This window comes from Mycobacterium angelicum (genome assembly GCF_002086155.1).
Classification (GTDB): domain Bacteria; phylum Actinomycetota; class Actinomycetes; order Mycobacteriales; family Mycobacteriaceae; genus Mycobacterium; species Mycobacterium angelicum.
This window is the reverse complement of record NZ_MVHE01000015.1, coordinates 57,672-106,942: the sequence shown is the minus strand read 5'-3', so window position 1 is coordinate 106,942 and position 49,271 is coordinate 57,672. Positions and strand designations below refer to the sequence as shown.

Annotated in this window: 45 protein-coding genes, 1 tRNA gene and 5 pseudogenes (1 of these 51 only partly in view); 19 read left to right on the top strand and 32 right to left on the bottom strand. The window is 64.4% G+C overall.

From position 1 onward, the window contains the following. The 6 genes and pseudogenes from BST12_RS30830 to BST12_RS12735 form a co-directional block, all read left to right on the top strand. Nucleotides 1–125, top strand: a pseudogene (locus BST12_RS30830) (ABC transporter permease); the annotation flags it as partial. A gap of 936 nt (nt 126–1,061) precedes the next feature. After that, nucleotides 1,062–1,211: pseudogene (locus BST12_RS12755) on the top strand (Rieske (2Fe-2S) protein); the annotation flags it as partial. A gap of 129 nt (nt 1,212–1,340) precedes the next feature. After that, a complete protein-coding gene (locus BST12_RS12750) occupies nt 1,341–1,958 on the top strand; it encodes a cysteine hydrolase family protein (RefSeq protein WP_083113482.1) in 618 nt (205 codons plus the stop codon). Next, entirely contained in the window at nt 1,955–2,572 is a 618-nt protein-coding gene (locus BST12_RS12745; protein ID WP_083113481.1) for a PaaI family thioesterase, read from the top strand. The genes BST12_RS12750 and BST12_RS12745 overlap by 4 nt, the downstream gene beginning before the upstream one ends. 8 nt (nt 2,573–2,580) lie before the next feature. Continuing rightward, nucleotides 2,581–4,224 carry an acyl-CoA synthetase gene (locus BST12_RS12740; RefSeq protein ID WP_083113480.1) on the top strand — a complete coding sequence of 548 codons (1,644 nt, stop codon included), beginning with the start codon at nt 2,581–2,583 and terminating at the stop codon, nt 4,222–4,224. After that, nucleotides 4,221–4,604: a lipocalin-like domain-containing protein gene (locus tag BST12_RS12735; RefSeq protein WP_083113479.1), complete on the top strand. Its 384-nt coding sequence runs from the start codon at nt 4,221–4,223 to the stop codon at nt 4,602–4,604. The genes BST12_RS12740 and BST12_RS12735 overlap by 4 nt, the downstream gene beginning before the upstream one ends. Here BST12_RS12735 and BST12_RS12730 read toward each other — a convergent pair. Next, nucleotides 4,601–5,806, bottom strand: a complete 1,206-nt coding sequence (locus tag BST12_RS12730; protein ID WP_083113478.1) for a cytochrome P450 — start codon at nt 5,804–5,806, stop codon at nt 4,601–4,603. The genes BST12_RS12735 and BST12_RS12730 overlap by 4 nt on opposite strands. A gap of 364 nt (nt 5,807–6,170) precedes the next feature. Here BST12_RS12730 and BST12_RS12725 point away from each other — a divergent pair, with 364 nt between their 5' ends. Further along, nucleotides 6,171–6,518, top strand: a complete 348-nt coding sequence (locus BST12_RS12725) for a WhiB family transcriptional regulator (RefSeq protein ID WP_083113477.1) — start codon at nt 6,171–6,173, stop codon at nt 6,516–6,518. Nucleotides 6,519–6,600: 82 nt separating this feature from the next. Here BST12_RS12725 and BST12_RS34850 read toward each other — a convergent pair. Both BST12_RS34850 and BST12_RS34845 read right to left on the bottom strand, forming a co-directional pair. Then, nucleotides 6,601–7,893 (bottom strand): annotated as a pseudogene (locus tag BST12_RS34850) (putative bifunctional diguanylate cyclase/phosphodiesterase). Then, nucleotides 7,873–8,265 (bottom strand): annotated as a pseudogene (locus tag BST12_RS34845) (PAS domain-containing protein); the annotation flags it as partial. The pseudogenes BST12_RS34845 and BST12_RS34850, both read right to left, overlap by 21 nt. Before the next feature lie 400 nt (nt 8,266–8,665). On the opposite strand from BST12_RS34845, the gene BST12_RS12710 reads away from it, so the two are divergent. Further along, nucleotides 8,666–10,204: a hypothetical protein gene (locus BST12_RS12710; protein ID WP_083113474.1), complete on the top strand. Its 1,539-nt coding sequence runs from the start codon at nt 8,666–8,668 to the stop codon at nt 10,202–10,204. Here BST12_RS12710 and BST12_RS12705 read toward each other — a convergent pair. From BST12_RS12705 to BST12_RS12660, 10 genes are all read right to left on the bottom strand, one after another. Next, complete coding sequence (locus BST12_RS12705) at nt 10,201–11,406, bottom strand: acyl-CoA dehydrogenase family protein (protein ID WP_083113473.1); 1,206 nt, start codon at nt 11,404–11,406, stop codon at nt 10,201–10,203. The genes BST12_RS12710 and BST12_RS12705 overlap by 4 nt on opposite strands. Nucleotides 11,407–11,420: 14 nt before the next feature. Continuing rightward, entirely contained in the window at nt 11,421–12,470 is a 1,050-nt protein-coding gene (locus BST12_RS12700) for an acyl-CoA dehydrogenase family protein (protein ID WP_083113472.1), read from the bottom strand. Further along, nucleotides 12,463–13,326, bottom strand: coding sequence for an amidohydrolase family protein (locus BST12_RS12695; protein WP_083113471.1), 864 nt, complete (start codon nt 13,324–13,326; stop codon nt 12,463–12,465). The genes BST12_RS12700 and BST12_RS12695 overlap by 8 nt, the downstream gene beginning before the upstream one ends. Next, on the bottom strand, nt 13,323–14,945 hold the full coding sequence (locus BST12_RS12690; protein WP_083113470.1) for an acyl-CoA synthetase: 1,623 nt from the start codon (nt 14,943–14,945) through the stop codon (nt 13,323–13,325). The genes BST12_RS12695 and BST12_RS12690 overlap by 4 nt, the downstream gene beginning before the upstream one ends. An 8-nt stretch (nt 14,946–14,953) precedes the next feature. Continuing rightward, complete coding sequence (locus tag BST12_RS12685) at nt 14,954–16,165, bottom strand: amidohydrolase family protein (protein WP_083113469.1); 1,212 nt, start codon at nt 16,163–16,165, stop codon at nt 14,954–14,956. 123 nt (nt 16,166–16,288) lie between these two features. Next, the gene (locus BST12_RS12680; RefSeq protein ID WP_083113495.1) at nt 16,289–17,503 is read right to left on the bottom strand and encodes a CaiB/BaiF CoA transferase family protein; all 1,215 of its coding nucleotides are present in this window, start codon (nt 17,501–17,503) and stop codon (nt 16,289–16,291) included. Nucleotides 17,504–17,628: 125 nt separating this feature from the next. Continuing rightward, nucleotides 17,629–18,471: an enoyl-CoA hydratase gene (locus BST12_RS12675; protein ID WP_083113468.1), complete on the bottom strand. Its 843-nt coding sequence runs from the start codon at nt 18,469–18,471 to the stop codon at nt 17,629–17,631. 161 nt (nt 18,472–18,632) lie between these two features. Beyond that, on the bottom strand, nt 18,633–18,908 hold the full coding sequence (locus BST12_RS12670; RefSeq protein ID WP_083113467.1) for a GlsB/YeaQ/YmgE family stress response membrane protein: 276 nt from the start codon (nt 18,906–18,908) through the stop codon (nt 18,633–18,635). Between the two features lie 62 nt (nt 18,909–18,970). Then, nucleotides 18,971–19,975, bottom strand: coding sequence for a dihydrodipicolinate synthase family protein (locus tag BST12_RS12665; RefSeq protein ID WP_083113466.1), 1,005 nt, complete (start codon nt 19,973–19,975; stop codon nt 18,971–18,973). Between the two features lie 21 nt (nt 19,976–19,996). Continuing rightward, nucleotides 19,997–20,794, bottom strand: a complete 798-nt coding sequence (locus BST12_RS12660) for an SDR family NAD(P)-dependent oxidoreductase (protein ID WP_083113465.1) — start codon at nt 20,792–20,794, stop codon at nt 19,997–19,999. A 114-nt stretch (nt 20,795–20,908) separates the two neighbouring features. Here BST12_RS12660 and BST12_RS12655 point away from each other — a divergent pair, with 114 nt between their 5' ends. Next, nucleotides 20,909–21,688, top strand: coding sequence for a TetR/AcrR family transcriptional regulator (locus BST12_RS12655; RefSeq protein ID WP_083113464.1), 780 nt, complete (start codon nt 20,909–20,911; stop codon nt 21,686–21,688). A gap of 4 nt (nt 21,689–21,692) precedes the next feature. Here the strand turns inward: BST12_RS12655 and BST12_RS12650 are convergent, their stop codons facing one another. Together BST12_RS12650 and BST12_RS12645 are read right to left on the bottom strand one after the other, a co-directional pair. Further along, nucleotides 21,693–22,571 (bottom strand): enoyl-CoA hydratase/isomerase family protein, encoded by an 879-nt coding sequence (locus BST12_RS12650; RefSeq protein ID WP_083113463.1) that lies wholly within the window; start codon nt 22,569–22,571, stop codon nt 21,693–21,695. Further along, nucleotides 22,568–23,230 (bottom strand): hotdog family protein, encoded by a 663-nt coding sequence (locus tag BST12_RS12645; RefSeq protein ID WP_083113462.1) that lies wholly within the window; start codon nt 23,228–23,230, stop codon nt 22,568–22,570. Before BST12_RS12645 ends, BST12_RS12650 begins: the two co-directional genes overlap by 4 nt. A 91-nt stretch (nt 23,231–23,321) precedes the next feature. Here BST12_RS12645 and BST12_RS12640 point away from each other — a divergent pair, with 91 nt between their 5' ends. Genes BST12_RS12640 through BST12_RS12615 form a run of 6 tightly spaced genes read left to right on the top strand, consistent with a single transcriptional unit; the run spans nt 23,322 to nt 30,271 of the window. Beyond that, nucleotides 23,322–24,182, top strand: a complete 861-nt coding sequence (locus BST12_RS12640) for an enoyl-CoA hydratase/isomerase family protein (protein ID WP_083113461.1) — start codon at nt 23,322–23,324, stop codon at nt 24,180–24,182. 2 nt (nt 24,183–24,184) lie between these two features. Continuing rightward, on the top strand, nt 24,185–24,991 hold the full coding sequence (locus BST12_RS12635; RefSeq protein ID WP_083113460.1) for an enoyl-CoA hydratase/isomerase family protein: 807 nt from the start codon (nt 24,185–24,187) through the stop codon (nt 24,989–24,991). Beyond that, a complete protein-coding gene (locus BST12_RS12630) occupies nt 24,982–25,764 on the top strand; it encodes an enoyl-CoA hydratase/isomerase family protein (protein WP_083113459.1) in 783 nt (260 codons plus the stop codon). Before BST12_RS12635 ends, BST12_RS12630 begins: the two co-directional genes overlap by 10 nt. Next, nucleotides 25,764–27,227, top strand: a complete 1,464-nt coding sequence (locus BST12_RS12625) for a class I adenylate-forming enzyme family protein (protein ID WP_083113458.1) — start codon at nt 25,764–25,766, stop codon at nt 27,225–27,227. The genes BST12_RS12630 and BST12_RS12625 overlap by 1 nt, the downstream gene beginning before the upstream one ends. Beyond that, entirely contained in the window at nt 27,217–28,740 is a 1,524-nt protein-coding gene (locus tag BST12_RS12620) for a class I adenylate-forming enzyme family protein (RefSeq protein WP_083113457.1), read from the top strand. Before BST12_RS12625 ends, BST12_RS12620 begins: the two co-directional genes overlap by 11 nt. Beyond that, on the top strand, nt 28,733–30,271 hold the full coding sequence (locus tag BST12_RS12615) for a class I adenylate-forming enzyme family protein (protein ID WP_083113456.1): 1,539 nt from the start codon (nt 28,733–28,735) through the stop codon (nt 30,269–30,271). Before BST12_RS12620 ends, BST12_RS12615 begins: the two co-directional genes overlap by 8 nt. On the opposite strand, the pseudogene BST12_RS33375 reads toward BST12_RS12615, so the two are convergent. The 6 genes and pseudogenes from BST12_RS33375 to fabG all read right to left on the bottom strand — a co-directional run bounded on the left by BST12_RS33375 (nt 30,247) and on the right by fabG (nt 35,606). Next, a pseudogene (locus BST12_RS33375) lies at nt 30,247–30,536 on the bottom strand (Rv1352/Rv1906c domain-containing protein). The gene BST12_RS12615 and the pseudogene BST12_RS33375 overlap by 25 nt on opposite strands. Nucleotides 30,537–30,559: 23 nt before the next feature. Beyond that, nucleotides 30,560–31,261 carry a GntR family transcriptional regulator gene (locus BST12_RS12605; protein WP_083113494.1) on the bottom strand — a complete coding sequence of 234 codons (702 nt, stop codon included), beginning with the start codon at nt 31,259–31,261 and terminating at the stop codon, nt 30,560–30,562. A gap of 4 nt (nt 31,262–31,265) precedes the next feature. Further along, nucleotides 31,266–32,459 (bottom strand): acyl-CoA dehydrogenase family protein, encoded by a 1,194-nt coding sequence (locus tag BST12_RS12600; RefSeq protein ID WP_083113455.1) that lies wholly within the window; start codon nt 32,457–32,459, stop codon nt 31,266–31,268. After that, nucleotides 32,456–33,661 carry a CoA transferase gene (locus tag BST12_RS12595; protein WP_083113454.1) on the bottom strand — a complete coding sequence of 402 codons (1,206 nt, stop codon included), beginning with the start codon at nt 33,659–33,661 and terminating at the stop codon, nt 32,456–32,458. The genes BST12_RS12600 and BST12_RS12595 overlap by 4 nt, the downstream gene beginning before the upstream one ends. After that, nucleotides 33,658–34,869, bottom strand: a complete 1,212-nt coding sequence (locus tag BST12_RS12590) for an acetyl-CoA C-acetyltransferase (protein ID WP_083113453.1) — start codon at nt 34,867–34,869, stop codon at nt 33,658–33,660. Before BST12_RS12590 ends, BST12_RS12595 begins: the two co-directional genes overlap by 4 nt. Then, nucleotides 34,866–35,606, bottom strand: a complete 741-nt coding sequence (gene fabG, locus BST12_RS12585) for a 3-oxoacyl-ACP reductase FabG (protein ID WP_211281265.1) — start codon at nt 35,604–35,606, stop codon at nt 34,866–34,868. Before fabG ends, BST12_RS12590 begins: the two co-directional genes overlap by 4 nt. Nucleotides 35,607–35,700: 94 nt before the next feature. Here fabG and BST12_RS12580 point away from each other — a divergent pair, with 94 nt between their 5' ends. After that, entirely contained in the window at nt 35,701–36,873 is a 1,173-nt protein-coding gene (locus BST12_RS12580; RefSeq protein ID WP_083113451.1) for an acyl-CoA dehydrogenase family protein, read from the top strand. Here BST12_RS12580 and BST12_RS12575 read toward each other — a convergent pair. Genes BST12_RS12575 through BST12_RS12565 form a run of 3 tightly spaced genes read right to left on the bottom strand, consistent with a single transcriptional unit; the run spans nt 36,854 to nt 42,294 of the window. After that, nucleotides 36,854–37,939, bottom strand: a complete 1,086-nt coding sequence (locus tag BST12_RS12575; RefSeq protein WP_083113450.1) for a phosphotransferase family protein — start codon at nt 37,937–37,939, stop codon at nt 36,854–36,856. The genes BST12_RS12580 and BST12_RS12575 overlap by 20 nt on opposite strands. Nucleotides 37,940–37,984: 45 nt before the next feature. Further along, complete coding sequence (locus BST12_RS12570; RefSeq protein WP_083113449.1) at nt 37,985–39,721, bottom strand: ABC transporter ATP-binding protein; 1,737 nt, start codon at nt 39,719–39,721, stop codon at nt 37,985–37,987. Beyond that, a complete protein-coding gene (locus BST12_RS12565; RefSeq protein ID WP_083113448.1) occupies nt 39,718–42,294 on the bottom strand; it encodes an ABC transporter ATP-binding protein/permease in 2,577 nt (858 codons plus the stop codon). Before BST12_RS12565 ends, BST12_RS12570 begins: the two co-directional genes overlap by 4 nt. Nucleotides 42,295–42,646: 352 nt before the next feature. Between BST12_RS12565 and BST12_RS12560 the strand changes: the two genes are divergently transcribed. Continuing rightward, nucleotides 42,647–43,846, top strand: a complete 1,200-nt coding sequence (locus BST12_RS12560) for a PPE family protein (RefSeq protein WP_083113447.1) — start codon at nt 42,647–42,649, stop codon at nt 43,844–43,846. Nucleotides 43,847–43,911: 65 nt separating this feature from the next. Here BST12_RS12560 and BST12_RS12555 read toward each other — a convergent pair. Beyond that, nucleotides 43,912–43,995, bottom strand: a tRNA-Leu gene (locus BST12_RS12555). Nucleotides 43,996–44,116: 121 nt separating this feature from the next. Here BST12_RS12555 and BST12_RS12550 point away from each other — a divergent pair. Together BST12_RS12550 and BST12_RS12545 are read left to right on the top strand one after the other, a co-directional pair. Beyond that, nucleotides 44,117–44,497, top strand: a complete 381-nt coding sequence (locus BST12_RS12550) for a hypothetical protein (protein ID WP_083113446.1) — start codon at nt 44,117–44,119, stop codon at nt 44,495–44,497. Continuing rightward, on the top strand, nt 44,494–44,850 hold the full coding sequence (locus BST12_RS12545) for a DUF3817 domain-containing protein (protein ID WP_083113445.1): 357 nt from the start codon (nt 44,494–44,496) through the stop codon (nt 44,848–44,850). The genes BST12_RS12550 and BST12_RS12545 overlap by 4 nt, the downstream gene beginning before the upstream one ends. A gap of 56 nt (nt 44,851–44,906) precedes the next feature. Here BST12_RS12545 and rdgB read toward each other — a convergent pair whose 3' ends face one another. The 7 genes from rdgB to murI form a co-directional block, all read right to left on the bottom strand. Beyond that, entirely contained in the window at nt 44,907–45,518 is a 612-nt protein-coding gene (gene rdgB, locus BST12_RS12540; protein ID WP_083113493.1) for an RdgB/HAM1 family non-canonical purine NTP pyrophosphatase, read from the bottom strand. Then, entirely contained in the window at nt 45,515–46,294 is a 780-nt protein-coding gene (gene rph / locus BST12_RS12535) for a ribonuclease PH (protein ID WP_083113490.1), read from the bottom strand. The genes rdgB and rph overlap by 4 nt, the downstream gene beginning before the upstream one ends. Nucleotides 46,295–46,407: 113 nt before the next feature. Continuing rightward, nucleotides 46,408–46,779, bottom strand: coding sequence for a DUF1801 domain-containing protein (locus BST12_RS12530; protein ID WP_245850269.1), 372 nt, complete (start codon nt 46,777–46,779; stop codon nt 46,408–46,410). Then, nucleotides 46,776–47,186: a VOC family protein gene (locus BST12_RS12525; protein WP_083113492.1), complete on the bottom strand. Its 411-nt coding sequence runs from the start codon at nt 47,184–47,186 to the stop codon at nt 46,776–46,778. Before BST12_RS12525 ends, BST12_RS12530 begins: the two co-directional genes overlap by 4 nt. Continuing rightward, nucleotides 47,183–47,572: a helix-turn-helix transcriptional regulator gene (locus BST12_RS12520; RefSeq protein ID WP_083113489.1), complete on the bottom strand. Its 390-nt coding sequence runs from the start codon at nt 47,570–47,572 to the stop codon at nt 47,183–47,185. Before BST12_RS12520 ends, BST12_RS12525 begins: the two co-directional genes overlap by 4 nt. An 82-nt stretch (nt 47,573–47,654) precedes the next feature. Continuing rightward, nucleotides 47,655–48,428 carry a cyclic nucleotide-degrading phosphodiesterase gene (locus BST12_RS12515; protein ID WP_083113444.1) on the bottom strand — a complete coding sequence of 258 codons (774 nt, stop codon included), beginning with the start codon at nt 48,426–48,428 and terminating at the stop codon, nt 47,655–47,657. Between the two features lie 70 nt (nt 48,429–48,498). Beyond that, nucleotides 48,499–49,271, bottom strand: partial view of a glutamate racemase gene (gene murI / locus BST12_RS12510; RefSeq protein ID WP_083113443.1) — the 3' portion only. The gene runs 43 nt beyond the window's last position; the window shows 773 of its 816 coding nt (coding positions 44–816); the start codon falls outside the window, past its right edge; the stop codon is at nt 48,499–48,501.

Sequence of the window (49,271 nt, the reverse complement as noted above, 5' to 3'; positions counted from 1 at the left end):
CCGTCGGCGTGGGCATCGCCGTCGGACAGGCGGTGCGGACCTCACTGATCGTCGTCGTGGTCATCACGCTGTTCATCTCGCTGGCGGTATACGGCGCGCACGGCAACTTCAACCTCTCAGGGTAGCTCTCAGGATAGCTCTCAGGATAGCTCTCAGGGTAGGAAGCCATATCCGTCCAAGCTTGCGCGAAGGTAGCTCGGGCTAAATCGCCTATGCGGCAAGGAATCAGCGAGTATCGCTTCGATGTATTTGAGAAGGTCTATTGTCGTCGCCAGTTCATTCTCGATGCACTTCAGGAGTTCCCACGCTTGTACTGGAGTCAACCGGCAAGTGGCCAAACCGGCTTCGGCGGCGGCGTCGACCAACCCCGCAGTGGGTAGCGGCGGGTGCCCATCCCCAATAAGTTCATCCAGGTAATGGCGGCCATTAGTTTGGTCCATGAAAGCTTTCATCACGTCGATTCAATCGATTGTGGGGCGGCCGGCGAACCGCGCATTAGCTGCCAGCCCTTCAACTAATGGCGCATTACCATTAGACAACATGGGGCAACAAAGTCCAGATGCCGGCGTTAGAAGTTGCCGAGATCACATCCGATTTATATTCGTGTAAAGATGATTGACATTCAGGCACGCAGCGATGCCGGACGGTCAAATGTACAGTGCCACTTGGGATTAGCTTGCGGCCCCATAGCCTTATGCCGGTGCACTATTATCCACGATCAGTTGCGACTGCGGCATTTTATATACGCGACACGCCAAATTGGCGACAGTTGAGGCATTTTTGTCCGTTACCCGGGCCGATTTGTCCATGACGATGAAACCAATTTGAAACCGCAGTAGCAGTCGGCCGCGACTTGACGTAGCGACGCCGGTACTCGCGAATGCCACCGGCATAACAGTTGGGGTGTATCAGCACTGTCGGGGCAACGAGCGCGGTGGGTGTCAGAGCGTCGTGAGCCGCTTCATTCTCATTCATGCTCCTTGCCCACCTGCTCGCATCGCGGCATCCTGCTGAAATCTATACTGTAATAGATTAAGTATTGCCAATACCGAGGAGCCGGCGTGAAAGTCCCGTTCACCTGGAAGGTCACCGGGTGGTTCACGGTCGGATGGTCACCCGAGTTTGCGGCCGGAGAGCTCCGGCCGCTGCACCATTTCGGCAACGATATGGGCGCCCATCGCGACGAATCCGGAGAACTGCATGTTGTCGACGACGAAACAGAACTCCGTGAAGCATCCGGCACTGTCTAAAGTCGATGCGAAACCCTATATGGCGTTGCGGAATTGGGCCACCCAGTGCTACGACGTCCCGCCGCGCGACGACATCACAGCGACCGCACGATGACCGCCCGCCTCGCCGACCTCGCGGCGCCCGAGCACACCGCGGTCGTCACCCAGGAATGTCAGGGCGCGGTCATCGGCCCGCACGCCGGACTTGCGGTACTCGCCGAGGAGGCGCGGCGGATCGCGCTGCCGAACATCGTGCGGCTGCTGCCGGCGGCCCGCGTGGCCGGGGTGCAGGTGGTGCATTGCCTGGTGCAACGACGACCCGATGGGCGCGGCTCCAATCACAATGCCAAGGTTTTCGCCGTCGGACACGGCGTGGACATCGCACCCGGGTCGCCCGGTGCCGCGTTGCTCCCCGAATTAGGCCCCGAACCAACGGATTTGGTGTTGAGTCGCTGGCACGGCGTCGGACCGATGGGCGGCACCGACCTCGATGCGATCCTGCGCAACCTCGGGCTTTCCACCATTGTGGTAGTGGGTGTTTCGCTGAACATCGCGATACCCAACGTGGTCATGGACGCGGTCAATGCCGGGTATCGCGTTGTCATACCCAGCGATGCTGTGGCCGGCGTGCCCAGCGAGTACGGCGCAGCCGTCATCGCCAACACCCTGTCCCTGCTGGCCACCATCACCGCCACCGACGAGTTGATCAACACATGGAAGGGACCATGACCGAAACCGCACCCGGAATCCGCGGCGGATTCCCCGAAGTCAAACCGCTGGGCGCACCGCCCGATCTGGGCCGGTTCGCTGCCGCGATGCGGCGCCTGCAGGACCTCACCGTCTCCACCAACCCCGATGCCTCGGTTTGGGCCGCCGCTGCCGATCAGGTCGAAAGCGCTTGCGCCATGCTGGAATCCCATCGGGTGCCCGACGTCGAGGCGCCGGCGGGCAAGGTCATCGAACTACCCGGCCTGGGCCATCCGCTGCTGCCGCCGTGGACGCTGCGCGACGGCGGGGCCGACGGGGTAACCATGACCGGACATTTCACCCGATCCCACGTCGGCGGGAACAACGCGGTACACGGGGGCATGATCCCGCTCTTCTACGACTGGCTATTCGGCATGGTGGTCTCTACGGCCGACATTCGCCCCACCCGCACGGCTTACCTGCACGTCGACTACCGCAACGTCACCCCGATCGATGAGCCACTGACCGCGTATGGCCGGATCACGAGATGCGAGGGCCGGAAGGTCTTCATCACCGCGACCATGACCGCCGCCGACGACACGCTGCTCACCGAGGCCAACGGCCTGATGGTCCGCCTGCTACCCCACCAACCGTGAGAGGTCTGATGTCTGAATTTACCGTGCCCGCCGTCGCGCGCGCTGTCGCCGCCGCGATCGGTGAGCGCGAGCTGATCGTCCACGGCGACAAGCGCTACAGCTACGCTCAGGTCGTCGAGCGAGCGAACCGCCTTGCCGCATACCTGCATTCGCAGGGACTGGGCTGCCACACCGAGCGATCCGATCTGGCCGGCCATGAGGTGGGCCAGGACCTGCTGGGCCTCTATGCATACAACGGCAACGAATTTGTCGAGGCGCTGCTCGGCAGCTTTGCGGCGCGCGTCGCCCCGTTCAACGTCAACTTCCGGTACGTCAAGAACGAGCTGCAGTACCTTCTCGAGGATGCGGGCGCGAGCGCACTGATCTACCACGCCGCGTTCGCCCCAAGAGTGGCCGAAGTCCTGCCGGACCTTCCTGCCCTGCGGGTGTTGATCCAGATCGCCGACGATTCGGGCAACGAATTGCTCTACGGTGCAGTCGATTACGAGGACGCGCTGGCATCCGTTTCTCCCGGGCCGCCGCCGGTGCAGCACTCCCCTGATGACCTGTACGTGCTCTACACCGGCGGGACGACAGGCATGCCCAAGGGCGTGCTGTGGCGCCAGCACGACATCTTCATGACTTCCTTCGGCGGCCGTGATCTCTACACCGGCCAGCCCGTCGGCTCCATCGACGAGATCGCCGCGCGGGTAACCGCGGGGCCCGGAACCAAACTCATGGTGTTGCCGCCGCTGATCCACGGCGCCGCCCAGTGGACCGTGATGACGGCCATGACCACCGGACAGTCCATCGTTTTCCCCTCGGTGGTAGACCATTTGGACGCTGAGGATGTCGTGCGCACCATTGAACGCGAGCGGGTGGCGGTGGTGACGGTCGTGGGCGACGCGATAGCCCGCCCGCTGGTGGCAGCCATCAAAAAGGGCGTCGCGGATGTGTCGTCGCTTGCCGTCGTCGCCAACGGCGGCGCGCTGTTGACCCCGTACGTCAAACAGCGTTTGATAGATGCCTTGCCCAATGCCGTCGTCGTCGACGGCGTCGGATCCTCAGAGACCGGTGCCCAAATGCACCACCTGTCAACATCGGGTGCGGTGTCGACGGGCACCTTCAACGCCGGGCCGGACACCCTCGTGGCCGCCGAAGACCTGACGGCGATGCTGCCGCCGGGCCATGACGGCAACGGGTGGCTGGCGCAGCGCGGTCATGTTCCGCTCGGCTACAAGGGCGACGCCGTCAAAACCGCGGCGACCTTCCCCGTCATCGACGGCGTACGGTACGCGGTTCCCGGCGACCGGGCGCGACACCGTACCGACGGCTGCATCGAATTGCTCGGCCGCGATTCGGTGACGATCAACTCCGGCGGCGAGAAGATCTTCGCCGAGGAAGTCGAGACCGCGATCGCCTCGCATCCCGCGGTGGCAGACGTGGTGGTTTCCGGTCGGCCGAGCGAACGATGGGGCTCCGAAGTGGTGGCGATCGTCGCGCTCGCCGAGGGGGCTGACGCCGACTCCGATGAGCTGGTCGCCCACGCCGCACAATCGCTGGCCCGCTACAAACTCCCCAAGGCCATCGTGTTTCGCCCGGTCATCCAGCGCAGCCCGTCCGGGAAGGCAGACTACCGGTGGGCGCGGGCACAGGCCGAAGCCGAATCATGAGCGAATTGCATCACGCGATCTTGGGCGGTTGGATGTTGGAGTCCTTCGTCTCCCGAAGCGCCGGTGGGTCCCGCCACCCTCTGGGACAGAACCCTTTTGGCTTGATTCTCTACACCGTCGACGGTTACATGTCCGCGCAGCTGACATCCGATTCGGGTGACGAATACATCGCGTACAGTGGCAGGTTCCATGTCGACGAGGCGTCGTCCACGGTGCGCCACGACGTGCTGGTATCGAATACGCCGGAGCTATTGGGGCAGAGCCTGTTTCGCCGCGCTCATCTTGACGGTGATCGGTTGACGTTATCGGCGAGCGTGACGTCGTCAAAAGGTAGGACCATCAACAGCACCTTGGTGTGGCGCCGGGAGCAGACGGGCTAGCGCAGCACCCGGACCGGCACATTGCTCCAGCCCGCCACGTTCTGCATGTTCACCCGCCTGCAGCTACTCCAGTCGACCTCGTAACGCGGCATGAAATCCAGCATCCGACCCAATGCGATCGCGCTTTCCAGGCGCGCCAGTGCCGCGCCCAGGCAGCTGTGGATGCCATAGCCGAGCCCCAGATTGAGCGACTGAGTGCGGTCGCGGTTGATGTCGAAAGTATCTGGCTCGGTCCACGCCAGCGGATCACGGTTAGCCGAAGCTCCCACTAAGAACACCGGCTTACCCGCCGGTATGGTCGTGCCGTGCAGGCCGACGGCGCGCATCGAGCGGCGCACGTTGTACTGTGCGGGCGCTTCGTAGCGCAGCATTTCGTCGACCGCAAGCGGAATCTTGCTGCGGTCATGTAGTAGCTGCTGCCACTGGCCGGGATTTCTGGCGAACACCACCGCGGCGTTGCCCAGCAGTTTGGTCACCGTCTCGGCACCGGCGCCCCCCAATAGCGTTGCGAATTCCGTGATCTCGATGTTGGTCAGTGGCTCCATCCGTCCGTTGTCGCGTTCGATCTCGGCGTTGATCAGCCTGCTCAGCAGATCGTCACCCAGACTTTCACGCCGCATTCTGGTGAGCCGGTAGTAGTAGATGGCCATGTCGACGGCCGACTTCAGACCCGCCTGACTCATCTCGACTTCGCCGGCGTCGCGGTGCAGCAGATCATCGATCCACAGCCGAATCTGCTGGCGATCCTGCTCCGGAACACCCTGCAGCGTCGTCATCACGTCGACGGGGAACGGCGCCGAAAAATCCTGAACGAAGTCGAAGCCGTCCGGATCCACGGCAGATAGGTGCTTGTCCACCACTTCAGCCACCAACGGCCGCAACGCCTGAATGGCGCGCGGGGTGAACACCTTGTTCAGTAGACCGCGCATGCGGCGGTGCGCCGGAGGGTCCATGGCAATGATCGATCCGTGCGAGGTCACCTCGCCTTTACGCACCTGAGCGAGGTCCACACCGTAGGCAGACGAGTAAGTTTCGAAGTCCTTGAAGGCCGCCGCCACATCGTGGTGGCGGGTCAGCGCGTAGAAGTCGTACTCCGCGCTGTAATAGACGGGTGCTTCAGCACGCATTCGCCGGTAAGTCTGATAGGGATCGTTGAAAAACTCCTCGGAGAACGGGTCGAAGACCACGGCGGCCGTGGTCATTCGGCCCGCGCTACCTGCAACTCATCGCACCACTCCGTACCCGCGCCGTCGTCGACAGGCCAGCTAAACGTGGTCATCTCCTGCCCTTTCCGGACAACATGAAGCCCGTCCGGCACGCTCAACGGTAATGGTTACAGTATTATAACCAATTGTTCCTGGCATCGCGGGAGAAGCCCTACGCCCTACCGGGCACCCGGGGCCGCCGCCGACGCCGGTTTGAATTTAATCAAGCGTTCTTGCGCGCATTCAAAAATTGGTGCACTTGGCATCCAACCGGTGAACTTAAACTTAGGCGAGATGCGGATCACACTTTGTCTTCCGCCGGGAACGATCGCAACATGCGGCGGGAAGAAGGGACACTTCGTTGTCAGCAACACGGCCCGCGATGCGGCGAATTAATCTGGTAGCTGCAAATGGAATTCTGCGCTCAGGTGAGTCAGAAGTTGGGGATTGGGTGTCGAATGCGCTGTGCAAGAACACAGATCCTGACGAACTCTTTGTCCGGGGAGCCGCGCAGCGTAAGGCTGCGGCCATCTGCCGCCACTGCCCGGTAATGCGGGAATGCGCAGCAGACGCGCTAGACAACCAGGTCGAGTATGGCGTCTGGGGCGGCATGACTGAACGCCAGCGCAGGGCGCTGCTCAAACAGCACCCCGAGGTCGTGTCCTGGGCGGACTTCCTCGATAAGCGCAACACTCGCTCGGCCGGATAAATACCGACATACTGGCGGCTCCGGCCTAGCCCAAAAACGCTGCACTCGAAGGCTTTTCGCGATCTTTCGTATTGCGGTTGCGCTATTGATTGAAAAGCTCGGGCGACATCGGCTTGGCAAAATGCCAGCCTTGCGCCGCGTCGCAGCCAAGGGCACGTAATCGGGCAGCTTGGCTCGCGGTCTCGACTTGCTCAGCGGTGACGGTAAGACCGAGCGTATGAGCGAGGTCGATCATGGCTCGGGTGATCTGTTCGTCGGCCAGCCGCCCCTGAATATTGCCGCCGAGATTCTTGATGAACTCGCCGGCGAGTTTGACCACATCGACGGGCAGGTCACGCAGGTAGGCCAAGCTGGAGAACCCGGTGCCGAAATCATCAATGGCGATGGAAACGCCCATATCGGACAACTGCTGCATCCGCTTCACCGAATTGTCGTCCTTACCCAGGACCGCATTCTCGGTAACTTCCAACTGCAGCGCATGCGGGGGCAGGCCGGCGTTGCCAAGTGCGTTCTTGACAACCGAAATGAAGCCGGGATCGCAAATGTTGCGAACGGCAGCGTTAACGCTGACGAAGATTTGCGAGTCGGCGGACTGGCCGGCACCCCAGGCCTGCATGTGGCGGCAGGCTTGCTCGACCACGAAATTCGTCAGTGGCACGATCATGCCGTTTCGCTCGGCGAGGCCGATGAATCGGTCTGGCAACAGCGTTCCCAACGTCGGGTGCTCCCAGCGCAGCAAAGCCTCGGCGCCGATGACGCAGTTGTCGGCGAGCCGCACGATCGGCTGGTAGACGAGACGGAATTCCCCGCGGTCGAGCGCTTTGTGCATGGGGGTGTTTTAATGATGGCGATCATGGATCACCCACCGGTTGCCGCCGGCTTGTTTCGCGCGCGCCAGCGTTACGTCTGCTCCCTTCATCAGGTCGACCTCAGAGATAATGGCGACCTCTTGTTCCATGACGCCCACGCTGGCGGACACCGTAATCGGGTTTCCGTCGATATCGAACGGCGACTCAAGGACACGTAAAACCGAGTCAGCGAGGTCGGTAACCTCGCTCGTGCTGGCAGGTTCTGGCAACAGGAAGACGAACTCATCGCCACCCAGACGCGCAACAAATTGCTCAGGTCGCTGCAGGCACAAGGACAGTCGCTCGGCGACCATGACGATCAGCTTGTCGCCGACGTCGTGTCCGAGCGTGTCGTTGACGTCCTTGAAGCCGTCGAGGTCGACATAGCAGATGCCGACCCGGGATTTCGGGTCTTCGAACGCAGCGCTGAGACGATCGAAGAACTGACTGCGATTCGGCAGTCCGGTCAACGGATCGTGCAGGGCTTGGTGACGCAACTGTTGTTCAAGCTGGTGGCGGTCGGTCACGTCGCCGAATACGGCCAGGGTGTAAATGGGTACGCCGTTGACGTCTCGGATCAGTGAGACGTTGACGGTATTCCAGATGGTGTGTCCGTCTCGGTGCAGGTGGGGTTTTTCCAGGCTGACCATCTCTACGTCGCCACGCATCAATGCCGCGTACTGATCCCAGACTTCGGCGGTGTCGTCGGGATGGGTGAGATCGCTGACCCTAAATTTGTTGATGAACTCTTCTGTCTCATAACCAAACATCCGGGCGAAGAAGGCGTTGACTACCAGGATCTTGCCGGTGATGTCGGATATTCCCACCCCGACACCCGCCTGGGCGAATACCGCGCGGAGGAGTTCGGCGTCACGACCACTCGCGCCACCGGCAAGCATCGTCTGGATCGCGCCGTTCGTCGCGTCCCGCTTGGCCTCCGCGAGTACAGCACCCACGTCGTCGTCAACATCCATCTGGTCGAAACCCTCCCTCACCGAGACGACCAAAGATCAACTTCTACACCGCTTCTACACCGCTTCTACCGGGCAATTGCCGAGCTGCGCTCGCAAGGACCCCCGCACCGCCCCAGATCGATAGCCCTACCACCAATAACCGTCGTCAGCAACATGCAATTTTCACACGCGGCACCTAGGAACGGAACGGAGTGAGGTGAACTTGCCTCAGGATCCGTTCGGGTTCGCGGCAGGTAGAAAGGCAAGTCGCTCGATTGTACTAGGCGGGCGTACAATTGGTACACCATCGAACGGCCTGTTTTGATCAGTGACTCAGCAACGGCGGATGAGCCCAGCAAAGAAAGACCTCGCATTGAAACATGTGATGCAGCTGCGGGATGCGGGACAAGACGCAGCACGCCGACACGCATTTTTCGCCTGGCTGTCCAGCGACCGGGTCCCGGCTCGGGACCGGTTGGCCATCGGACCGGCCGGCGCACTGTTCATCATGCAATTCCGGGACATGAACCGCTGGGTGCTGAGATTCCCGGAGCCGCACGACGAGTACGAGTGGGTGATCAATCTCGGCACGCTCGAAGACGAGAAGCACTCGAAGATGTTTCTCGAGGATTGGCGCAAGCTGGACATCGATACCCGGTTGGGCTGGCGCACCAGCGACATGCTGTGGTGGCTATTCCTGTCCTCGGACCAGGAGACGTTCCGTCGCAGCGGAATTGAGTTCATCCGGCTGGTCGCTGACGACGGCGACGATGCGCTGATCCGGTTCGGCCACTCCGAGGCGGGCGAGGCCACCGGCCATGTCATGCTCAGCAATACCGCACGCGTCGCCGCTACGTTGTCGGGCCAAACAGGACTCGAATACCGCTACTTCGGCCCGTACCACCTAGACCTGGAATCCGGGCACGTCGGTAACACCGAAGGCGTCTTCGAGACGGTGGTACTCGACCCCGAACGGCGGGAGCGCGCGGGCGAAGCATGCCAACGAATGTTCGCCATCTTCGACGGCATTTTCGACGGATTCCTGGACTACGCAACTACATATCTCGATACCGGCACCGTCCCTCGTCGCCCGCAACCACCCGCTGTGGCCCAATCTGATTGGACTGCCCCCGCACTCGCGATCAGCCCGGCAGACGACAACGACGCCGCCATGCTTCGCCACATCGAGGAACGCAAGGACAGACTGCGGGCACACCCGTTCTACGACTGGCTCCGCAGCGATCAACGCAGTCCCGCAGACAAACTACGTCAGTTCATTCCCATGTGGGTGATGGACATTCTTGGCTACCGCGACCTGACCAAGTACGCGTTGACCTTTGCCGAACCGGCGAGCGCCGCAGAGCAAGCGGTGAACGCTTGGGCCGCGCGGCTCTCTGAACACAGCAAGCTGTTTCTTTCAGACTGGGATGCGCTGGGACTCGATCACGTGCTCAACCACACGGCTAGCGACGCGCTCGAATGGCTATTCCTCGACGCCGACATGGATCTGCACCGGCAGAACATGATCGAGTTCGCCAAAATCGCTCTGCAACACAGTGATCCGGTATTGCGCTGGTGGATGCTGGTAGCTCTGGAATCCACGGGTGAGGAGTTCTTCGCCCAGACGCAACCACTTGCCCTGGCCGCCGAAGCCGAAACCGGCGGCCGACTGGACTACCTTGCCGGCCGTCATGACCCGCCGACCGCTGGCGACGCCGGCAAGAGCGAAATTGAGATAAGCCCACCCGCGGCACTAACCGGTGAGCGATTGGAACTTGCCAAGAGCATTGCGGATCATGTGTTCGACTCGATGGAGCGACAACTGTGGCGCTCCTACGCCATCGTCCGCGCCGGCAAGTATGCCGCCCTGGCGCTGCACAACTAGTTCGCCGAAGCCTTGTCGGCCGGCGGCGAATAGTTCGGTTTGCCCAGCCCCAGCACATGCTGGGCGATCATGTTGCGAAAGACCTCCAGCGTGCCCCCGTAAATCCCGGCCAACGGGGCGAATCGGTAGAGATACTCCGATGCCCCGTTGTCGGCGGCGCCGTCGGTGTCGATAGGCAGCGCCGAGGCGCCGCCGGCAATGTCCATCAGATCGGCCCCGATGTCGCGCATGGTCTGCGCCTGCGCGACCCGGCCGAAGATGCTCGGCGTCGACAGCGCCGCCTCTAACCGGGCGGCGCTGCGGCCCAACCGATATGCCACCGATCCATCGTCGATCGGACGCACCCCGTCATCGCCGGGCTGCCCGACCCGGGCCACCACCGCGTCCACCGCCGCGGACATGAAGCCGGTTTGGTGCTGCATGATCGCGACGTCCTGCAACCCATCCGGCGACGCGGCGACGGCACCGTGCTCGGCGTCCAGCGGTCCGCGCAGGACAGTCCAGCCGCCGTTGACCTCACCGAGCAAGTACTTGTCATCAACGCGGACATCGGTGTAGTACACGATGTTGGTTCGGTCGCCGTCGACGGTGCGGATGCCCTGAATTTCAATGCCCGGCGAATCAAGGGGAACCAGAAACATGGTAAGGCTCTTGTGTTTACGCGCATCCGGGTCGGTGTTGGTGATGAGGAAGACGTACTGACAGTTATGCGCGCCGGTGGTGAACATCTTCGAGCCGTTAATGATCCAGCTCGACCCATCCGCCTCCCGCACCGCCCGCGTCTTGCACGTCGCGACGTCGGATCCGCCGTCGGGCTCCGTATAACCCAGGCACATTCGCACCTCGCCGCTGAAGACTCTGGGCATCACCTCCTCGACGAGTTCGGGCTTGCCGAATGCGGCAACAGCGCGCGCCACCATCGCCGTCGTGCCCCACGTCACCCACGGCGTGTGCACACGGCGTTTCTCCAACTCCCAGATCCGGCGGCGGACCCGGGTGAAACCCCCTTCCTTAGTGGACTTCCACTCCTTCTCCAGGTATCCGGCCGCGCCGATCGCAAGGTGCACCCCTTCGTCGAAGTTGTCTCCGGTGTCGCGGTCGCGGCGGCGAACCTCATCCGTCACGTGTTCAGTGAGAAACGCGCGAACCTCGGCCAGAAACTTCTTGTCATCGGCGTCGAGCTCGACGAGGGCGAAATCCATTGTTCGATAGTCCTTTACGCGGGTGCGCCAGCGCGTTCGCGGTCCGCGACGAGTTGTCCGACATGTTTGGCGGTAGCGCCCGGATCGCCACCGGCCACCGCCCACCCCCGGGCTCGGACCAGATACGCCGTCCCCGCGGCTTCGACCGACACCCCGAGACCGCCCTGAATGTGGACCGCCATGGTTGCGGCCTTGGGCGCCTCCTCGGCCATGAAAACGAACGCGCACCCCGGCAACTCCGGCCGCTCGTTCGGCTCGTTGTCCAGGAACCACGCGGCTCGCCGGGCGAGGTTGCGGCCGCCCTGAACGACGATCGCCATATTGGCCAGCGGATGCGAAATCGCCTGCAGTGTGGCAATCGGAACGCCAAGGGTGTAACGGGTCTTGGCGAACTCGGCCGCGATGGTCATCGTTTGTTCGACGAGGCCAACCAGCGCCGCGGCGGTCAGCACCCGCCACTCATCCAGCGCCCGGCGGTAGGCCGCGACGGCAGCTGGACCCGAACCCAACACCGTTCGTGACTCGGCGGCGCCGGGATCCACCCAGGCCATCGGGAGCTGGCCGAGATTAGACACGCGCGCAGGCCGGGTGACAAACCTCAGCAGCACCACGTCGTCCCCATCCCGGATCATCAGACCGTCGGCGATCGCCGCAACAGGGATAAGTCGCAGTCCCGCAACGGGTTCCAGCGCGGCGTCGAGCCCCAGAATCCGACTGCCCTCGATCATGCCGGCGTCGACCGAGTCCAGCCGCTCGGCCAGCCGCGCGGCACAGACGTGGTCGATCCAGGGCACCGGGGCAAGCGTGCGGCCCAGTTCTTCGGCGACCAGCGCGAGATCCACCAAGGTCGCTCCGTCGCCGCCGGCACCTTCACCTACTGCCATGGATGTGGCGCCCATGGCGCACAACCGCTCCCACAGACTCTTGTCGAACCCGGTTTCCTGTGCAGCCCAGACCGTCTCGATCGGACAGTGGGCCGCAAGCAGTTCTCGGTAGGCGGCCTGCAGGGCCTTGTGATCCTCGGTCAGGCTGTAGTCGAGCCGGCGCAACTCGTATCTATCCATCGATTACCGCTCCTGATTCCGGGCCACCGAAGAAGAATTCGTTGGCGTTGCTGTAGAGGTATTTGTCCAGGACTTCGGCGGGCAGATCCAGGGCGTTGGCTTCGGGCACCACGCGATGGTGGCGCAGTACGGGCCAGTCGGACGCGAAGATGACCTTGCCCGAGCCCCGGGTGCGCATGTAATGGATAATGCTGTCCGGCAACCGCTTTGGCGACCACGCCGAGGTCATCAGCCGCAGGTTCTGGTATTTGATCAGCATCCGGATCGCGATGTCCCACCACGGATCTGCGCCGTGGATCATGCACAGCTTCAGCTCGGGAAAGCGCACGCACACCCGGTCCAGGTGGATCGGGTTCTGTACTTCGCCGGGGATCGGCGGTCCTGGGATTCCAGTATTGACGCACAGCGGCAGGTCGAGTTCGGCGCACTTGGCGTACAGCGGATAATACACCGCATCGCTGGGCGGATACGCGCCGTCGGCCCAGAAACTCGGGCCGACAACGGCATACGCCAGCGGGAGATCGGCCGCCGCCGAAGTCAGCTCCCGTAGTGGCGCCACCGGACGCAGCAGGTTGATGCCACCAAGAGCCAGCACGAATCGATCCGGGCGCGCGTCGACGAACTTACGGGCAGTCACCGATGGCTTGGCCAGGCTGTCCATCAGGACGGCCTTGTGCACGCCGTGTTCGTCCATCTCGTCCAGCAACTCCGAAAGGTCCACCGGGTCGAACATCGACTTGGGTCCCTTGAAGTAGTCGTCGCGGACCTTGGTCATGAACTCGGGCTGTGCTTCCGTCTCACCGAAGTGGACGTTGACCAGACAGTCGATGACCGGCCTGGCGTCCGGCTGCGTCATTGCGTGGTCCTAACGCGTTGTGTGGCATGCTGTTTGGCCCACCTATAGTCGGCCTTGCCGTTGCCCAGTCGGCGCACCTGGTCGACCACGATGAACGCCTTGGGCACCTTGAACCGCGCCAAATCGGCCGCGCAGTGCGCGCGTAGGACATCGTCATCAACCTCGGCGCCCTCACCGCGCAATTCGATCAGCGCCACCGCTTCCTGCCCCCACCGGTCGCTGTCTCGGCCGACCACCAAGGCGTCAGCGACACTGGGGTGCGCCCGCAGGACCTCTTCGACCTCCTCGACGAAGACCTTCTCGCCACCGGTGTTGATCACCAGCGAATCCCGGCCGAACAAGCGGAGCGTGCCGTCGGCTTGCACCGAGGCACGATCGCCCGATATCACCACCCGCTGCCCATCCACCACCGGAAACGTGTTCGCCGTTGCGGCACGGTCATCGAAGTAACCCAACGGGATTCGTCCGGCGCGGGCCACCCAGCCGATTTCAGGATCACCCGGCTGAAGGAACCGGTGGTAGTCCTCCGACAACACCAGCCCGCCCGTTCGCAACACGAAGGTGTCGGCATGGGTGCCATGTCTGCTGCGCCCGAATGCCACGTTCCCGGTTTCCGAGGAACCGTAGCCGTTGATCAAGGTGATGTGCGGCAAGTAGTTCAGCACGGCCTGCTGATATTTGACATTGGTGGCCGCCCCGCCGGTACCGATGGCGAACAACGAAGTCAGGTCATAACTGCGCCGGCTGAGTTCGTCGACAAATGGCGCCGCGTAGGCATCGCCCACCATCGTCATCATGCCGACCTTCTCACGCTCGGCGATCTCGAGCGCCGCGGCCGGGTCGAACTTCTGTCTGGTGTCGTAGAGCACGGCCGTCTGTCCGGACAGCAACGCCGCGAACGCGGTCCACATGCCGGCGGCGTGCATCAAAGGTGAAACAGCGAACCATGGCGGGCCGGCGTTGCGCACCCGCTGACGGATCTCGTCGGCGGCGGCGTGGTCGTCACCGTTCATCGAAGCAACGTATATGTCGGCCTGCCGCCACATCACGCCCTTGGGCCGCCCGGTGGTGCCGCCGGTGCATATCATCAGTACATCGTCGGGTTGAGGCGTGTTCCCATGATCCGAATTGCCGCGCGCCAGAGCATCTTCGAGGGGTACGGCGCCGGGCAATTCGGGGAGGTCACTGCCGTCATCAACGGAGATCAACAGTTCGGCGCCCCCGGGCAGCACGTCGGCGAACTTGGCACCCAGCGAGCGGTGGTAGACGATGCCGCGCGGCTTGAGGTAGGTCAGCAGGTCCGCCACTTCGCGGGGCGTGTAGTAGTGATTGACGTTCACCGGCACCACCCTGGCCTTCAGGCATGCGATGACCATGTCGGGATAAAGGTCGTTGTGCATAATCAGCGCAACGCGATCCTGTCCGCATTCCCAGTTACCCAGCACCTCGCGTTCGACATGCGCGCCAAAGCCGTTGGCCGCCAGGTAGTTGGCCAGCCGGCGGGTTCGGTCGGCAGACTCGGCGAATGTACTGCGGCGTGATCCGCAGACGGTCATCACCCGATCGGGCACTGCCTGGGCAACCGCGTCCAAGACCGCTCCGATCGTCCATTCGCTCATCGGGCGCGCTACACCATCACTGGGAGATTGGCACCGAGCAGGTCGAGTGCGTTGTCGCGCATGACTTTTCGGGTGTCCTCGGCGCTGAACTCAGGAAACTGCGGAATATCGGCGACGAAAGACATCGGATCGGCAAGTCCCTCACCATGCGGCCAGTCCGAGCCGAACAGGATCTTTTCCACGCCTATGGTTTCGGCGAGCAGCTTGACGTCGTCCTCGTAGTAGGGCGCGATCCAGACGTTGTTCCGCAGTTGCGCCACCGGATCCTCCTTGAAGTGATGCGGGGCAGTGTTGGCAGCCTTCTTCAGCCGCTTGATCAGCCGGTAGACGAAATACGAGCCGTTCTCGATGCTGACGACCTTGAGCTTGGGATGCCGGGTGAAGACCTGATGAACGATCATCGATGCCATTGCGTCGTGAATTGCCCGATCGTCCAACAGGACTTGGTCGAGCGGATCCTTCTTGCCGAATCCTTCAAACGTGCCCTTGCCGCCCCACAGCGCGTTGATCGCGAGGTACCCGCTGTCACTGAGATGGAAGCCGACGGGGACACCGGCGTCTGCCAGCCGCTCCCAGACCGGATCGTGCACAGGGTCACCCAGTGAGCGCGGCTTGACCCGTCCTGGCACCGGCGCCGGGCGTACCAGCACCAGCCTTGCGCCCCTGCCCAACACAAAATCGACCTCGTCGACGGCCCTGTCCGGGTCGGCCAGCGAAATGATTGGTGCCGAAATCATTCGGTGATCGGGCCGGTCGAAGCCCCAGTCCTCATCGAGCCACAGGTTGAAGGCGTGGATCGAGGCGATGGTGGCGTCGATGTCATGCTTGAGCGCCTCCTCGACCCCACACGCGAACGTGGGCAACATGAACACCATTTCGAGGTTCTGGGTGTCCATGACCTGCACCCGGGCATTCCGGTTCTGGTATTCGGGATGATTCTCCAGCCGATCGACCTTCATCAGCGATGCCGGGTCGACCCCCTCGGGGATCTCGCCCCGAAACAGCAGATCTAGACAGCCGGGCTCGATGATGGGGTCGAAGGTCGGGTTGGGGACGAACTGATTGATCCGCTCGCCGATGACCGCCCAGGTGCGCTTGCCATCATGCAGCATCTGCACGCCGCGGCGCTTGAATTCCTTGGGCAGGTGCCGAGTGAACGAGTCGATCGGTTCGTAGTAGTGGTTGTCGACGTCAATCGCCCGGTAGTCCAACGTGGTCATGGTGGACGTCCTCTCAAAATAGGCGCGTAGTAGATACTGTATACCTATCGGTACAGCTTTCTACAAAGCGGGCCACGCGCGCGTGAGATCGGTAAAACGCCTGGTCAGTCGGGTTGTGCTGGACTACGCGATGGCGCCGGAGTTCTTCAGCTCTTCGATGCGGTCCCAGTCCATGCCCAGTTCCGTCAACACCAGTTCGGTGTGCTCGGACGCCTGCGGGGCCCGCGTGGTTGCCAGCGGCTCCTGGTTGAATTGCACGGGCCCGCGGACGACCTTGAACGGCACTCCCCCGTCGGCGGCCTCCAGTTCGACGATCATGTCGTTGGCAATGGCCTGCTCGTCAACGCCGAGGTCCATGGGGCTCTGAAACGGCGCCCATTGCCCCTTCATCGTCTTGAGGTGTTGACGCCAATACTCGAATGGCTTGCCCGCAATGGCCCGCGCGATCAAATCGCTTGCAGCTTCGGCGTTTTCCATCAGCGTAGGAGCGGTCGCGAACCGAGGATCGGCTGCGGCCGCGGCGATGCCGAGGTGTTCGAAGGTGTCGCGGATATACCCGGTCGGGCTCACGATGCACAAGTTGATGGTGCCGGCGTCGGAGGTCTGGAAGTTGCCCAGAAACGGATTGAATTCTGAGCCACCGGATTTCGGCATCGCCACCCGCATAACTTCACCGGTATCCATGGCCTGTGCCATGGTCGCGCCGGCCGCCCACCACGCCGTGCTCAGCAGCGATACGTCCACATCGAGGGCTTCACCGGTGCGCTCGCGATGAAGCAGCGCCGCGGCGATGCCGCCGGCGATGTTCATCCCGCCGATGGAGTCACCGAAGGCCGGAATGCCTTGACTTAGTGGCGCACCCAGTTCTGGCGGGGTCAGGCAGTGACCGATGCCGCTCCGCGTCCAAAACGCCGTCCCGTCATAACCGCCGACGTCGCGCTCGGGTCCCTTGTCCCCGTACGCGCTGCCACGCGCGTAGACGATGCTCGGGTTCACCGCACGAATATGCTGCACGTCGAACCTGTTCTTCTGACGCGCCGACGGCAAGTAATTGGTGAGAAACACGTCGGAACTTTTCGCGAGTTCGTAGAGCACTTCCTGGCCCCCCGGCGTTGACACGTCAATGCCGACGCTGCGCTTGCCGCGGTTGGGGTGCTCAATGAGCGGATGCCGGTCGGGGTTGAGGTGGAAACCGCCCATGTGCAGGAAGCCCCGCTGGGTGTCGCCTCGAACCGGATGTTCGACCTTGATGACGTCGGCGCCCCAGTCGGCCATTATGGCGCCGGCTGCGGGGACGAATGTGAACTGTGCGACCTCTAGGACCCGGAAGCCCTCCATCACCTTGACCACGTGAAACCACTCCAAGACGCCGACGGCTGAATTTCGCAACGTGCCTACTGTCGTGTTTACAGTACGCGCGCTGCCGCAGGGTACCTGGCAGCCGAGTCCGCCATAGTGTTCTACTACGGCGCGGAATCCAGCGACGGGAATTGCGGCGGCCGCTTCTGCAGAAAACTCACTATCCCCTCGACGACGTCGGGCCGCGGCAGCCCCTGCCACATCAGCGCTTCGGCCTCGGCGGTGGCCGCCACGACATCGTGGCCGGCATCGCGATAGGCCTGTCGCTTAATCACCGACAATGCAGCCGGAGAACAGTTTTGGGCGATGTCCTCGGCGTACTCCATGACACGGTTCATCAGGTTTTCGGGCGCCACGACTTCCTTGACGATGCCGAGCCGCGCTGCTTCGTCAGCCAGAAAGGTACGTCCGCTGAGCAACACGTCGAGCGCAACTCCCCAACCGGTCAGACGCGGCAATATCCAGGAGATGCCGAACTCGGCGATCAATCCCCGGCGAGCGAACACCGCGGCAAACTTGGCACCGGCCGCGGCGAACCGAACGTCACACATCAACGCCTGAGTCAAACCAATGCCGACGCAGGCACCGTTAATCGCTGCTATGACAGGTTTGCGCAACTCGGTCAGGAAATGCGGCGGACGGTCGCCGACCAGATCCGCCACGCTCTTGCCGCCGGCCTTATCCAGCGAATCGCCGACGTCTGCACCAGCACCCGACGAACCCAAATGGGCCCCGGCGCAGAACGCCCGGCCCCGGCCGGTCAGCACGATCACCCGGATGGCCGGGTCGTTTTCGGCGCAGTCAACGGCCGCATAGAAGGGGGGCGCCATATCGGGCCCCCAGGAATTGAGTCGGTCGGGACGGTTGAGGGTGACGATGCCGACGCCGCTGGCCGTGGCCTCAAAAAGCACGGCCGGTTCAGTCTCGGGTGCGTTGTTGTTGCTCATCGGCAACTCCTCGGGCTTGACTGGCCGCGCATCACGGGTACGTCTGCACCCGTACTGTATACCTCTCGGTACAGCCTTCCACAACTGTCGCCCGGGCGAGTGCAACCCGATCCGATTCGGCGAATCTCGGTCCGGCGGAACGCAACTCCGCCGAGACAGGCCTAGCGGTGCACGTGTCGGCGATGCACAACGAGCCTGACGAGTCCCAGTAGAACGATCGAACCCAGCAAGCACGTCAAGAAAGAGAACAACAGGCCGCCACCGGCTACGTCGACGCCGAAGCCACGCAGCAGGAACCCGCCGATCAAACCGCCTACGATGCCGACCACGACATTGAGTACCAGGCCCATCTGCGCATCGGTTCCCATGATCTTGCTTCCGATCCAGCCGGCCAGGCCGCCGATGATGATCCAGCCGATGACACCCAAGGTGAGCATTTCGCATTCCTTCCGCCGTCGAGTATCTGGCGTATGCCCGCCGACGGGTTCCGGTAATCCTCTTAATCGACAAGCCCGATTCGGCGATATGCATTCTCCATCTGCATCTTGGCCTCCGGCGGTAACTCCGCCTGCGGTGGCCGCGAATGCGGATAAGCACCTATCGGCAGACCCAGCAGCGAAGCCGCGTACTTGAACGCACCGCCCCAATGGGTGAAGTAGTCCGATCGGCCCGGATAGCAAGTCCACCAACCACCCAGATCGATGTCGAACTGGTCCAGGCCCGACTCACGGCCGTAGTCCATGGCCTCGAGAAGTTTGTCGTTGAGAACCAGATCCCAGTACTCGGAAAACATTCTGCGCTGCGGGGTTTCGAAGAGATAGCCGGCGGTACCCAACTGCGCCGGGCAGACGATTCCATCGCGCAGCCAACCCGCGCGGTACACGGTCCTGTCACATTCCCAGAGCACCAGATCGGGTGCCAACTGATGCAGCAACCGGCTGCTTTGCGGCCGGAAGGCGCCTTCCTTGGTGGCACACACCGCGGGGATCTCGTCGTAGATCCGGGCGCTTTCGGCGGCCGTCAACACATAGCCCGACGACGGAGAATTGAACATACCCAACGCGATGTCCGTTCGTGCGGCGATGTATCTGAAGAATCGCAACACGCCCTCGCCGCCGTGGGTCTCCATCATCGGCGTCTGGATGTAGGCGATGTCGGCACCGGCCCGCTGGGCGTGCAGCGTCAGCTCCAGGCAATCTTCGGCGGTGATGGCAGAGGTGCAGGCCTGCACGACCACGTCAGGATTTGCGGCACGGCCCTCGTCGATCGCCACCTCCAACAGGCGCTTTCGTTCGTCGAGCGTCAGCGCCCAGAATTCGGCTATGCCGCTGGTGCACCACAACATCGGGTGCCCGAGATCGCCTACGCAGTAGCGCACCAACGTTCGGTATGCGTCCCAATCGATGTCGTCGCCGTCGGTTCCGCAGAAGGGCGTGTACAGCGAGTCACCGATGCCCCGCAGGGCGCCGCGCGCCCATCCCCTGGCCTCAGCTGCCGTGGCCATGATGCCCTCCTTCGCCAGGGGTCAGGTGAAATCCGAACCGCCGTCGACGTTGATGTTGGCTCCGGTCATGTAGGAGTTGCGCCGCGACGCCAGAAACGCGACGACGGGCCCGATTTCGTCCGGCAGGCCGGCTCGGGGCAGGTGTGCCGGGTGACCGAAGTGCTTGGCGATGGCGTCCATCAAGGCGTACGGGTCGTTGCCGTCGACGCCGACCGAGTTGGCCCAACCGACCAGTGACTCCGATGCGATGCTGCCCGGCGACACCACGTTCACCAGGATCTCGTCCTTGGCCAGCAACAGCGACAGATTCTTCGACACGCTCGTCAGCATCGCCTTGGCCGCGGTGTAGGCCGGCAGCACGACACTTTGCCGCTGTGTCGAGTGTGCCGAGAAATTGACCACCCGAGCCCATTTCGCGTTGCGCAGCAACGGAAGTGCCGAGCGCACACACCGCACCATGCCCAGCACGCCGTCTTCGACCGATTCGCGCCACTGGTCGTCGGTCAGGTCTTCGAAGCTGCCCGGAGCTCCCGGCCCGACGGTATTGACGAGCACATTGAGTTCGCCGTTCCATCGCCGGCCGAGCTCGGCGAAAACCCGGTCGACGGAGCTGCCCTGACGAATATCCGCGGCCAGACCTAGCGCATCCGGACTGCCGCGCGTCGTCAGCTCCTCGACCGCACTGTCCAGCGCGGGCTGCGAACGACCGACTACCGCCACCCGCGCGCCTTCGTCAGCCAGGCAGCGGGCGGTGGCCAACCCCATTCCCCGGCTACCGCCGACCACCACGGTGGCGGCGTCCGCCAGCCCTAGATCCATAACGCAATCTCGGTCCCAAGCAGGGTTACAAAAAAGCCTACGATAGGGGTTACAGTAGCAGACGGTCGATGGTCCCCGGTAAGGTTGACGGACCGCGTACCAGGATAGATCTTGATGGAGGTGCCCGTAGTGGCAAAGCAGGCAACCGCGGAGAAGCGTCAGCGACGCGAACGTGGGTCCATCAATCCCGACGACATCATCAGTGGGGCGTTCGAACTCGCCGAAGAAGTCTCGATAGACAACTTGAGCATGCCGTTGCTCGGCAAACATCTCGGCGTCGGTGTCACCAGCATCTACTGGTATTTCCGCAAGAAGGACGATCTGCTCAACGCGATGACCGACCGCGCGTTGAGCAAATATGTGTTCGCCACCCCGTACGTGGAAGCCAGCGACTGGCGCGAGACGTTGCGCAATCATGCCCGGTCGATGCGGAAGACGTTCATGGGCAACCCAATTCTGTGCGACCTGATTTTGATTCGGGCGGCCCTCAGCCCCAAAGCGGCCCGCCTGGGCGCCCAGGAGATGGAACGGGCGATCGCCAACCTGGTCGAGGCCGGACTCTCACCCGAGGACGCCTTCGACACGTATTCCGCGGTATCGCTGCACGTGCGCGGATCGGTGGTGCTGCACCGGCTCTTCGAAAAGAATCAATCCGACGACGGCTCGCGCACGATCGAGGACGCGGTGGCCATCGACCCGCACACCACTCCGCTCATCGCGCAGGTCACCGGTAAGGGACACCGCATCGGCGCCCCCGATGAGACCAACTTCGAATACGGTCTCGACTGCATCCTGGACCACGCCGGCCAGTTGATCGAAAACGCCTCGAAGCCTGCCCGCAAGGCGCCGGCCCGCCAGCGTAAAGCCCCAGCCAAGTCGGCCGCGAAGCGTTAATGGCTTAATCCGCTTCGGGTTCGGGCACGTGGAAGTGTTCGTCGCGCAGCCGGAACGCCTCCTTGGTTCCATGCTCTGCCCGGGTTTTGACGAAGTTGAACTCCCCCGGTGCGAATTGCAGGTTGGTGCCGAATGCGTGGAACAGATAGCTGGCGACTTCCTCGCCCTGGTACGCCTGGCTCTGCTCGACCAACCGGAACGCCTCCTTGGCGATGACGACGCCGTCGGCAGGCATCTTCGCCGCCTTCTCGGCCCAGTACCGGGCGCGGGCGGTCACCGAATCGGGATCGCATGTGTCAGTGAAGATTCCGAGATGCTCGATCTGGCCGGCCTCGATGATGTCACCGGTCAGCAGCAGGCGCCGCACCAGCACCGGCCCTAACCGGTGAAAGAACATGTGCAGACTGCCCAGCGCCGGCCCGAGGAAGCGGGTGGCCGGCATGCCGATCTTCGTGTTGCGCGCAATCACCGAAATGTCTGTCATCAAAGCGATTTCGAAGCCGCCGCCCAGCGCGTAACCGGCGATCTCACCGACCGTTACCTTCGGGAAGCCCATGAAGTTGTGGTAGAAGCTGAATGACTTGCGGTCCACCGTAAGTCGGCGACGCTGGCTGGGACGGCGCCGTTGGCCCGCGGCCTCCGATTCCCCGTACCAACCGTAGGCGTTGTTCATGTCGGCGCCGGTGCTGAACACGCCACCTACCCCACGCAGCAGCAGCACGGTGAGATCGTCGTCGTCGGCGACGCGGTCCAGACAGCGGGCAACGGCCTCGCGCATGGCGGCATCATAGGAGTTGCGCTGCTCGGGGTTGTTCAAAGTTATTGTGGCGATGCGCTTCTCGTGGTCAACCTGGAAAAGCACTCGCTCGTCCGAAGTATTCATGTGCTGGACTCCGTTCGCCGCGCGCCGAATTGATATCCGGCAAGCTTTTCGGGCTGCGACGCCAGCGTGGTGACCTCACCCCGGCAGAGCACTTCGCCGTTGAGCAGCAGTCGCGCGATCGCCGCGACACCCTGTTCGGTTTGCGACCGCGCGATGTCGAATTGCAGTTCGGTCAGCAGCGGCGTCGGCCGCCGAAATGTCAGCGACAGTGTGCGCGTCTTTCCGGAAAGCCCGGTGAGACAACTGTGATGCTGTATTACGCAGTCGAAGAAGACGCCGAGGAAGCCGCCGTGCACCAGTCCCGGCGGCCCTTCGTAGACCACCGGGAAGGTGACCCGGCCAGCGGCCCGTTCGGCATCGAGGCGATCGAACCGGTACTCGGGAAAGCACGGGTTGTAGGCGCCGATGTCGGTGGCGTGGTTCAGATAGACCCGGCGGGCGTCGTCGTCGCGGGCACCGATCCGCGGGGCAGGATCCGGCGGCGCGGCGGCCGCGAGCTCGCGCTCCCAGGCACCGAATTGGGCCAGCATCGCGTCCACCGCCGGGTGCGGGTATTCCAGCGAGAGCAGTAGCGAACTGAGCCGCCGGATGGCACCGGCGGCGGCGACGGTCTGGGCCAGCGGCGCCTCACCGAATCTGGCTGCGGAGCTGGGACACATATGTCCTCTCCTTGTCGGGTCTCACCCGCTTATTCCGTCGGCAACGTTTCCTTGCTAACTTATACAGCGTAGCAATCGTATTGCCTACTGTATGGGTCACCATATCGGCGCAGAAAGGCCGGATTCGATAGTGGGTCACGAGGCCGACTCGGCCGGGACCGAGGGTTCGGTGACAACGCGCCGCGATGGCGCGGTGCTGCGAATCACGCTCGATCGCCCGTCGCGACGTAACTCGTTGACTGCAGCGATGATTGAGGCGTTCGTCGCCACGCTATCCAAGGCCGCCACCGACGACTCGTTGCGCGCTGTGCACATCCGGGGTGCGGGCGCGGACTTCTGTGCGGGCGCCGACTGGGTGGCCACCAACAGCGGCGAGGGACAACGTCCGCGCGCCGGGGATCTGGTGCGCCGTATTCCGCATGCCGCCCATCGCGTGATCGAGCTGTTGCACACCCTCCAATTGCCGGTGGTGTGCGGCGTGCAGGGCTGGGCCGTGGGCATGGGCTGCAATCTGGCGCTGGCCGCCGACTTCACTGTTGCAAGCACCGATGCCCTCTTCTGGGAGCCCTTTGTCGACCGTGGGTTCAGCCCGGATTCGGGGGCCACCTGGCTGCTGCCCCGCCTGATCGGCCTGGCCCGCGCCCGGCGGATGCTGCTGCTCGGGGAAAAGGTGAACGCACCTGAAGCCGCCGACTGGGGCCTGATTCACCAAGCCGTAGCCGAGCAGCAACTCGACGAGACGATAGAAGAGTTGTTGTCCCGCCTATCCAGCGGGCCGACGGCTGCGATCGGACTGGCCAAACAGGCGCTGCATCTCGGACAGCACGCGACGCTGAGCCAGTCCCTGACCCAGGAGCTGTTCAACTTGGAACTGTCCTGCCGGACAAGCGATTTCAAAGAGGGCCTGGCGGCCTTTCAGCAGCGGCGTACACCGAAGTTCCAGGGCCGGTGAGCATGCCCGGATTCGACACCATCAGCTACGGGGTGGACGGGCATACGGCCACCATCACGCTCAATCGACCGGATGCGCTCAATGCGCTGAGCCCGCACATGATCACGGAATTGCGGGCCGCCTACGACGAAGCCGAAAACGACGACCAGGTGTGGCTGACCATCGTCACCGGCACCGGACGAGCGTTTTGCACGGGAGCCGACGTCAAAGCCATCCCAGGCGACGGCAAGGTGATCTACGAGCACCCCTATCTGTCGACCTACGAACAGTGGGAGGCACCGCAGGAAGGTACGCCGCCGTTTCGCCGAATGGCCAAGCCGCTGCTGACCGCGGTCAACGGGTTGTGTTGTGGCGCCGGACTGGACTGGGTCACTACGTCAGACATCGTCATCGCATCCGATCGGGCCACCTTCTTCGACCCGCACGTCAGCATCGGTCTGGTCGCCGGGCGCGAGATGGTGCGGCTGGCCCGGGTACTGCCGCGCTCTGTCGCGCTGCGCATGGCGCTGCTGGGCAAGCACGAGCGGATGAGCGCAGAGCGCGCCTTCGAGCTCGGATTGATCAGCGAAATCGTCGAGCACGACCGCCTGCTGGAGCGGGCCCATGAGATTGCCGGCATTGTGAATTCCAATGCGCCGCTGGCGGTCCGCGGGACGCGGCTGGCCATCCTCAAAGGACTGGACTTGCCGCTGCACGAAGCCGAGATGCTCGCCGAGGCCTTTCGCGAACGCGTATTGCGGACCCAGGATGCAGTGGAGGGTCCGAAAGCGTTTGTGGAGAAACGCCAACCCGATTGGCAATGCCGGTGAAGTTCGACAGGATCCAGCTCGACGTCGATGCCGCGGACCATGTCGCGACCATCACGCTGAATCGGCCCGAGCAGCTCAACGCGTTCGACCGCACCATGTGTGTGGAGATGGGGCAAGCGTGGCGCATCGTCAAGCTCGACGAGTCCGTTCATGCGGTGGTCCTGAGGGCGGCCGGCCGCGCGTTCAGCGCTGGTCTTGATATCAAGGCACCCTATGGTCAGCCCGAAAACGTCTGGAATCACGAGGATCCCGGCGAATCGCTGAGTCCCAAGTGGCAGAAGATGTGGAAGCCGGTGGTGTGTGCCGTACAGGGGATATGCACCGCGGGTGCGTTCTACTTCCTCAACGAATCCGACATCGTGATCTGCGCGACGGATGCTACGTTCTTCGATTCGCACGTGTCGGCCGGCCTGGTTTGCGCGCTGGAGCCGATCGGGCTGATGCGCCGCATCGGGCTGGGTGAGACGCTACGAATAGCGCTGATGGGCAACGACGAGCGGGTCTGCGCCGACACCGCGCTGCGGATCGGTCTGGTCTCGGAAGTTGTTCAACCCGAACGGCTATGGGCACGGGCGCACGAGATCGCCGCGGCGATCGCGGCCAAGCCCCCGTCGGCGACTCAAGGCACCGTCAAAGCGATCTGGGAATCCTTGGACAAACCCTACCGGGCCGCCCTGGACCAGGGCCTGATCTATACCCGGTTGGGCAACCCGCTCGGAATAGCGGAGCTGGCGGCCGGCCAGGCTCCCGCGCGTGAACCGAAGATCCGGTGATGCATCCGCTGAGCCGGCGCATCGCCGAGGTGCTCGATCTGCAGCCGGATGCACCCGCGATCGAGTATGGCGACCAATGGTTCTCGTGGCGCCAGATCCGGGTCGCGGCAAGCCATGTCGGTTCGCAAGCGAAAGAGCCAGAGGTCGGAATCCTGTTGCGCAACCGGCCCGCCCATGTTGCGGCGTTCCTGGGCGTGCTGCTGCGCGGCGGAACTGTGGTGACCATCAATCCTGCTCGCGGGGACGATCGCACCAGGACCGACATCGCCGGGCTGCGGCTGCCGGTGATCGTCGGCGAATCCGACGATTTGGCCTCACTTGCTGCTGCTGCGCCCGGCCCCACGCGGCGGGTTACGGTGTCCATTTCGGCGCTCTTCGACCGCGTTGACGAACCGGCAGCGGTATCGGTACCCGGCCGCTGGGAAGTGGCGGTGCGGATGCTGACCAGCGGCACCACCGGGCCGCCCAAGCGAATCGGCCTCGGCTACGACATGCTGGCGCACAGCGTGCTGGGCGCCGACTATCGGAACACACCGGCGCCCACCGAACTGCGCCGCGGCGTAGCGATCGTCAATTCGCCGCTGGTGCACATCGGCGGCGTTTTTCGGGTACTGCAATGCGTCACGGCGGGCAGGCCATTCGTATTGCTGGAACGATTCGAACTCAACGCCTGGACCCAAGCGGTGCGCAAGCACCGCCCCCGCGCGGTGTCGCTGGTACCGGCGGCGCTGCGCACGGTATTGCACTCTGATCTGTCCCGAGCCGATCTGGCCGGCATCCGCGCCGTCACCTGCGGCACCGCGCCGCTGTCGGCCGAGGACGCCGACGCCTTCACGCAGAAGTACGGCATCCCGGTGCTGACCTCTTATGCGGCCACCGAATTCGGTGGCGGCGTCGCCGGTTGGACGCTTGCCGACCACCGGCAGTACTGGCGAGCCAAGCGCGGCAGCGTCGGCCGCGCCAATCCCGGCGCGCAACTGCGGGTGGTCGACGATGACGGCGCCGCCCTACCGCCGAATCAGGTGGGCCGGCTGGAGCTCAGGCCCGGGCAGCTTGGCCCGTCGGCGGATTGGCTGCAGACCACGGACATGGCGCGCATCGACGCCGACGGCTTTCTCTGGATCGTGGGGCGAGCCGACCAGGCCATCATTCGCGGCGGATTCAAGGTGCTGCCCGACAACGTTCGCACCGCCCTCGAGGGCCACCCCGCCGTCGCCGGCGCGGCCGTTGTCGGACGTTACGACGAGCGGCTCGGCGAAACGCCGGTGGCCATGGTGGAACTGCGTCAAGCCGGGTCGACCGGCACCGGTGAGTTGGTCGAGTATCTGCGAACACGCCTGGCGGGTTACGAGATTCCGGCCGATATCGTTGTCGTCGACGCGATGCCGCGAACACCATCCGGCAAGCCCGACCTGGGCGCCATCCGAAGCTTTTTCAGCGATACCACCAACCATGGCTCGTGACACGCTTGCCGAAGTCCTTCGCCACCAAGCCCGTTCGCGGGCGGGCCACCCACTGCTGGTGTGCGACGAGGATCGGATCAGCTACGCCCAGGCCGATCGCCGTTCGGCAGAGCTGGCCCGCGGCCTGATCGCGCTTGGGGCCGGCAAGGGCACCCGGGTGGGGCTGCTGTATCCCAATGGCAGCGATTTCGTGGTGGGAATGCTGGCGGCGGCGCGCATCGGCGCGATAGTGGTCCCCTTCTCCACCTTCGTCACCACACGTGAGCTACGCGAACAACTCGTCGACGGCGACGTGCAGATCTTGTTGAGCGCGAACCGTTTTCGTTCCCACGACTATCGAGAGCGGCTAACGCAGTTGCTCGGTCCGGAATTCGACCACGCGGATCGGCTGTTCTGCGCCGCCGTACCGCAACTGCGCCGCGTCGTCACATCCGATGCCAGCCGGCCGTACCGCCACGCCGCCGAGGCGGCGAAGGTGCGAGGTTTGGAAGACGATGTCGACCCCGCCGACGTCCTGGCGATCGTGTACACGTCGGGGTCCACGAGCGCACCCAAGGGCGTGGTACACACGCACGCCGCGCTGCTGGGCCACCAGCGCAACCTGAACACGATCCGCGGATTGACGGCCGACGACAGGTTGTTCTGTAATTCGCCGTTCTTCTGGATCGGTGGATTCGCGTTCGGGCTGCTTGCCACGCTGATCGCCGGGTCCACCCTGGTGTGCTCCAACGCCACCGATGCCGGCGCGACACTTGACCTGCTTGAATCCGAAAGACCCACTATGACAAACGGTTTCGTAGCGGGCATCGCGCACCTGGCCGACCATCCCAGCTTCGCCCGACGCGATCTGTCGTCGATGCGCCGGGGCAACCTCTATCCGATCATGGCGCCCGATGTCCAGCCGGCGGATCCCGAACTGCGCCACAACATGCTCGGGATGACCGAAGCCGGCAGCGTCCTGCTCATCTGCGAGGACGAATCCGACCAACCCGAAGAGCGACGCGGGTCCTACGGCAGGCCGGCGCCCGGATTCGAGACCATGATCCTGGATAGCGGCGAGCTGTGCATCCGCGGGCCCTACGTCATGCAGGGGTACTACGGGCGCAGTCGCGAAGAATGCTTCGACTCAGACGGCTGGTTCCACACCGGTGATCTGGTTCGCGCCGACGGCGAAGGGTTCATGTACTTCCTGGGCCGGCGCAGCGGAATGATCAAGACCGCGGGCGCTAACGTGTCGGCGGCCGAGGTCGAAAATGCATTGGCCAACCTCGGGACAACGGCTCACGTGGTGGGCATTCCAGACGCCGAGCGGGGCCAGTTGGTGGCCGCCGTCGTCGTCCTGCCCGATGGCTCCGACACCTTCGACGAAGGGGCGCTGCGGGCGGGACTCAAAACGCAGTTGTCGGCATACAAGATCCCGAAGCAATTTGTCGCGCTTCCTCGTGCGGCGCTACCGCTGTTGTCCAGCGGCAAGGTCGATAGGCGGCGCCTCAAGAGGCTCTTCGATGCCTGACACCATCGACCGATTGGTGCGGTCGCAGGCCGCCGGCCACGGCGGAAAGCCGATGGTCATCGACCCGTCCGGGCGGCTCAGCTACCGCGAACTCGACACGGCCACCATGGATTTGGCGGCGGTTTTCGTCGATGTCGGAGTGGGCAAGGGCACCAGGGTGGGCCTGGTCATGCCCAATGGCACGCGCTGGGTGCAGATTGCCATCGCACTGACACGTATCGGCGCAGTTCTCGTTCCGTTGAGTACGTTGTTGCGCCCGGCCGAACTGATCGCGCAGTTGCGGGTGGCCGCGGTGCAGGTCCTGGTGAGCGTCGAGGAATTCCGCGGGCACCGCTATCTCGACGACCTCCGGCAAGCCGAGTTGCCGGCCCTGACAGCGGTGTGGCCGGTCGGCCGACTCGCCAATTCGGTTGCAGCCGAACAGGCCCGCCGCATCGTCGATGCCATGACCGAGACGGTTCACGAAGACGACCCGCTGACCATCATCTTCACCTCGGGCAGCAGCGGAACGCCCAAAGGAGTCGTCCACTCCCACGCCAGCGCGTTGGGCGCGGTGCGATCAAGTCTCACGGCGCGCTGCATCACCGCAGACACCCGGCTGTATCTGCCGATGCCATTTTTCTGGGTCGGCGGGTTTGGCAGCGGAATACTGTCGGCGCTGCTCGCCGGCGCCACACTGGTGACCGAGGAAATCCCGCGGCCCGAGACGACACTACGGCTGCTGGAAGCAGAGCGAGTGACGCTGTTTCGCGGCTGGCCCGATCAAGCCGAAGCACTGGCGCGCCACCCCCACCGGGCGAGCGTTGACCTTTCGGCATTGCGGCCCGGCAGCCTCGAAGCGCTGCTGCCACCCGAGCAGCGGGCGCAGCCCGGGGCACGCGCGGTCCTGTTCGGCATGACGGAGGCTTTCGGCCCCTATTGCGGCTATGCCGCCGATACGGATATGCCGCCGGCGGCCTGGGGCAGCTGCGGAAAACCCCTCCCCGGCATGGAAATTCGCATCGTCGATACCGACACCGGCGTCCCTGTTCCGGCCGGAACCGTCGGCATGATCCAGATCCGGGGACCGCACACGCTGCGCGGCATGTGCCGCCACAGCCGCGAAGACCTGTTCACCAGCGACGGCTTCTACCCCACCGGCGACCTCGGCCGGCTCACCGACGAGGGCTTTCTCTTCTACCACGGCCGGTGCGACGACATGTTCAAGGTCAGCGGGGCGACGGTCTATCCCGACGAGGTCGAGCGGGCGCTACGCACCATCGACGGCGTCGACAACGCCTTCGTCACCGATGTGCCCGGCGCTTCGGGTCAAAGGGTGGCCGCGGCGGTGATCTGCCGCACGCGAAACGCAGACCAGTTGCACGGGGCGGCAAGCGGGCTGCTGAGCAGCTTCAAGGTGCCGACGGTGTGGTTGTTGCTGGACTCCGACCGCGAAATCCCCCGCCTTGGCTCGGGCAAGGTCGACATGCGACGGCTGCGCGAGATGTTGATCGAGGCGAACCGGCCTCATGGCACCCGCGTCCAGGGCTGACAGTTCTGCGATTCGAAAGCCTTCACGGAGGTGTTGACATTGGCGAACATCGGACCGACAGAGATGTTCGTCTGAAGTACGTGCTCTTTATTCGCATCAGGTGTGCTGTAGGTAAGAGCCCCGGTGCAATGTCAGGGCCGACGATGAAGATTCCGTTCCCCGGTATCGGGTCCAGCGGGTCAGCCATCGCCGGCGGAGACAGGATGATCGCCGTCGAGAAGGCGATGAGTCCCGCAGTGGCACCAACCGCACGTCTAAGACGCATTTGCGCTCCCTGTCATTGGTTATTCAGGCCGATGTCTCGCCATCGCGCGGCACCGCTTGGACCACCACGCCGTGGGCGACGAGGTGCTCGATCAACGGAATTGCACTGGCAGCCAGGTGTTCTGACATCGCAGCGCGGGCCAACTTGTCGTCGCGTTTCTTCAGTGCCGCCAACACCCGCCGATGGTCCTTGGTCGCCTGGCCCGGCCAGTGCGCGATGGTGGGAAACACCGATTCGGGCGCGTAGCGGGTGATCTGTGACATCAACTGAGCAAGCTTCGGCGAGTTCGCCGCGACGTTGATGGCCCGGTGGAATTCGTGATTGAGCGCGACCGCTCGCTCCTCGTCGCCGGCGGCATAGGCCTTCTCCAGCTGAGTCTGGATTTCGTTGAGCGCGCGCAACTGGTCGTCGCTGATATTGATCGCGGCCCGGGCGGCAAGCTCGCCACCAACATGCGCTTGCACGTTGGCGACGTCACCCAAATCCCGTTCGGTAAGCGGCAGCACCACAAAGCCTCGCCGGGGTTGTTGGGCGACCAGGCCTTCGGCGCGCAGCGCGAAGAGCGCCTCGCGCACCGGCGTCACGCTGATGCCCAATTCTGCGGCCAATTGGTCCAGGCGGACGTACTTTCCGGCGGCGTAGGTGCCGTCGAAAATCCGTTTCCGGACAAAGCGGGCAACGTCTTCGGCGAGTTGTGGCCGGGCGGCGAAATCCGGGACGGTCATCACGTCAGACCTGGTACTCGGCCAGTAATCGCTTGCTGATGATCGACTTCTGGATTTCACTGGTGCCCTCACCGATGAGCAGGAACGGCGCATCGCGCATCAACCGCTCGATCTCGTATTCCTTGGAGTACCCGTACCCGCCGTGGATCCGGAAGCTCTGTTGGGTTACCTCTGAACAGTATTCGCTGGCAAGGTATTTCGCCATGCCGGCGGCCACGTCATTGCGCTCTCCTGAGTCCTTCAGCCGCGCGGCGTTGACCATCATCAGATGCGCCGCTTCGACTTTCGTCGCCATCTCGGCCAACTGGAACGCGATCGCCTGGTGCTCGGCGATCGGCTTGCCGAAGGTGTGGCGCTGCTGGGCATAGCGCACCGCAAGCTCGAAGGCGCGCAGACCGACCCCACATGCGCGCGCCGACACATTGACCCGGCCCACCTCGATGCCGTCCATCATCTGGAAGAAGCCCTGCCCCGGTGTGCCGCCGAGAATGTCCTCGGCGGCGGCCCGGTAGCCGTCGAAGATGAGCTCGGTGGTCTCGATGCCCTTGTAGCCCAGCTTGTCGATCTTGCCGGGAATTCTCAGCCCGGGCACCACTTCGCCGTAGCCGACGGGCTTTTCGACGAGGAACGCCGTCAGATTGCGGTGCGACTTCTCCGCACCTTCGTCGGTGCGCACCAGCACCGCGATCAGCGTGGAGGTGGCGCCGTTGGTCAGCCACATCTTCTGACCGTCGATGGTGTACGTGCCGTCGGGGTCGCGCCGCGCCCGGGTTCGGATCGCGGCCACATCGGAGCCCAGCTCCGGCTCCGACATCGAGAACGCGCCGCGCGTCTCGCCGGTGGCCATGCGGGGCAGGAAGCGCTGCTTCTGTTGCTCGGTGCCGTGCTGGCGCAACATGTAGGCGACGATGAAGTGCGTGTTGAGCACCCCCGACACGCTCATCCAGCCGCGGGCCAGTTGCTCGACGCACAGCGCGTAGGTCAGCAGCGACTCCCCCAGGCCGCCGTACTCCTGCGGGATCATCAGGCCGAACAGGCCCATCTCGCGCATCTGGTCGACGATCTCTTGCGGATACGTGTCGCCACGTTCGAGTTCGGCCGCGTTGGGGATCACTTCCTTTTCGACGAATTGCCTTACCGTGGCGATGATCTCGGTTTGAAATTCGGTGAGGCCAAGTGTCTGGGCGAGTTTGGTCATCGGCTTTCATTCCCTATCGTGTTGGCACTCGTCAAACGTGCGATGTCGGCGGTGGTCAAACCCAGAAGCCGGGTGAGCACGTCGGCGGTGTCCTGCCCCAGTGCGGGTGCCGGCGCGCTACGCGGGTGTGCACCGTCGAAGGCGGTGGGTAGGGCAGGCGCCAGATAGTCTCCGACACCTGGCTGGTGCAATCGGGCGAACAGTGGATTGGCGGTCACCTTGTGGTCTGCCACCACCTCGGCGAAGGTGCGATAGCGCTCGAACAACACCGTGGTGTCCGACAGCGCCGCGCTGATCTCGTCGGCCGTGTGCTCGGCGAACCAGACGGTGAATAGGCCGGTGAGCGCGTCGCGGTAGCGGTACCGCTCGCCCTCGGTCCCGAAATCCACCCCCAGCGCTTTGGCCAGCGCCGACACCGCGGCACCGGCACCGGTCACGTCGACCAAGTCACGAAAGTGCCTGCCGGTCAACGTCACAACCATGAACGCGACGCCGTCGCGGCTGGTGAAGTCCTGGCCGTACTGGCCGTAGACGGCGTTGCCCAGGCGAGGCCGCTGCGTGCCGTTCACCTGAGGCTCGGTCAACAATCCCAGGTTGCCCGCCGTCGCCAGCGCGACGTCTTCCAGGGCCAGGCTGATGCGCGCCCCTGCCCCGGTCTGCTCGCGGCGCCGGACGGCGGCGACGACGGCAAGCGCGGCATACAGTCCGCAGCACACATCCCAGGCCGGCAGCGCGTGGTTCACCGGACCGGCGTGGTCCACCGGGCCGGTGATGAACGGGAATCCGGTCGCCGCGTTCACCGTGTAATCGACCCCGGTGGAACCGTCGCCACGCCCAAGCAACTGCAAGTGGATGACATCGGGTCGCTTAGCCGCCAGCACATCGTGGCGCAGCCAGGTCAAGCCGGCTGCGTTGGTCACCACGATGCCATCGCCCTCGGCGATCAGCCGCTGGACCAGTTCCTGGCCTTCGGCCGAACGCAAATCGATGGTGACCGAACGCTTTCCCTTGTTCAATCCGGTCCAGTAGATCGAGGTCCCGCTTGCCGCCAACGGCCAGCGCTGGATGTCCGAGGCGCCGCCGATCGGATCGACCCGGATCACATGTGCGCCAAGCTGACTCAGAGTCATCCCGCACAGCGGCGCGGCCACGAAGCTGGACACCTCGACAACGCGAATGCCGCTCAGCGGCAACGTGTTCACGTGACCCGCTCGAAGATCGCGGCCAGCCCCTGGCCGCCGCCGATGCACATGGTCTCCAGGCCATAGCGGGCCTGGCGGCGGTTGAGTTCGCGCGCCAGGGTCGCCAGCATCCGGCCGCCGGTCGCACCGACCGGATGGCCCAGCGAGATCCCCGAACCGTGCACGTTGGTGCGGTCACGATCGGCGACGCCGAACTTCCACTCGCGCATCACCGCAAGCGCTTGGGCGGCAAAGGCTTCGTTGAGTTCGATGAGGTCAATATCGCGCAAGGTCAATCCCGCTTTGGCCAGTGCGGCCTCGGTCGCCGGCACTGGGCCGATGCCCATTATGTTGGGCGCCACCCCGGCCTGGCCCCAGGACACCATGCGGACCAACGGCGTCAACCCGTACTCGGCCGCCTTCTCCGGTGTGGTCACCACACACATGGACGCCGCGTCGTTCTGCCCGCTGGAATTGCCGGCGGTCACCGTGGCATCTGGATCCTCTTTGACCAGAACGGGCTTGAGTTTTGCCAGCGATTCCACCGAGGTGTCGGCGCGAGGATGCTCGTCGGTGTCGACCGGCTCCTCGCCCTGGCGAGTGCGTACAGCGACGGGGATGATCTCGTCGGCCAGTACCCCGTCCCGGTGCGCGGCAACCGCGCGCTGGTGGGAGGCCACCGCGAGCTCGTCCTGTTCCAGCCGCGAAATGCCGTACTGACGGCGCAGATTCTCAGCGGTCTCCAGCATCCCGCCCGGGACCGGGTAGTTGCGGCCGCCCGCGGTGGTTCGGCCGCGCGCCAGCCCGTCATGTACCCGTACGCCGCTGCGCGCGCCACCCCAGCGCATGTCGGTGGAATAGAACGCGACGTTGCTCATGCTTTCGCAGCCGCCGGCGATGACGAGGTCGTTGGCGCCGGAGTTCACCTGCAGGCAGGCCTGAATCACCGCCTGCAGCCCCGACCCGCAGCGACGGTCGACCTGCATGCCGGGAACCGTTACCGGTAGCCCCGCATCCAAGGCCACCACCCGGCCGATCGCCGGTGCCTCGCTGCTGGGATAGCAGTGGCCGAGGATCACGTCCTGCACGGCATCCGGTGCGATCCCGGTGCGCTCCAGCAGGCCCTTCAGTGCCGCGACACCGAGGTCAACGGCGCTGTGCGACTTGAACATTCCGCCGTAGCGGCCGATCGGTGTGCGTACCGGTTCACAAATGACGGCGTGGCTCATATGTGTCGGCCACCGGTGACTTCCATGACGGTCCCGGTCATATACGAGGACAGATCGGATGCCAGGAACAATGCGACACTGGCCACCTCGCTGGGCTCGCCGGCGCGGCCCATCGGGACTTCGGCCTCCTTCTGATCCCAAATGCGTTGCGGCATGGCCTCTGTCATGGCAGAACGAATCAGCCCCGGCGCGATGACGTTGACCCGCACACCGAGATAGGCAAGTTCTTTGGCCGCGGCCTTGGTCATCCCGATGATTCCGGCCTTGGCCGCGGAGTAGTTGGTCTGGCCGATCATGCCGACCTTGCCCGATACCGAAGACATGTTCACGATGGCGCCCCGCTTTTGCTCCCGCATGACGGCCGCCGCGAGCCGGGTGCCGTTCCAGGTGCCCTTGAGATGCACGTTGATCACCTGGTCGAATTGCTCTTCGGTCATCTTGCGCATGGTCGCGTCGCGGGTGATCCCGGCGTTGTTGACCATGACGTCCAGACCGCCGAAACGCTCAATGGCGGTCCCGATCAGCGCCTCGACCTCGTCGGCAAGCGTCACGTCGCAGCGCACGGCCAGCGCGACGTCGGGACCTCCGAGTTTCTGGGCTGCAGCCTCGGTGGCTTCGAGATTGACGTCACCGATCACCACCCGGGCTCCCTCTGCGATGAATCGTTCCGCGATGGCGAATCCGAGGCCCTGTGCGCCGCCGGTGATCACTGCTGTCTGTCCGCTGAGCAACCCCACCTGTATCCCTCACTGTCTCGGCACCCGGACGGGCACGCAGTCGTTCCAATATCATATTTCATATAGGATCTTGCTCCGAAAGGAGTGTCCGCCGATGAGCACTGCTGATCTCCCCGAGGTATCCGACGAGGACTTTCAGGAGATCCTGGCCCAGACCCGTCAGTTCGTCCGCAGCGCCGTAGTGCCGCGCGAGCAGGAGATTCTCGACGCCGACCGGGTGCCCGACGACTTGCGCGAGCAGGCCAAGAAGATGGGGCTGTTCGGTTACGCGATTCCGCAGGAGTGGGGCGGACTCGGCCTGAATCTGATGCAGGACGTCGAGCTGGCGATGGAGCTGGGCTACACCTCGCTGGCGGTGCGGTCGATGTTCGGCACCAACAACGGCATCGCCGGACAGGTGCTCGTCGGCTTCGGCACCGACGAGCAAAAGGCCCGCTGGCTGGAGCCGATGGCCTCCGGCGATGTCGTCGCCTCCTTCGCGCTGACCGAGCCCGGCGCGGGATCCAACCCGGCCGGGCTGCGCACCAAAGCCGTTCGGAACAAAGGTGATTGGGTAATTTCCGGCCAGAAGCGGTTCATCACCAACGCGCCCGTCGCCGACCTGTTCGTGGTATTCGCGCGTACCAGACCGGCCGACGATCGCGGCGCCGGCATCGCGGTGTTCCTGGTTCCCGCCGACGCACCCGGCGTCGCGGTCGGCATCAAGGACGCCAAGATGGGCCAGGAGGGCGCCTGGACCGCCGATGTGAATTTCACCGATGTGCGGATTGGCCCCGGCGCACTGATCGGGGGCGAGGAGGACATCGGCTATCGAGCGGCGTTGACCTCCCTGGCCCGGGGCCGAGTCCACATCGCGGCAATCGCCGTCGGCGCGGCCCAGCGCGCCCTCGACGAATCGGTGGCGTATGCCGCCACCGCGACGCAGGGCGGCACCCCGATCGCCAATTTTCAGTTGGTCCAAGCGATGCTGGCCGACCAGCAGACCGGCGTGCTGGCAGGTCGCGCTCTGGTCCGCGATGCCGCACGACAGTGGGTCACCGGTGCCGATCGACGAATCGCCCCGTCCGCGGCCAAGCTGTTCTGCACCGAAATGGCCGGCAAGGTAGCCGATCTCGCGGTCCAGATCCACGGCGGCAGCGGATACATGCGCGGCGTTCCGGTCGAACGCATCTACCGCGACGTGCGTCTGCTGCGCCTTTACGAAGGCACCAGCGAGATTCAGCGGCTGATCATCGGATCGAATCTGGTCAAGGCTGCGCAGCGATGAGCTCGAGGGTGCCCAGATCGCGGATAGCCTGACAGCCGCGCCGCAGCATGGTCAGGACCATGTCGTCGCCGCGCTCGGTAGCGGCGGCGAAAGCGAAACCGAATGCCGCGATCAGCAAGGCTTGCGGCGTTCCGAGCCGGTAGTCGCGCCAACAGGTTTCCCGGTCATAGTCGGTGACGCCGTAGCCGACAAGCGCCCGGTGATACGCGTCGACGAGCTCTCCTTCTATTGCCGAGCGCAGCTGCGAGTCGAGGCTGGTTGCGGTGAAGTACGCGAGATCCCTTGCCGGAAGCCCGATGCCGAGCGTCTGCCAGTCGACGACGCTCACCCGGGTGAGATCGGGATCGAACAGCAGGTTGTCCAGACGATAGTCACCGTGCAGTAAGGAGAACCGCCCCCGCTCGGCAAGCAGCCACGGCGTCACCGAACTCATTGTGGCGACGAAGGTCTCGCGGTCTTCGCCGAGCATCCGATCGCCAAGCTTGGCCAGGGTGATGTCGGCGCTCATCTTGGCCACCTCGCCCAGGCCCTGCGCGGACGGCTCGTCCGGGAGCGGGAACGCGATACCGGGCAGGTCCAGCCATACCGGGTCACACCAGCTGGGCCCGTGCAACCCGGCCAGGGCCGTTACCGCCAGCCGGGCCTCCTGCTCGCCGCAACCCAGCAGCTGGTCGCCCTGCACCGCTGGCGCCTGATCGGCCAGTAGCAGCGCGAATTCCATTGCGTCATCGGTGATCTCACAGTAGTAGCACTGCGGCGCGGGCACCCGCATCCGATCGGCCACCGAGGTGTAGAACGCACACTCGCTGCGATAGCCGATGGCAACCCGGTCGCGCACCGCATCGTCCTGAGCGGGCAGCTTGATGACGAAGGTTTGCGGCAGCCCGCCGGGCTCGGTTTCGTAGCGGGCCGTCACCCGGTAGGTGGCTCCGGTCTGTCCGGTGCCGATTGCCACCACATCGGCCGCGGCGACCTCGACCGGCGTGCCGCGCTGGCTGAGCACCGTCGATAGCCACTCCGCGGTTACGTCGGCGGGGTAGCGCGGGATCGACAACAAGGCACTCATGCCCCCGACTGTAAGTCATACGGCATGAGTTTCGGCAGCTGTCCCCTACTCCGCGAGTATCCGCCATTCGGCGGCTTCGTGCTGTTGGCGCCAGAACTCGCTGAAACGGCCGCCCGCGTCGAGCAACTCGTCCACCGCGCCGTCCTCGACCACGCGGCCGTCCTCGATGAACAGGACCCGGTCGGCATGGCGAATGCTGGCCAGGCGGTGGGCGACGATCACCCTGGTGTGCGAATGCGGATCGGCAGTGAGCGCATCGACCACCGCGACCTCGTTCTCGTTGTCCAGCGCACTGGTCGCCTCGTCTACCAGCAGGATCGGCGCGCCTTTGAGCAGAGCGCGCGCGATGCTGACCCGTTGCCGTTCGCCGCCGGACAGCGCCGAGCCGGCCTCGCCGACGATCGTTTCGACGCCGTCGGGAAGCCGCCCGGTGAGCTCGTCGACGCGGGCCAGCTGGACTGCCCGGGCGAACCGGTCGTCGTCGGCCGCGGGATCGCCGGCGAACACGTTTTCGCGGATCGTGCCGTGGAAGAGGTAGGGATGCTGGAATACGACGCTGCTCGCCGAGCGCCGCGCTTCGGGATCGAGTGTGGCCGCGTCGACACCGTCGATGAGCACGCGCCCGCGAGACGGCTGGTGCAGTCCTGCGATCAGCGCCAGCACGGTGCTTTTGCCCGAACCCGACGGCCCGACGATCGCCGTCGCGCTGCCGGGCCGCAACGAGAAGCTGAGGCCGTCGAGCACCGGGCTGGCCCCGTCGTAACTGAAAGAGACATCGTCGAATTCGATACGCGGGGCCGCGGCGCCGTCGCGCACTGTGGCGTCCCCGGCGTCCAATGCCGGTGCGGTCAGCACCGAACGGATGCGGTCCAGCGTGGCGCGGGTGCTCTCCAGGGCGGGTGCGAGCTCGCTGACGGTAGTGAACGGTTCCAGGTATCGGGCCATCACGACGATCAATGCGATGGCCTCGGGCACCGTGACCGTGCCGGCGACGGTCAGCGCCGTGGTGGCTCCGGCTAGCAAGATCAGCGCGAGCTGGCTGGCGATGCTGAACAGTAGCTGCCCGGGAATCTGCATGCCCAGCAACCGGATCGTCGCGCTGTGCTGGGCGCTCAGCGCAGAGCCGACCAAACTGCGGGCCGGCTCGACGCGCCGCGCGGCGCGCAACGCCTGCTGGGTTCGGGCGAACTCGATGATGCGTTCGGTGAGCGCACTGTTGGCTTCGCCGGCCGCGGCATCAGCGCGGCGGGTCAGGCGTACCGAGGCCCACAGCGAACCAAGCAGCAACGGCACGCCGGCCAGCGCAGCCACTCCGAGCTGCCAGGAGATCGGCAACAGGGCCAGCGCGATGACCGCCGGCAGCAGGATTGCCGTGAGCAACGGCGTCAGCAGGTTGACCACCAGGCCAACCAGCTCGGGTCCGGTCGCGGCGATCGCTTGCCGTGCCGTGGAGGTGTTGTCCGGGGTGAACCAATCCAGCCGCACATCGGGCAGCCGGTCGGCCACGTCGTGCTGGGTGTGGTCGAGTACCGCGAAGCCCAGATCGAAGCCGATCCGCGCGGTGATCGTGTCGACCACCCAGCCCGCGACGGTCGCGATCGTGAGCCAGACCAACCACGCGAGTGCATGTTTCGGGGTGCCGCTGAATAACGCGCCGACCAGCGGGACCAGCAAAACGGCAGCCACGGCGCGCAACACGACGGAGACGAGCGCGAGCACGGTGTAGGTGATCACCTTGCCGCGGCGGTCGGCCGGAACCAGGCTTATCCAGGTGCGGATCACCGCGCGCCCTCCCGTACTGCGGCTACCGGCCTGCTTTGGCCGGTCTCCCAGAGGCGGCGGTAGCGGCCATCGGCGGCAAGCAACTCCTCGTGGGTGCCGCGTTCGGCGATCCGGCCGTGATCAAGGACGATGATCTGGTCGGCTCGGGTGATGGTGTGCAATCGGTGCGCGATCACCAGCACGGTGCGATCCCTGGTCAAGCGGTTGAGTGCTTGCTGCACAAGGTATTCCGATTCCGGATCAGCATAGGCGGTGGCTTCGTCGAGGATCAGAATCGGCGTATCGGCGAGGATCGCGCGTGCAATGGTCAGACGTTGTCGTTCCCCACCCGAGAGCCCACTGCTTGCTCCCAGCACGGTGTCGTAGCCGTCGGGCAGTCGCAGCACCCGGTCGTGGATCTGCGCCTGTTTGGCGGCTTCCTGGATCTGTGCCGCGGTGGCGTCCGGGGCGGCCAGGGCGATGTTCTCGGCGACGGTGCCGTGCACCAGTTGCGTTTCCTGCAGAACGAAGCCGACCCGCGTGTAGAGCTGGTCGGCTGTGAGCGACCGAATGTCTTGTCCGCCAACTTCTATGGCCCCTTGCTCCACGTCGTGGAATCGGGCCAGCAGGGCGGCGAGCGTGGACTTTCCCGATCCGGACGGACCGACCAGCGCGGTGACGGTGCCGGGCCGCAGGTGCAGCGACAGGTCGTGGATCACCGGGACACCGGGACGGTAACCGAAGCTGACACCATCGAATACCACCGTTGCGGCGGGATCTGGTCGGGAAGCGTCAGACGGCTGATCCCGCACCGTGAGTTCAGGCTCGTCCAGGGTGGTTTGGAGACGCCGGGCGGCCAGCACGCCACCGCGAATGCCGCCGACACCGTAGGCGATGCCGAGCAGGCGGGATCCGAAAGTGGTGCCTAACAACAAGAATGGCAGCAGATTCACCGGATCCATCGCGTTGCCGACGACCAGCAGCGTGCCGGTGGTCGCGATGAGCCACAGGAAGGTGGATGGACGGGTGGCCAGGTCCATCAGCGTCTTCTTGCCGGCGAGCGGGCGCTGCCAGGTGACCAGGAAGCCGACGTACTCGTCGAGGCGCTGGCGGAAACTCGATGCCGCCGCACCGCCGAAGACCCGAATTACCGGCTGTCCCTCCAAGTAAGCGCCGGCTTCGGTGTTCATTTTCTCGGCCCACCGCTGCGATTGCGCGATGCGGGGACCGGACGCAACCATGAGCGCCGACGACGTCACCAGATAGACCAGCACCGGCCCGAACAGCACGAGCGCGACCCGCCAGTCGACGACGAACAGATAGACCAGCACCGCCACCGGCGCGACCACCGCATTGACCGCGTCCGGAATGGCATGGGTGACCAGATAGTGCAGGGAGAGCGTGTCGTCCTGCACCAACTGCTTGATCGACCCAGAGCCACGCGCGGTGAACCAGCCCAGCGGTAGCCGGGACAGCTTACCCAAAAGCCTTGAACGCAAATCACTTTCAAACCGGGCGTCGACCACGTGCAGCCACAACGTCAGCGCGGCACCGAGAATCGCGCCCAGTCCCAGCAGCGAAACGGCCGCGATTCCGACGTTCCACAACCGGGACTCATCGGCGCCCGCGATCAACAGGCGGGCCAACTCGACCAGCAACACGAACGGCGCCAGCTGCACCAGGGTGACCACGGCTTGCAGCACTCCGGAAACGATGAGCGCCCAGCGCAGCGGTGCCAGCAGCTGACCGGCGGCCTGGGCCCGCCAGTTCCCGCGCGCCGGAGCCGCTGCTTCAGCCGGTTCCTCATGCGGTGCAACGGCTTTCGGGTCAGCATCCCTCGACTCGCCGTCGCGGCGGGTGCCCATCTCGCGACCGGCGCTCCAATAGGCTTGCGCGTGTACCTCGGATTTGGGGAATCCGAACGCGTCGCGCAGCCGCTTCCGGACATTCTTGAGCGCGGAGGCCTCCGGTGTAGCCCAGGCATACCAATTCGACCAGTCCCGGCTCTCGATCGCGGCGGCTAGGGATTTCTCGTCGCGGCGGGTGATCCAGTGCACCCGCAGCCGGGGATGGCGCGCGATCGGGATGAGTGTGTCATCGTCGTGGTGCTGCTCGAGGTACATCTCGATCGGGACGTCACCCGGGATCGTTCCCACGATGCCGTTCATCCCGGGGATGGACGCCGAGTCGCCGATGAGCAGGTAGCCGGCCGGTTGCTCGTCGGGAGGGTCGAAGCGGGATGAGCCCATCAAACACATGACCGCGATCGTGGCGCCGGGTTTGACGGTGCGAGCCCAGGTTGAGGCGGGGCCGGCCGGGTCGTGTAACACCACGTCGACGGCGAAACGGCCCGCGGGGACGTCGGCTTCCGAAATCGTGTAGGCACGCTGGAATTCGGTATTGGACCCGGCGGGGTCGGGGAACCAGAAGCGCAACCAGGCGGCGGGCTCGGCCTCGGCATCTTCGAACAGCGTCGGCGATTCCATTCGTATTCGCACGAAATGTGGTGCGATCATTACGGTTTCGATCACCGTTGCGATGTGGTCGCGCGCGCCGAAGCCGCGCAACATCGCGCCCTGCAACCCGCGGGCCATCAACGATCCTCTCCTGGAGCCACACGTTGTCCATCGCGACAAGTGGGTGGTGGTTCGCCGGCGCGCGGCGTCATCGTTCTTGCATCTGCGGACGCCCCGGCAAGCTATCCACCAAACTAAGGGTTGCCTTACCAAAGGTCAAACTTGGTCGCTCGGCAATCCCGGCCCACGGTAACCGGCGTGAGTGGGGCGAGCGGTGGTGGAGTTAGTTATCACTTCCTGTCAGTTGACTGAGGGACCGGCGATGCATGCGCCGCTATCGCGCCCTTTGATCCACTCTTGGCGCCTGCCCTGGCGCCGACGTAGCCACTGGGGACCAGCGTCACCTCAATTGGCTAGACAGGAGTGGGCAGTGTTCATCGATTTCGCGCTATACCCGCCGGAGGTCAACTCGGCCCGTATGTACAGCGGATGCGGCTCAGGCCCGCTGCGGGCGGCCGCGATGAGCTGGCACGACGTGTCGACTGAGCTGCTCACCGCTGCCGATGGCTATCGCTCGGTACTTTCAGAACTCACCGACATACATTGGACGGGGCAATCATCGGCCATCATGGCGGCTTCCATCCGCCCGTACATCGAATGGCTGGACAGGACCGCCGCCTCGGCGCGGCAGACGGCACTGCAAGCGACGGGCGCGGCCGCGGCCTTCGAGCAAGCATTCGCGACGATCGTGCCTCCAGCGACGATTGCGGCCAACCGCGCGCAATTGCGCGCGCTGATAGCGGACAACTTCTTCGGCCAGAACACCGCGGCGATCGCGGCCACGGAGTTTGCGTACTCAGAAATGTGGACGACGGATGCGACCGTGATGTACGACTACGCGGCTAGCTCATCGAGTGCGCGGCAACTGACGCCGTTCAGCTCGCCGCAGCAGACCACCAATCCCGCCGGCCAGTCCGCGCAGCACACCGCGGTCGCCCAAGCGGTGGCCAGCGTAGGAGACGACACCGGGAACATCATCGGCGACTTGCTAATCGAACTGGGAACGTTGCTGCTGCCCATCGCCCCCGAGCTGTCGGCGATTCTCATTCCATTAGGTGAGGGGATCAACGCGTTCGCGTCGTTCTTCCCGGGGCTGGTCGCCGACGATTTCACTGTGTTAGATGCACTGCTCGCTTTCTACGCAACGATCGGATCGATGAACAACCTGAGCTCGATGGTCACCGACACGATGGGAGTTGAGAGCAGTGTGGGGCTGCTGCCCAACCTGGGTGAAGCCGCGAGCGCACCTAACGAACTACTTGCGCCGCTGACCACGATCGCCCGCAGTCTCGGGGCCAGCGAACCGGTCAGCGAGGTATCGGCCGCATTCCGAAGTGCTGGTTACGTCGGGCAATTATCGGTGCCCCCAGCCTGGGCCTCGGTTCCAAAGATCGCCACGGCCGGGGCAATCCAGGCCACGCCAATGACGACGCTGCCTACCGCTGACCCCGGAATGTCCGGGGTGCCGGGAATGCCGGGGATGCCAACAGGAGCAGCCATGCGCGGCGGCATGGTGCCGCGGTACGGTCACACGCCACGGGTGATGTCACGACCTCTTGCGGGAGGGTAGCGCCCAATTCACTTGTGTGAGGGGGGCTTTACGGCGCCGAGCGGCCTCGTAATCGGCTCAGATTGTGCGGGCGGAGGGACTCGAACCCTCAAGCTCTTACGAGCAATGGCACCTAAAGCCATCATGTTTGCCAATTTCATCACGCCCGCAGGGTGCCGATCGTACGCTGGCCGCGCCGGCAAACTCCGCAAAGGTCTCACCTGTGTTGGCTCGTGACGGCGGCGATAGAGCACGACGATCGTCGTGAGCCACTCGCGGTACCGTCGTGGGGTGTCGACTACACGTCGTCGGAGGCCCGCGCTGATCGCTCTGGTGATCATCGCGGCCTGCGGCTGCCTGGCTCTGGGCTGGTGGCAGTGGACACGGTTCGAGTCGGTGTCAGGTACCTATCAGAATCTCGGCTATGCACTGCAGTGGCCACTGTTCGCCGGTTTCTGCGTCTATGCGTACCGCAAGTTCGTCCGCTATGAAGACGTACCGCCCGAACCGCGGAACAAGGGCGCCATGACCGAGCTACCCGCCGGACTGCTGCCCGAACGACCCAAACCCGCCGCCGGGCAACCCGACGACCCCGCAATGCAGGAATACAACGCCTACCTGGCCGAACTCGCCAAGAGCGATGCCGAGAAGCAGAACAGGACCACCGCATGACCGCACCCGAGACACCCGAAGCGCAGCAGCCTGCGTCGGTCTTTTCCGCTGAAAAAATTCGCACGGCGTTGCTCGCCTACCGCGTGATGGCATGGACAACGGGAATCTGGCTGATCGCGCTGTGCTACGAAATCTTTTCCCACGTGGTTTTCCACCGGGAAATCCGGTGGATCGAAGTGGTGCACGGCTGGGTTTATTTCGTCTACGTGCTGGCCGCCTTCAACCTCGCGATCAAGGTCCGCTGGCCGATCGGCAAGACGATCGGCGTGTTGTTAGCCGGCACCATCCCTCTGGTCGGCATCATCGTCGAGCACTTCCAGACCAGAGACGTCAAGTCGCGGTTCGGGCTCTAGCCGTGACGCCGAACGTGAGCCTGGTTTCACGCTCGCGGCCGAACGTGAAGCTGGTTTCACGCGCGGCTGGCCGACAGAGCGCGCAACGCGGGCACTAGCAGCGCCAGCGCGCGACCGCGGTGCGATACCGCATCTTTCTCCGCCGGAGTGAGCTGCGCGGCGGTGCGCTTCGATCCGTCGGGAATGAAAACCGGGTCGTAGCCGAAGCCGCCGTCGCCGCTCGGTTCGTGGGCAATTGCGCCGCGCCACTCCCCACGCACGACGACCTCACCGTCTCCCGAGACCAGCGCGCAAGCCGAGACGAACGCCGCGCCGCGGCGCTCGTCGGGCACATCGCGCAACTGCGCCAGCAGCAGCGCGGTGTTGCCGACGTCGTCGCCATGACGGCCCGACCAGCGCGCCGACAGCACCCCCGGCATGCCGTTGAGTGCGGCCACCTCCAAACCGGAGTCGTCGGCCACGCTCGCCAGACCCGTCGCCGCGAAAGCGTCACGCGCCTTGGCGAGCGCGTTCTCCTCGAAGGTGGCACCGGTTTCCGGCGCTTCGTCGAACGACCCAACGTCGTTGAGCGACAACAGGTTCAACCCGGACAAGCCAGCGCCGTCGAGCACCCGGCGCAGTTCGGCCAGCTTCTTTGCGTTGCGGCTGGCGACCAGCAGGCGGGTCAGCTTCCGAACGCCTTCGTTGGCGGCGGTCCGTCGGGCAGCACACCGGGGTAAGGCAGTGCCAGCGCTTCGCGCTGAGCGGCGAACAACTTGTCGCACGCACCCAGCGCCATGTCGAGCAGCTTGTCCAGGGTTGACCTGGGGAAGGTGGCCCCCTCACCGGTGCCCTGCACCTCAACGAGGGTGCCGGTGTCGGTGGCGACGACGTTCATGTCGACCTCGGCGCGCGAATCTTCCTCGTAAGGCAGGTCGGCACGGATCCTGCCGTCGACCACGCCCACGCTCACCGCGGCGATCGCACACGACAACGGCCTGGGATCGGACAACTTGCCCGCCGCCGACAGATAAGTCACCGCATCAGCCAACGCCACGTAGGCTCCGGTGATGGCAGCGGTGCGAGTTCCGCCGTCGGCCTGCAACACATCGCAGTCGACGGCAATGGTGTTCTCCCCCAACGCCGCCAGGTCGATGCACGCTCGCAACGACCGGCCGACCAGCCGACTGATTTCCTGAGTGCGCCCACTGAGCCGGCCCTTCACCGATTCCCGGTCCGAACGACTGTGGGTGGCCGACGGCAGCATGGCGTATTCGGCGGTGAGCCACCCCAGTCCCGATCCCTTGCGCCAGCGGGGCACGCCCTCGGTGACACTGGCGGTGCACATCACCTTGGTGTGACCGAATTCGATCAGTACCGACCCCGCTGGGTTCTCGGTGAATCCCCGGGTGATGACCACCGGGCGAAGCTCGTCGTCGAGGCGGCCGTCTTCACGTTTTGACACGCCGCCCACCCTAACCCGGCGACGAGGCGGGCGATGCGGTCAGTGGCCATCACACCGTCACGTCAGCGCATGCGGTATCAACTTTCAGACGGCACTACGGCCGCCCTAACGAGTCAGGTTCGGCGCTGAGCGTTCAGCTCGAGGGCCTCGCGAACCAGCGCTTTGAACGCTTTGTCATCGAGCGTGTCTCCCTCGCGAATGTCGATGGCACGCCTGGTATTGCCTTCGAGACTGGAATTGAACAGCCCCGCCGGGTCGTCCAACGAGGCGCCTTTGGCGAAGGTCACCTTGACGTGGTTTTGGTAGGTCTCGCCGGTGCAGATCATTCCGTCGTGCGACCAGACCGGAACCCCACGCCACTTCCACTCTTCGACCACGTCGCTGTCGACCTGCTTAACCAGTGTTCGGATCCTGGCGAGCATGTCGCCCCGCCAATCGGACAGTTCTTTTATCCGGGCGTCGATCTTCTCGCCAGCGTCGCTCACGGCACCTCCTGGATGCGGACCATGTTGCCGGCGGGATCACGCAGTGCGCAGTCACGAACCCCATACGGCTGCTCGGTCGGCTCCTGGACCACCTCGGTATCGCTGGCCTGCAACCGCTCGAAAGTGCCGTCGAGATCTTTAGTGGCCAGCAGCAGCGTGCCGTAGGTGCCCTTGGCCATCATCTCGGCGATGATGCGGCGCTCCTCGTCGGTGATGCCGGGGGTGGCTGTGGGCGGGTACAAGACGATGGAGGTGTCGGGCTGATCCGGAGGGCCAACGGTAACCCAGCGCATCCTGTCCTTCCCGACGTCGAGCCGCACCTCGAAGCCGAGGGAGTCGCGATAGAACGCCAGGGACTCTTCGGGGTCCTCGTGCGGCAGGAAGCTCGAGTGAATGGTGATGTTCATGACTCCCACGCTAGGTGGAGCCCGGTCCAGGGTGCTTCTCGATTCCTGATCGGTCTGGTCACCTGCTTTTCCACACAGGACGGCATGCCCGCGGTGACGTGAGCCGTCTGTTCCCGATAGGTGCTGGGAGGCATGCCAACGAGTTCGGTGAAACGGGTGCTGAAGGTGCCCAGTGACGAGCAGCCGACCGCGAAGCAGACGTCGGTTACCGAGAGATCGCCACGGCGCAACAGTGCCATCGCACGCTCGATGCGTCGCGTCATCAAATACGAATACGGCGATTCCCCATATGCGCTTTTGAATTGGCGACTGAGGTGCCCGGCCGACATGTTCACACCGCGGGCCAGCGCCTCAACATTCAGCGGCTTGGCGTACTCGCGGTCCATCCGGTCGCGCACCCGACGCAGCAGCTTGAGGTCACGCAGTCGCTGGGCGTCCGCGGGTGTGCTCACTTGGCTACAACGCCGATCAGGCCCGCTTGACTTCGAACGTCTCACCGCACACCACTGCGTGTACGGGGCCGTCGAACTCGGCCTTGGCCTCGCTGATCACATCCTCACGCGAGGTCCACGGCGGGATATGGGTCAGCAGCAATTCGCGGACGCCGGCCTGCGCCGCGGCCCGCCCAGCCTCCGTGCCGGACAGATGCAGATCGGGCGGGTTCTTCGGCGAATGCGTCCAGGAGGCCTCGCAGAGAAAAACGTCAGCGCCACGGGCCAGCTCAACGAGCTGATCGCAAGCTCCGGTGTCGCCGCTGTACACCAGGCAGGCACCGCTGGGATCGGTGAACCGCATGCCGTACGACTCGGTCGGGTGCGCAACCACCCTGGGCATCACGGTGAGCGCGCCCACCGTCACCGCCTCACCGTCGACCCAGTGGTGGATGTCGAAGATGTCGGAGCAGTCGTCGATCTCGCCACCGTACGGTGAGGACGCCGCCCCCAACCGCGACCAGGTGTCGCTCGGCCCGTACAACAGCACCTTGCCGGTCGGACGCGACGGGTGGTAGCGACGCCACACGAATAGTCCCGGCATATCCAGGCAATGGTCGGCATGTAGATGAGACAACAGCACGTGCACCGAACCCGGATCAGTGTGCCGTTGCAGCGCGCCGAGCACTCCCCCGCCGAAGTCGATCACGATGGGTGGCGTGTCCGGAGCCCGGAGCAAGTAGCCGGACGCAGGCGAATCCGGACCCACCACACTGCCCGAGCAGCCGAGTACGGTTATTCGCACGGACACTACTGTGCCATGCCCGATACCACGATGGTAAAAACATCGCCGCATTGGGTGACCAGAATCATTTCCATACCTATAAGACGTGGGTGTGTCGCACAGGTTCAACGCCGGTAACGGCGGGTCCCAGGAAGCGTGCCGCCAGTCTTGTGAAGGCCTCGGGATCTCCCGTGGCCTCGAACACCCGGGTTGCCGGCGGCGCGTCATGCGGACGCAGCAGGTCGGCTTCGGTCAGCACCCGCACCACTTGTTTAGCTGTCTCTTCAGCACTGGACACCAGCGTGACGTCCTCGCCCATCACCAGCTGAATCAGTCCGGACAGCAGCGGATAGTGCGTGCATCCGAGAACCAGTGTGTCGACCTCGGCGCGCTGCAACGGCTCCAGGTATCCCTCCGCCAGGCCCAGCACCTGACGTCCACTGGTGACGCCGCGCTCGACGAAGTCGACGAACCGCGGACATGCCACCGCGGTGATCTCGGTGTCGCGGGCAGCGGCGAAAGCGTCCTGATAGGCGTGCGAGGTAATGGTGGCCCGGGTGCCGATGACCCCGATGCGGCCACTGCGGGTGGTCGCGACCGCCCGGCGTACCGCCGGCAGGATGACTTCGACGACGGGAACGTCGTAGCGTTCACGTGCATCGCGCAGGCACGCCGCCGACGCCGAGTTGCAGGCGATCACGAGCACCTTGACGCCGCGGTCCACCAAGTCGTCACCGATGGCCAGCGCGTGCGCCCGAATTTCGGGGATGGCCAACGGTCCATACGGTCCGTTGCCGGTGTCGCCGACGTAGATAATGTCCTCGTCCGGCAGTTGGTCGATGATCGCGCGGGCAACCGTCAGTCCCCCGA

Coding starts and splice junctions, on each gene's coding strand:
- BST12_RS12705 (WP_083113473.1), bottom strand. CDS start 11,406: ATGGATTTCGCCCTCGTCGAGCTCGACGCCGATGACAAGAAGTTTCTG.
- BST12_RS12565 (WP_083113448.1), bottom strand. CDS start 42,294: ATGGCCCGCGGGTTGCAGGGCGCGATGTTGCGCGGCTTCGGCGCGCGC.
- BST12_RS12635 (WP_083113460.1), top strand. CDS start 24,185: ATGCCCGGATTCGACACCATCAGCTACGGGGTGGACGGGCATACGGCC.
- BST12_RS12695 (WP_083113471.1), bottom strand. CDS start 13,326: ATGACGCAGCCGGACGCCAGGCCGGTCATCGACTGTCTGGTCAACGTC.
- BST12_RS12665 (WP_083113466.1), bottom strand. CDS start 19,975: ATGGCCACGGCAGCTGAGGCCAGGGGATGGGCGCGCGGCGCCCTGCGG.
- BST12_RS12675 (WP_083113468.1), bottom strand. CDS start 18,471: ATGAGCAACAACAACGCACCCGAGACTGAACCGGCCGTGCTTTTTGAG.
- BST12_RS12625 (WP_083113458.1), top strand. CDS start 25,764: ATGCATCCGCTGAGCCGGCGCATCGCCGAGGTGCTCGATCTGCAGCCG.
- BST12_RS12660 (WP_083113465.1), bottom strand. CDS start 20,794: ATGGATCTAGGGCTGGCGGACGCCGCCACCGTGGTGGTCGGCGGTAGC.
- BST12_RS12730 (WP_083113478.1), bottom strand. CDS start 5,806: ATGACCACGGCCGCCGTGGTCTTCGACCCGTTCTCCGAGGAGTTTTTC.
- BST12_RS12545 (WP_083113445.1), top strand. CDS start 44,494: ATGACCGCACCCGAGACACCCGAAGCGCAGCAGCCTGCGTCGGTCTTT.
- BST12_RS12740 (WP_083113480.1), top strand. CDS start 2,581: ATGTCTGAATTTACCGTGCCCGCCGTCGCGCGCGCTGTCGCCGCCGCG.
- BST12_RS12670 (WP_083113467.1), bottom strand. CDS start 18,908: ATGCTCACCTTGGGTGTCATCGGCTGGATCATCATCGGCGGCCTGGCC.
- BST12_RS12685 (WP_083113469.1), bottom strand. CDS start 16,165: ATGACCACGTTGGACTACCGGGCGATTGACGTCGACAACCACTACTAC.
- BST12_RS12605 (WP_083113494.1), bottom strand. CDS start 31,261: ATGACCGTCCCGGATTTCGCCGCCCGGCCACAACTCGCCGAAGACGTT.
- BST12_RS12745 (WP_083113481.1), top strand. CDS start 1,955: ATGACCGAAACCGCACCCGGAATCCGCGGCGGATTCCCCGAAGTCAAA.
- BST12_RS12750 (WP_083113482.1), top strand. CDS start 1,341: ATGACCGCCCGCCTCGCCGACCTCGCGGCGCCCGAGCACACCGCGGTC.
- BST12_RS12615 (WP_083113456.1), top strand. CDS start 28,733: ATGCCTGACACCATCGACCGATTGGTGCGGTCGCAGGCCGCCGGCCAC.
- BST12_RS12700 (WP_083113472.1), bottom strand. CDS start 12,470: ATGGATAGATACGAGTTGCGCCGGCTCGACTACAGCCTGACCGAGGAT.
- BST12_RS12620 (WP_083113457.1), top strand. CDS start 27,217: ATGGCTCGTGACACGCTTGCCGAAGTCCTTCGCCACCAAGCCCGTTCG.
- BST12_RS12645 (WP_083113462.1), bottom strand. CDS start 23,230: ATGTGTCCCAGCTCCGCAGCCAGATTCGGTGAGGCGCCGCTGGCCCAG.
- BST12_RS12520 (WP_083113489.1), bottom strand. CDS start 47,572: ATGGACCGCGAGTACGCCAAGCCGCTGAATGTTGAGGCGCTGGCCCGC.
- BST12_RS12690 (WP_083113470.1), bottom strand. CDS start 14,945: ATGAGCGAATGGACGATCGGAGCGGTCTTGGACGCGGTTGCCCAGGCA.
- BST12_RS12525 (WP_083113492.1), bottom strand. CDS start 47,186: ATGAACATCACCATTCACTCGAGCTTCCTGCCGCACGAGGACCCCGAA.
- BST12_RS12710 (WP_083113474.1), top strand. CDS start 8,666: ATGAGCCCAGCAAAGAAAGACCTCGCATTGAAACATGTGATGCAGCTG.
- BST12_RS12590 (WP_083113453.1), bottom strand. CDS start 34,869: ATGAGCCACGCCGTCATTTGTGAACCGGTACGCACACCGATCGGCCGC.
- BST12_RS12680 (WP_083113495.1), bottom strand. CDS start 17,503: ATGGAGGGCTTCCGGGTCCTAGAGGTCGCACAGTTCACATTCGTCCCC.
- BST12_RS12600 (WP_083113455.1), bottom strand. CDS start 32,459: ATGACCAAACTCGCCCAGACACTTGGCCTCACCGAATTTCAAACCGAG.
- BST12_RS12630 (WP_083113459.1), top strand. CDS start 24,982: ATGCCGGTGAAGTTCGACAGGATCCAGCTCGACGTCGATGCCGCGGAC.
- BST12_RS12650 (WP_083113463.1), bottom strand. CDS start 22,571: ATGAATACTTCGGACGAGCGAGTGCTTTTCCAGGTTGACCACGAGAAG.
- BST12_RS12575 (WP_083113450.1), bottom strand. CDS start 37,939: ATGAGTGCCTTGTTGTCGATCCCGCGCTACCCCGCCGACGTAACCGCG.
- BST12_RS12640 (WP_083113461.1), top strand. CDS start 23,322: ATGGGTCACCATATCGGCGCAGAAAGGCCGGATTCGATAGTGGGTCAC.
- BST12_RS12580 (WP_083113451.1), top strand. CDS start 35,701: ATGAGCACTGCTGATCTCCCCGAGGTATCCGACGAGGACTTTCAGGAG.
- BST12_RS12735 (WP_083113479.1), top strand. CDS start 4,221: ATGAGCGAATTGCATCACGCGATCTTGGGCGGTTGGATGTTGGAGTCC.
- BST12_RS12655 (WP_083113464.1), top strand. CDS start 20,909: ATGGAGGTGCCCGTAGTGGCAAAGCAGGCAACCGCGGAGAAGCGTCAG.